The sequence below is a fragment of the Pseudomonas sp. FW300-N2F2 genome (assembly GCF_017351655.1).
Classification (GTDB): domain Bacteria; phylum Pseudomonadota; class Gammaproteobacteria; order Pseudomonadales; family Pseudomonadaceae; genus Aquipseudomonas; species Aquipseudomonas fluorescens_AA.
Map to the genome: position 1 here is coordinate 566,935 of NZ_JACNDQ010000001.1, position 57,671 is coordinate 624,605.

Annotated in this window: 48 protein-coding genes (2 of these 48 only partly in view); 25 read left to right on the forward strand and 23 right to left on the reverse strand. The window is 62.2% G+C overall.

Going from position 1 to position 57,671, the window contains the following annotated elements; translation table 11 throughout:
• The 13 genes from J4E63_RS02685 to lpxC all read left to right on the forward strand — a co-directional run.
• Nucleotides 1–682, forward strand: the final stretch of a protein-coding gene (locus J4E63_RS02685; RefSeq protein WP_170842280.1) for a penicillin-binding protein 2. Its footprint begins 1,058 nt before the window's first position; 682 of the gene's 1,740 nt are visible here — the last part of the coding sequence; the start codon falls outside the window, past its left edge; the stop codon is at nucleotides 680–682.
• A complete protein-coding gene (locus tag J4E63_RS02690; protein WP_060740753.1) occupies nucleotides 682–2,145 on the forward strand; it encodes a UDP-N-acetylmuramoyl-L-alanyl-D-glutamate--2,6-diaminopimelate ligase in 1,464 nt (487 codons plus the stop codon). The genes J4E63_RS02685 and J4E63_RS02690 overlap by 1 nt, the downstream gene beginning before the upstream one ends.
• Complete coding sequence (murF, locus tag J4E63_RS02695) at nucleotides 2,138–3,505, forward strand: UDP-N-acetylmuramoyl-tripeptide--D-alanyl-D-alanine ligase (protein WP_207281034.1); 1,368 nt, start codon at nucleotides 2,138–2,140, stop codon at nucleotides 3,503–3,505. Before J4E63_RS02690 ends, murF begins: the two co-directional genes overlap by 8 nt.
• The gene (mraY, locus tag J4E63_RS02700) at nucleotides 3,505–4,587 is read left to right on the forward strand and encodes a phospho-N-acetylmuramoyl-pentapeptide-transferase (protein WP_207281035.1); all 1,083 of its coding nucleotides are present in this window, start codon (nucleotides 3,505–3,507) and stop codon (nucleotides 4,585–4,587) included. The genes murF and mraY overlap by 1 nt, the downstream gene beginning before the upstream one ends.
• Nucleotides 4,588–4,592: 5 nt before the next feature.
• Nucleotides 4,593–5,939, forward strand: a complete 1,347-nt coding sequence (gene murD / locus J4E63_RS02705) for a UDP-N-acetylmuramoyl-L-alanine--D-glutamate ligase (RefSeq protein WP_092166202.1) — start codon at nucleotides 4,593–4,595, stop codon at nucleotides 5,937–5,939.
• On the forward strand, nucleotides 5,936–7,153 hold the full coding sequence (ftsW, locus tag J4E63_RS02710) for a putative lipid II flippase FtsW (protein ID WP_092166204.1): 1,218 nt from the start codon (nucleotides 5,936–5,938) through the stop codon (nucleotides 7,151–7,153). Before murD ends, ftsW begins: the two co-directional genes overlap by 4 nt.
• Nucleotides 7,143–8,213 (forward strand): undecaprenyldiphospho-muramoylpentapeptide beta-N-acetylglucosaminyltransferase, encoded by a 1,071-nt coding sequence (gene murG / locus J4E63_RS02715; protein WP_092166206.1) that lies wholly within the window; start codon nucleotides 7,143–7,145, stop codon nucleotides 8,211–8,213. Before ftsW ends, murG begins: the two co-directional genes overlap by 11 nt.
• A complete protein-coding gene (murC, locus tag J4E63_RS02720) occupies nucleotides 8,206–9,666 on the forward strand; it encodes a UDP-N-acetylmuramate--L-alanine ligase (protein WP_092204138.1) in 1,461 nt (486 codons plus the stop codon). Before murG ends, murC begins: the two co-directional genes overlap by 8 nt.
• Complete coding sequence (locus J4E63_RS02725; RefSeq protein WP_060740759.1) at nucleotides 9,663–10,628, forward strand: D-alanine--D-alanine ligase; 966 nt, start codon at nucleotides 9,663–9,665, stop codon at nucleotides 10,626–10,628. The genes murC and J4E63_RS02725 overlap by 4 nt, the downstream gene beginning before the upstream one ends.
• A gap of 3 nt (nucleotides 10,629–10,631) precedes the next feature.
• Nucleotides 10,632–11,498 (forward strand): cell division protein FtsQ/DivIB, encoded by an 867-nt coding sequence (locus J4E63_RS02730; protein ID WP_042729561.1) that lies wholly within the window; start codon nucleotides 10,632–10,634, stop codon nucleotides 11,496–11,498.
• Nucleotides 11,499–11,513: 15 nt separating this feature from the next.
• Nucleotides 11,514–12,773: a cell division protein FtsA gene (gene ftsA / locus J4E63_RS02735; protein ID WP_003205342.1), complete on the forward strand. Its 1,260-nt coding sequence runs from the start codon at nucleotides 11,514–11,516 to the stop codon at nucleotides 12,771–12,773.
• Between the two features lie 98 nt (nucleotides 12,774–12,871).
• Entirely contained in the window at nucleotides 12,872–14,065 is a 1,194-nt protein-coding gene (ftsZ, locus tag J4E63_RS02740) for a cell division protein FtsZ (protein ID WP_003205341.1), read from the forward strand.
• A gap of 112 nt (nucleotides 14,066–14,177) precedes the next feature.
• Entirely contained in the window at nucleotides 14,178–15,089 is a 912-nt protein-coding gene (gene lpxC / locus J4E63_RS02745; protein ID WP_003178240.1) for a UDP-3-O-acyl-N-acetylglucosamine deacetylase, read from the forward strand.
• Between the two features lie 248 nt (nucleotides 15,090–15,337).
• Here lpxC and J4E63_RS02750 read toward each other — a convergent pair whose 3' ends face one another.
• The 5 genes from J4E63_RS02750 to J4E63_RS02770 all read right to left on the reverse strand — a co-directional run bounded on the left by J4E63_RS02750 (nucleotide 15,338) and on the right by J4E63_RS02770 (nucleotide 23,409).
• Nucleotides 15,338–16,831: a sensor domain-containing diguanylate cyclase gene (locus tag J4E63_RS02750; RefSeq protein ID WP_207281036.1), complete on the reverse strand. Its 1,494-nt coding sequence runs from the start codon at nucleotides 16,829–16,831 to the stop codon at nucleotides 15,338–15,340.
• A gap of 260 nt (nucleotides 16,832–17,091) precedes the next feature.
• Nucleotides 17,092–18,459, reverse strand: a complete 1,368-nt coding sequence (locus tag J4E63_RS02755; protein WP_192262177.1) for a heavy metal sensor histidine kinase — start codon at nucleotides 18,457–18,459, stop codon at nucleotides 17,092–17,094.
• A complete protein-coding gene (locus tag J4E63_RS02760) occupies nucleotides 18,446–19,129 on the reverse strand; it encodes a heavy metal response regulator transcription factor (RefSeq protein ID WP_060740762.1) in 684 nt (227 codons plus the stop codon). Before J4E63_RS02760 ends, J4E63_RS02755 begins: the two co-directional genes overlap by 14 nt.
• A 9-nt stretch (nucleotides 19,130–19,138) precedes the next feature.
• Nucleotides 19,139–22,255: a multidrug efflux RND transporter permease subunit gene (locus J4E63_RS02765; protein ID WP_207281037.1), complete on the reverse strand. Its 3,117-nt coding sequence runs from the start codon at nucleotides 22,253–22,255 to the stop codon at nucleotides 19,139–19,141.
• The gene (locus J4E63_RS02770) at nucleotides 22,252–23,409 is read right to left on the reverse strand and encodes an efflux RND transporter periplasmic adaptor subunit (RefSeq protein ID WP_207281038.1); all 1,158 of its coding nucleotides are present in this window, start codon (nucleotides 23,407–23,409) and stop codon (nucleotides 22,252–22,254) included. The genes J4E63_RS02765 and J4E63_RS02770 overlap by 4 nt, the downstream gene beginning before the upstream one ends.
• 235 nt (nucleotides 23,410–23,644) lie before the next feature.
• Between J4E63_RS02770 and J4E63_RS02775 the strand changes: the two genes are divergently transcribed.
• A complete protein-coding gene (locus J4E63_RS02775) occupies nucleotides 23,645–23,902 on the forward strand; it encodes a hypothetical protein (RefSeq protein WP_092166214.1) in 258 nt (85 codons plus the stop codon).
• Nucleotides 23,903–23,929: 27 nt separating this feature from the next.
• Here J4E63_RS02775 and J4E63_RS02780 read toward each other — a convergent pair whose 3' ends face one another.
• The gene (locus J4E63_RS02780; protein ID WP_060740766.1) at nucleotides 23,930–24,898 is read right to left on the reverse strand and encodes a LysR family transcriptional regulator; all 969 of its coding nucleotides are present in this window, start codon (nucleotides 24,896–24,898) and stop codon (nucleotides 23,930–23,932) included.
• Nucleotides 24,899–25,220: 322 nt separating this feature from the next.
• Between J4E63_RS02780 and J4E63_RS02785 the strand changes: the two genes are divergently transcribed.
• Genes J4E63_RS02785 through J4E63_RS02800 form a run of 4 tightly spaced genes read left to right on the forward strand, consistent with a single transcriptional unit; the run spans nucleotide 25,221 to nucleotide 29,972 of the window.
• Nucleotides 25,221–26,696 carry an efflux transporter outer membrane subunit gene (locus tag J4E63_RS02785; RefSeq protein WP_207281039.1) on the forward strand — a complete coding sequence of 492 codons (1,476 nt, stop codon included), beginning with the start codon at nucleotides 25,221–25,223 and terminating at the stop codon, nucleotides 26,694–26,696.
• A 7-nt stretch (nucleotides 26,697–26,703) separates the two neighbouring features.
• Complete coding sequence (locus tag J4E63_RS02790) at nucleotides 26,704–28,908, forward strand: FUSC family protein (RefSeq protein WP_060743136.1); 2,205 nt, start codon at nucleotides 26,704–26,706, stop codon at nucleotides 28,906–28,908.
• Nucleotides 28,898–29,098: a DUF1656 domain-containing protein gene (locus J4E63_RS02795; RefSeq protein ID WP_003205331.1), complete on the forward strand. Its 201-nt coding sequence runs from the start codon at nucleotides 28,898–28,900 to the stop codon at nucleotides 29,096–29,098. The genes J4E63_RS02790 and J4E63_RS02795 overlap by 11 nt, the downstream gene beginning before the upstream one ends.
• Before the next feature lie 10 nt (nucleotides 29,099–29,108).
• Nucleotides 29,109–29,972, forward strand: coding sequence for an HlyD family secretion protein (locus J4E63_RS02800; protein WP_207281040.1), 864 nt, complete (start codon nucleotides 29,109–29,111; stop codon nucleotides 29,970–29,972).
• A gap of 447 nt (nucleotides 29,973–30,419) precedes the next feature.
• Here the strand turns inward: J4E63_RS02800 and J4E63_RS02805 are convergent, their stop codons facing one another.
• From J4E63_RS02805 to J4E63_RS02870, 14 genes are all read right to left on the reverse strand, one after another.
• Nucleotides 30,420–31,244 (reverse strand): SDR family oxidoreductase, encoded by an 825-nt coding sequence (locus tag J4E63_RS02805; protein ID WP_207281042.1) that lies wholly within the window; start codon nucleotides 31,242–31,244, stop codon nucleotides 30,420–30,422.
• 36 nt (nucleotides 31,245–31,280) lie between these two features.
• Complete coding sequence (locus tag J4E63_RS02810) at nucleotides 31,281–31,745, reverse strand: multidrug transporter (RefSeq protein WP_103311247.1); 465 nt, start codon at nucleotides 31,743–31,745, stop codon at nucleotides 31,281–31,283.
• Between the two features lie 182 nt (nucleotides 31,746–31,927).
• A complete protein-coding gene (locus J4E63_RS02815) occupies nucleotides 31,928–33,379 on the reverse strand; it encodes a mannose-1-phosphate guanylyltransferase/mannose-6-phosphate isomerase (RefSeq protein ID WP_060740771.1) in 1,452 nt (483 codons plus the stop codon).
• A gap of 216 nt (nucleotides 33,380–33,595) precedes the next feature.
• Nucleotides 33,596–34,261, reverse strand: a complete 666-nt coding sequence (locus J4E63_RS02820) for an alginate O-acetyltransferase AlgF (RefSeq protein ID WP_060740772.1) — start codon at nucleotides 34,259–34,261, stop codon at nucleotides 33,596–33,598.
• Nucleotides 34,262–34,275: 14 nt separating this feature from the next.
• Nucleotides 34,276–35,451, reverse strand: coding sequence for an alginate O-acetyltransferase (locus J4E63_RS02825; protein WP_207281044.1), 1,176 nt, complete (start codon nucleotides 35,449–35,451; stop codon nucleotides 34,276–34,278).
• 11 nt (nucleotides 35,452–35,462) lie between these two features.
• Nucleotides 35,463–37,028 (reverse strand): MBOAT family protein, encoded by a 1,566-nt coding sequence (locus J4E63_RS02830; protein ID WP_207281046.1) that lies wholly within the window; start codon nucleotides 37,026–37,028, stop codon nucleotides 35,463–35,465.
• A gap of 219 nt (nucleotides 37,029–37,247) precedes the next feature.
• A complete protein-coding gene (locus tag J4E63_RS02835) occupies nucleotides 37,248–38,384 on the reverse strand; it encodes a mannuronate-specific alginate lyase (RefSeq protein ID WP_207281048.1) in 1,137 nt (378 codons plus the stop codon).
• A gap of 11 nt (nucleotides 38,385–38,395) precedes the next feature.
• Nucleotides 38,396–39,847, reverse strand: a complete 1,452-nt coding sequence (locus J4E63_RS02840) for an alginate O-acetyltransferase (protein WP_192262188.1) — start codon at nucleotides 39,845–39,847, stop codon at nucleotides 38,396–38,398.
• Between the two features lie 11 nt (nucleotides 39,848–39,858).
• Entirely contained in the window at nucleotides 39,859–41,448 is a 1,590-nt protein-coding gene (algG, locus tag J4E63_RS02845; RefSeq protein ID WP_192262189.1) for a mannuronan 5-epimerase AlgG, read from the reverse strand.
• A 26-nt stretch (nucleotides 41,449–41,474) separates the two neighbouring features.
• The gene (locus J4E63_RS02850; RefSeq protein ID WP_207282442.1) at nucleotides 41,475–42,965 is read right to left on the reverse strand and encodes an alginate export family protein; all 1,491 of its coding nucleotides are present in this window, start codon (nucleotides 42,963–42,965) and stop codon (nucleotides 41,475–41,477) included.
• Nucleotides 42,966–42,970: 5 nt separating this feature from the next.
• A complete protein-coding gene (gene algK / locus J4E63_RS02855; RefSeq protein WP_207281050.1) occupies nucleotides 42,971–44,482 on the reverse strand; it encodes an alginate biosynthesis TPR repeat lipoprotein AlgK in 1,512 nt (503 codons plus the stop codon).
• A gap of 9 nt (nucleotides 44,483–44,491) precedes the next feature.
• A complete protein-coding gene (locus tag J4E63_RS02860) occupies nucleotides 44,492–45,661 on the reverse strand; it encodes an alginate biosynthesis protein Alg44 (protein WP_207281052.1) in 1,170 nt (389 codons plus the stop codon).
• 35 nt (nucleotides 45,662–45,696) lie between these two features.
• On the reverse strand, nucleotides 45,697–47,178 hold the full coding sequence (gene alg8 / locus J4E63_RS02865; protein ID WP_371919231.1) for a mannuronan synthase: 1,482 nt from the start codon (nucleotides 47,176–47,178) through the stop codon (nucleotides 45,697–45,699).
• Nucleotides 47,179–47,278: 100 nt separating this feature from the next.
• Entirely contained in the window at nucleotides 47,279–48,595 is a 1,317-nt protein-coding gene (locus J4E63_RS02870; RefSeq protein WP_053124910.1) for a nucleotide sugar dehydrogenase, read from the reverse strand.
• Nucleotides 48,596–49,067: 472 nt separating this feature from the next.
• Here J4E63_RS02870 and J4E63_RS02875 point away from each other — a divergent pair, with 472 nt between their 5' ends.
• A complete protein-coding gene (locus J4E63_RS02875) occupies nucleotides 49,068–49,310 on the forward strand; it encodes a hypothetical protein (protein WP_207281054.1) in 243 nt (80 codons plus the stop codon).
• A gap of 95 nt (nucleotides 49,311–49,405) precedes the next feature.
• Here J4E63_RS02875 and yaaA read toward each other — a convergent pair whose 3' ends face one another.
• Complete coding sequence (yaaA, locus tag J4E63_RS02880) at nucleotides 49,406–50,185, reverse strand: peroxide stress protein YaaA (RefSeq protein ID WP_207281055.1); 780 nt, start codon at nucleotides 50,183–50,185, stop codon at nucleotides 49,406–49,408.
• Nucleotides 50,186–50,494: 309 nt separating this feature from the next.
• Here yaaA and J4E63_RS02885 point away from each other — a divergent pair, with 309 nt between their 5' ends.
• From J4E63_RS02885 to J4E63_RS02910, 6 genes are all read left to right on the forward strand, one after another.
• Nucleotides 50,495–51,619 carry a polysaccharide deacetylase family protein gene (locus J4E63_RS02885; RefSeq protein WP_207281056.1) on the forward strand — a complete coding sequence of 375 codons (1,125 nt, stop codon included), beginning with the start codon at nucleotides 50,495–50,497 and terminating at the stop codon, nucleotides 51,617–51,619.
• Nucleotides 51,620–51,955: 336 nt separating this feature from the next.
• Nucleotides 51,956–53,350 (forward strand): PhoH family protein, encoded by a 1,395-nt coding sequence (locus tag J4E63_RS02890; RefSeq protein WP_060740782.1) that lies wholly within the window; start codon nucleotides 51,956–51,958, stop codon nucleotides 53,348–53,350.
• 259 nt (nucleotides 53,351–53,609) lie between these two features.
• Nucleotides 53,610–54,083 (forward strand): cyclic pyranopterin monophosphate synthase MoaC, encoded by a 474-nt coding sequence (moaC, locus tag J4E63_RS02895; RefSeq protein WP_058542774.1) that lies wholly within the window; start codon nucleotides 53,610–53,612, stop codon nucleotides 54,081–54,083.
• Nucleotides 54,080–54,322 carry a MoaD/ThiS family protein gene (locus J4E63_RS02900; RefSeq protein ID WP_092331917.1) on the forward strand — a complete coding sequence of 81 codons (243 nt, stop codon included), beginning with the start codon at nucleotides 54,080–54,082 and terminating at the stop codon, nucleotides 54,320–54,322. The genes moaC and J4E63_RS02900 overlap by 4 nt, the downstream gene beginning before the upstream one ends.
• 3 nt (nucleotides 54,323–54,325) lie before the next feature.
• Nucleotides 54,326–54,778, forward strand: a complete 453-nt coding sequence (moaE, locus tag J4E63_RS02905) for a molybdopterin synthase catalytic subunit MoaE (protein WP_060740785.1) — start codon at nucleotides 54,326–54,328, stop codon at nucleotides 54,776–54,778.
• 251 nt (nucleotides 54,779–55,029) lie between these two features.
• Nucleotides 55,030–55,806: an ABC transporter substrate-binding protein gene (locus J4E63_RS02910; protein ID WP_207281057.1), complete on the forward strand. Its 777-nt coding sequence runs from the start codon at nucleotides 55,030–55,032 to the stop codon at nucleotides 55,804–55,806.
• 126 nt (nucleotides 55,807–55,932) lie between these two features.
• On the opposite strand, the gene J4E63_RS02915 is transcribed toward J4E63_RS02910, so the two are convergent.
• The gene (locus tag J4E63_RS02915) at nucleotides 55,933–56,559 is read right to left on the reverse strand and encodes a transcriptional regulator (RefSeq protein ID WP_060740787.1); all 627 of its coding nucleotides are present in this window, start codon (nucleotides 56,557–56,559) and stop codon (nucleotides 55,933–55,935) included.
• An 88-nt stretch (nucleotides 56,560–56,647) separates the two neighbouring features.
• Nucleotides 56,648–57,671: the 3' portion of an FAD-binding oxidoreductase gene (locus J4E63_RS02920; protein ID WP_060740788.1), read on the reverse strand. The gene runs 104 nt beyond the window's last position; 1,024 of the gene's 1,128 nt are visible here — the last part of the coding sequence; its start codon lies off the right edge, out of view; its stop codon occupies nucleotides 56,648–56,650.

The following is a 57,671-nucleotide window of genomic DNA, read 5'->3' on the forward strand; positions in this document are numbered from 1 at the left end:
CAAGATCGCCTTCGATATCGGCGGCGAAACGATCTATCGCCTGGCCCAGAAAATCGGCCTCGGCCAGGACACCGGCCTGGGCTTCCCGGGCGAGCGTGTCGGCAATCTGCCGAACTACCGTGACTGGCGCAAGGCTGAAACCGCCACGTTGTCCTACGGCTACGGTGTTTCCGTGACCGCGATCCAGTTGGTCCATGCGTTTTCCGCCCTGGCGAACAACGGGCGCATGGCACCGCTGACCCTGATCAAGACCGACAAGGCGCCGCAGACCACCCAGGTGATCCCGGAAAATGTCGCCAAGACTATGCAGGGCATGCTGCAGCAGGTAATCGAGGCGCCGCGTGGTGTCTATCGCGCCCAGGTGCCGGCGTACCACGTGGCAGGCAAATCGGGTACGGCCCGTAAAACCTCCGTGGGCACCAAAGGCTACGCCGAGAATTCCTACCGTTCGCTGTTTGCCGGCTTCGGCCCGATGAGCGACCCGCGCTACGCCATCGTCGTGGTCATCGACGAACCGAGCAAGGCGGGTTATTTCGGTGGCCTGGTCTCGGCGCCGGTGTTCAGCAAAGTGATGTCCGGCACCCTGCGGCTGATGAACATTACCCCGGATAACCTGCCGCCGACCCAGCAGGCCAATACCGCACCGGTCGTTCCCTTGAAAGCCGAAGGAGGGCGTGGCTGATGTCCCTGAGCCTGAACAAGATTTTTGCCCACGCCGGTCACGATCTGCTGATTCGTGAATTGGCCCTGGACAGCCGCAATGTACGTGCCGGGGACTTGTTCCTGGCGGTGCCGGGCGCCCGTGTCGATGGCCGTGACCATATCGCCGACGCCTTGAAGCGTGGCGCGGCTGCCGTGGCTTATGAAGTGCAAGGCGCCACCGTGCTGCCCATCACTGACGTGCCATTGATTCCGGTCAAGGGCCTGGCGGCGCAGCTGTCGGACATCGCCGGGCGTTTTTATGGCGACCCGAGCCGTCACCTGAACCTGGTGGGCGTGACGGGTACCAACGGCAAGACCAGCGTGACCCAACTGGTGGCCCAGGCGTTGGACCTGCTCGGCCAGCATTGCGGCATTGTCGGCACCTTGGGCAACGGTTTTCATGGCGCGCTGGAAAGCGGCCTGCACACCACGCCGAACCCGATTGCCGTGCAAGCGACCCTGGCGGACCTGAAGAAGGCCGGTGCCAAGGCCGTTGCGATGGAAGTCTCGTCCCATGGCCTGGACCAGGGCCGAGTGACGGCGCTGGCATTCGATGTGGCGGTGTTGACCAACCTGTCCCGGGACCACCTGGATTACCACGGCACCATGCAGGCCTACGGCGAAGCCAAGGCCAAGCTGTTTGCCTGGAATGACTTGAAATGCCGGGTCATCAACCTCGATGACGAGTTCGGTCGGCAACTGGCCGCCGACAAGCGCGAGTCCCGGTTGATCACCTATAGCCTGGAAGATACCAGCGCCTACCTTTATATACGTCAGGCGCAGTTCAATGACGAAGGCGTGCGCGCCACGCTGGTCACGCCCCAGGGCGAGCACCATTTGCGCAGCACCTTGCTCGGCCGCTTCAACCTGAGCAACGTATTGGCGGCCATTGGCGCCTTGCTCGGCCTGGACTATGCGCTGGACGAAATTCTCAAGGTGCTGCCAAAGCTCGAAGGGCCAGCCGGGCGCATGCAGCGCCTTGGCGGTGGGGCCCAACCGTTGGTGGTGGTCGATTACGCCCATACCCCTGACGCGTTGGAAAAAGTCCTCACGGCCCTGCGTCCTCACGCCAAGGGCAAGTTGCTGTGCCTGTTCGGCTGCGGTGGCGATCGTGATCGCGGCAAGCGGCCATTGATGGCCGAAGTCGTGGAGCGGCTGGCAGACGGCGTGCTGGTCACCGACGACAACCCGCGCAGCGAAGACCCACTGCGAATTTTCGACGACATCCGCGCCGGTTTTACCGCTGTGGATAAGGTCAACTTCGTCGCCGGTCGCGGCCAGGCCATCGCCCAATTGATCGCCAGCGCTTCGGCGGACGATGTCATCGTCCTGGCAGGCAAGGGCCACGAGGACTATCAGGAAATCAACGGCGAACGCCATGCGTTCTCCGATCTGGTGGAAGCCGATCACGCCCTGACGGCGTGGGAGGTGGCCCATGCTTAAGGCCCTGAAACTCAGCGAACTGACCAATGCCCTGAATGCGCGCCTCATCGCCGCGGACGCCAGCTTCGACGGCGTCAGCATCGACAGCCGGGCGATCGCACCGGGGCAATTGTTCGTCGCCCTGGCCGGGCCGCGTTTCGACGGTCACGATTACTTGAACGAGGTCGCGGGCAAAGGTGCGGTCGCGGCCCTGGTCGAGCGGGAAGTGAGCAACAGCACGTTGCCGCAATTGCTCGTCAACGACACTCGCCAGGCCCTGGGCCAGCTCGGTGCACTGAACCGTGCGGCGTATGGCAACCCGGTCGCCGCCATCACCGGCTCCAGCGGCAAGACCACGGTCAAGGAAATGCTCGCCAGCATCCTTCGCACCCGCGGTCCGGTGCTGGCGACCCGGGGCAACCTGAACAACGACCTCGGCGTGCCGCTGACCTTGCTGGAGCTGGCGCCGGAGCACAGCGCCGCCGTCATCGAGCTGGGGGCTTCGCGGCTCGGCGAGATTGCCTACACCGTGGCCATGACCAAGCCTCATGTGGCGGTGCTCAACAACGCCGGTACCGCCCACGTCGGCGAGTTCGGCGGTCCGGAAAAAATCGTCGAGGCCAAGGGCGAGATCATCGAAGGGCTGGATGCCAATGGCGTCGCCGTGCTGAATCTCGACGACAAGGCTTTCGAAACCTGGAAGACCCGGGCGGGCGAGCGCAAGGTGCTGACCTTTGCCCTGAGCAATCTCGCCGCGAATTTCTACGCCAGCGACCTGGACCGTGATGCCCGCGGTTGCCCGGCCTTCAACCTGCACAGCCCCGACGGCGCCGAGCGGGTCCAGTTGAACCTGCTGGGCACCCATAACGTTGCCAACGCCCTGGCTGCGGCGGCTGCCGCCCATGCCCTGGGCGTGTCGCTGCCGGGCATCGTCGCCGGGCTGAACGCCGTGCAGCCGGTCAAGGGGCGCTCCGTCGCGCAACTGGCCAGCAACGGCATGCGCGTGATCGACGACACCTACAACGCCAACCCGTCGTCCATGTGCGCGGCCGTGGACATCCTCGCCGGTTTCTCCGGCCGCACCGTGCTGGTGCTGGGGGATATCGGTGAACTGGGCGAATGGGCGCAACAGGGTCATCACGACGTTGGTGCCTATGCACGCGGCAAGGTCGATGCGCTGTATGCGGTCGGTCCGATGATGGCCCATGCGGTCGCCGCGTTTGGCGAACACGCGCGGCATTTCACCACTCAAGCCGAACTGATCCAGGCCCTGGGCGCCGAGCAGGACCCGAACACCACCTTATTGATCAAGGGCTCACGCAGCGCAGCGATGGAAAACATCGTCGCGGCACTGTGCGGCGCCTCCACGGAGAAACATTAATGCTGCTGCTGCTAGCGGAGTACCTGCAACAGTTCCACAAAGGCTTCGCGGTCTTCCAGTACCTGACCCTGCGCGGGATCCTGGGTGTGCTGACCGCGTTGTCGTTGTCGCTGTTCCTGGGCCCGTGGATGATCCGCACCCTGCAGAACCTGCAGATCGGCCAGTCGGTCCGTAACGACGGTCCGCAATCGCACCTGTCCAAATCCGGCACCCCGACCATGGGTGGCGCGTTGATCCTGTCGTCCATCGGCATCAGTACCTTGCTCTGGGCCGACCTGGCGAACCGCTACGTCTGGGTCGTGCTGTTGGTGACTTTGCTTTTCGGTGCCATCGGCTGGGTCGACGATTACCGCAAGGTGATCGAGAAGAACTCCCGGGGGCTGCCGAGCCGCTGGAAATATTTCTGGCAGTCGGTGTTCGGCCTCGGCGCGGCGATCTTCCTTTACACGACCGCCGCCTCGCCGGTGGAAACCACCCTGATCCTGCCGATGCTCAAGGACTACAGCATTCCGCTGGGCGCCGGTTTCATCGTGCTGACCTACCTGGTCATCGTTGGGTCGAGTAACGCGGTCAACCTCACCGACGGCCTCGACGGCCTGGCGATCATGCCGACGGTCATGGTCGGTGGCGCGCTGGGGATCTTCTGCTACCTGTCGGGTAACGTGAAATTCGCCGAATACCTGCTGATCCCTTATGTGCCGGGGGCGGGCGAGCTGATCGTGTTCTGCGGTGCACTGATCGGTGCCGGCCTGGGCTTTTTGTGGTTCAACACCTACCCGGCGCAAGTCTTCATGGGCGATGTCGGCGCGCTGGCGCTGGGCGCGGCCCTGGGCACCATCGCGGTGATCGTTCGCCAGGAAATCGTCCTGTTCATCATGGGCGGCGTGTTCGTGATGGAGACCCTGTCAGTCGTCATTCAGGTTGCTTCCTTTAAATTGACCGGCCGCCGCGTATTCCGCATGGCGCCGATTCACCACCACTTTGAACTCAAGGGCTGGCCCGAGCCGCGTGTGATCGTCCGTTTCTGGATCATCACCGTGATTCTGGTGCTGATCGGCCTTGCCACCCTGAAGCTGAGGTAGAACGAGTGTCCCTGATCGCTTCTGACCACTTCCGCATCGTTGTCGGCCTCGGCAAGAGCGGCATGTCCCTGGTTCGCTTCCTGGCGAACCGGGGCGTGTCGTTTGCCGTGGCCGACACGCGGGAAAATCCGCCTGAGCTGGCCACGCTGCGCCGTGACTATCCCCAGGTGGACGTGCGTTGTGGCGAGCTGGACGTCGAGTTCCTGTGCCGCGCCGATGAGCTCTACGTGAGCCCCGGCCTGGCCCTCGCGACTCCGGCCCTGCAGGCGGCCGCTGCCCGTGGCGTGAAACTGTCCGGCGACATCGAGCTGTTCGCGCGTAACGCCAAGGCGCCGATCGTTGCCATCAGCGGTTCGAACGCCAAGAGCACCGTCACCACCCTGGTGGGCGAGATGGCCGCGGCGGCCGGCAAGCGCGTCGCCGTGGGCGGCAACCTCGGTACCCCGGCCCTGGACCTGCTCAGCGACGACATCGAGTTGTACGTGATGGAACTGTCGAGCTTCCAGCTGGAAACCACCGACCACCTGGGCGCCGAAGTGGCCACCGTGCTCAACGTCAGCGAAGACCACATGGACCGCTACAGCGGCCTGCCGGCCTATCACCTGGCCAAGCACCGGATCTTCAGGGGGGCCCGGCAGGTGGTGTTCAACCGCCAGGACGCCTTGACCCGTCCGTTGCTGGGCGAGGGCATGCCGTGCTGGTCCTTCGGCCTGGGCGTTCCGGATTTCAAAGGCTTCGGTTTGCGCGAAGAGAATGGCGAGAAATACCTGGCCTTCGAATTCCAGAACCTGATGCCGGTGCGCGAACTGAAGATTCGTGGCGCCCATAACCAGGCCAATGCCCTGGCCGCGTTGGCCCTGGGACATGCGGTCGGCCTGCCGTTCGACGCCATGCTATCGGCCCTGCGCACGTTTGCCGGCCTCGAACACCGCTGCCAGTGGGTGCGCGACCTCGATGGCGTGGCCTGGTACAACGACTCCAAGGCCACCAACGTCGGTGCCGCGCTGGCGGCCATCGAAGGGCTGGGGGCGGACATCGCAGGCAAGCTCGTGCTGATCGCCGGCGGCGACGGCAAGGGCGCCGACTTCAAGGACCTGCGCGACCCCGTGGCAGCCAACTGCCGTGCCGTGGTGCTGATGGGCCGCGACCGCGAATTGATCGCCCAGGCCCTCGGCGATGCCGTGCCGCTGGTTCGTGTCGGTTCGCTGGACGAGGCGGTGCAGCAATGCCGCGCTCTCGCGCACCCGGGCGACGCGGTGCTGTTGTCGCCGGCCTGCGCCAGTTTCGACATGTTCAAGAACTATGAAGAGCGCGGGCAGTTGTTTGCCCGGGCCGCGGAGGACTTGGCATGAGCCTGATGAACATCATCAAGCCGTACCCGTCGCCGTTGATCACCGGACGTGGCATCGACCTGGATTTCCCGATGCTCGCCGGTTGCCTGGCCTTGCTGGGCCTGGGCCTGGTGATGATCACCTCCGCGTCGTCGGAAGTGGCCGCCGTGCAGTCGGGCAACACCCTTTACCACATGATCCGCCACCTCGTTTACCTGGTGATCGGCCTGGGCGCGTGCATCGTTACCATGATGGTGCCAATCGCTACCTGGCAACGCCTGGGCTGGTTGATGCTGCTCGGTGCCTTCGGCCTGTTGGTGATGGTGCTGGTGCCGGGGATCGGCCGCGAGGTCAACGGCTCGATGCGCTGGATCGGCTTCAGCTTCTTCAACGTGCAGCCCTCGGAGATCGCCAAGGTCTTCGTGGTGATTTTCCTGGCCGGTTATCTGGTGCGTCGCCAGAAAGAAGTGCGCGAGAGCTGGATGGGCTTCTTCAAGCCGTTCATCGTCTTGCTGCCCATGGCGGGCCTGCTGCTGATGGAGCCGGACTTCGGCGCCACGGTGGTGATGATGGGCGCCGCAGCGGCGATGCTGTTCCTCGGTGGGGTCGGGCTGTTTCGCTTCATCCTGATGGTGGCGTTGGCGGTGGCGGCCGTGACCGTGCTGGTTCAGGCGCAACCGTACCGGATGGCGCGCCTGATCACCTTTACCGACCCGTGGGCCGACCAATTCGGTTCCGGCTATCAATTGACCCAGGCCTTGATTGCCTTCGGTCGCGGCGAATGGTTGGGCGTGGGCCTGGGCAACAGCGTGCAGAAGCAGTTCTACCTGCCGGAAGCCCACACCGACTTCGTATTCTCGGTACTGGCCGAAGAACTGGGAGTCGTCGGCTCCCTGTGCACCGTCGCCCTGTTCGTGTTCGTCTGTGTGCGCGGCATGTACATCGGCTTGTGGGCCGAAAAGGCCAAGCAGTTTTTCGCCGCTTACGTGGCGTATGGCTTGTCGTTCCTGTGGATCGGCCAGTTCCTGATCAACATCGGCGTGAACGTCGGCCTCTTGCCGACCAAAGGTCTGACGCTGCCGTTCCTCAGTTATGGCGGCAGTTCCCTGGTGATCTGCTGCGCGTGCCTTGGTTTGTTGCTGCGCATCGAGTGGGAGAGTCGAACCCACCTGGGCAGCGAAGAGATGGAATTCCAGGAGAGCGACTTCGCCGAGGAGCCGACTCATGGGCGCTAACGTGCTGATCATGGCGGGCGGTACCGGCGGGCACGTGTTCCCGGCGCTGGCCTGTGCCCGGGAGTTCCAGTCACGGGGCTACACCGTGCACTGGCTGGGTACGCCGCGGGGCATCGAGAACGAACTGGTGCCTGGCGCCGGCCTCGAACTGCACCGGATCGACGCCAGCGGCCTGCGGGGCAAGGGCAAGTTGTCGTTGCTCAAGGCGCCGCTGATGCTGCTCAAGTCGATCTGGCAGGCGCGAGCGATCATTCGTCGGTTGCGCCCGGTGTGCGTGGTCGGGTTCGGTGGTTATGTGACCGGCCCTGGCGGCGTTGCGGCAAAACTGGCCGGCGTGCCGGTGATCGTCCACGAGCAGAACGCCGTGGCCGGTACCGCCAATCGGTTACTGGTGCCGTTGGCCGCCCGGGTCTGTGAAGCTTTTCCCGACACCTTTACCCTGTCGGGCAGCCGCCGCACCACCGGTAATCCGGTGCGTACCGAGCTGTTCCTGGAGACACCGCGCCCGGCCCTGGCTGGACGCAAGGCGCGTTTGCTGATCCTGGGTGGAAGCCTGGGGGCAGAACCGTTGAACAAATTGCTGCCCGAAGCCTTGTCGCTGGTCGCTCCCGACCTGCGGCCGGAAGTGTTCCATCAGGCTGGCAAAAATCACGATGAAGTGACCGCCGAGCGCTACCGCGCCGCTGGCGTCGAGGCGCAAGTGCAGCCTTTCATCAAAGACATGGCCCAAGCCTATGGCTGGGCCGACCTGGTGGTCTGCCGCGCAGGCGCGCTGACCATCAGTGAACTGGCTGCCGCCGGTCTGCCCTCGATGCTGGTGCCTTTGCCCCACGCCATCGACGATCACCAGACCCGTAACGCCGATTATTTGGCCCGTGAAGGCGCTGCCTTCCTGATGCCGCAAAGAACGACTGGCGCCGCGGATCTCGCCGCCCGCCTGACAGAGGTTTTGATGCAGCCGCAACGACTTGAAGACATGGCCCGCGCCGCCCGCCGCCTGGCCAAACCCGATGCCACGGCCCAAGTGGTCGATACCTGCCTGGAGGTGGCCCATGGTTGAGAATCGCAAAGCCATGCCGCAACCGGAAATGCGCCGTATCCGCCGCATCCACTTCGTCGGTATCGGCGGCGTGGGCATGTGCGGGATCGCCGAGGTATTGCTGAACCTGGGTTACCAGGTCTCGGGTTCCGACCTGAAAGCTTCCCCGGTCACCGAGCGCCTGGAGTCCTTCGGTGCGCAGATCTTTATCGGTCACCGTGCCGAGAACGCCGCCAATGCTGACGTGCTGGTGGTTTCCAGCGCCGTGAACACCTCCAACCCGGAAGTCGCCACCGCCCTGGAGCGCCGCATTCCGGTGGTGCCACGGGCTGAGATGCTCGCCGAGCTGATGCGCTATCGCCATGGCATCGCCGTCGCCGGTACCCACGGCAAAACCACCACCACCAGCCTGATCGCCTCGGTGTTCGCGGCCGGTGGCCTGGACCCGACGTTCGTGATTGGTGGTCGTCTGAATGCCGCGGGCACCAATGCCCAGCTGGGCACCAGCCGCTACCTGATCGCCGAAGCCGACGAGAGCGATGCGAGCTTTCTGCACCTGCAACCGCTGGTGGCCGTGGTGACCAACATCGACGCCGACCACATGGCGACCTACGACGGTGACTTCAACAAATTGAAGAAAACCTTCGTCGAGTTCCTGCACAACCTGCCGTTCTACGGTCTGGCTGTGGTGTGCCTGGACGACCCGGTGGTGCGTGAAATCCTGCCGCTGATCAAGCGTCCGACCGTGACCTACGGCTTCGGCGAAGACGCCGACGTGCGCGCCATCAACGTGCGCCAGCAAGGCATGCAGACGTTCTTCACCGTCTTGCGCCCTGATCGCGAGCCGTTGGACGTGTCGGTGAACATGCCCGGCAACCACAACGTGCTCAATTCCTTGGCCACCATCTGCATCGCCACCGACGAAGGCGTCAGCGATGAAGCCATCGTTCAGGGGCTGTCCGGGTTCCAGGGCGTGGGCCGGCGTTTCCAGGTCTACGGCGAACTGCCGGTGGAAGGTGGCAACGTGATGCTGGTGGACGACTATGGCCACCACCCGACCGAAGTCGCGGCGGTGATCAAGGCCGTGCGCGGTGGCTGGCCGGAGCGGCGCCTGGTGATGGTTTACCAGCCGCACCGCTATAGCCGCACCCGCGACCTGTATGACGATTTCGTCCAGGTGCTGGCCGACGCCAACGTGCTGCTGTTGATGGAAGTCTACCCGGCCGGTGAAGAACCGATCCCCGGGGCCGACAGCCGCCAGCTGTGCCACAGCATCCGTCAACGCGGCCAGTTGGACCCGATCTACATCGAACGTGGCGTGGACCTCGCGCCGCTGGTCAAGCCGTTGCTGCGCGCCGGCGACATCCTGCTGTGCCAGGGTGCTGGTGACATCGGTGGCCTGGCCCCGAAACTGTTGAAAAGTCCGTTATTCGCCGGAGCAATCGTGGCCTCCAGCGAGGGGAAATTGAAATGACTGCTGCCTACGCCAACCTGGTCTCGACCCTCGATCCGCAAGCCTTCGGCCGCGTGGCCGTGCTGTTCGGTGGCAAGAGCGCCGAGCGCGAGGTGTCCCTCAAGTCCGGCAACGCCGTGCTGCAAGCCTTGCAAAGCGCCGGCGTCGACGCCTTTGGCATCGACGTGGGCGACGATTTCCTGCAGCGCCTGCTGAGCGAAAAGATCGATCGCGCGTTCATCATCCTCCATGGCCGCGGCGGCGAAGACGGCAGCATGCAAGGCCTGCTCGAATGCCTGGGGATCCCCTACACCGGCAGCGGCATCCTGGCATCCGCCCTGGCGATGGACAAACTGCGCACCAAGCAGGTCTGGCACAGCCTCGGCATTCCGACGCCGCGTCACGCCGTGCTGGCGTCCGAGGCCGATTGTATTTCGGCGGCCACGGAACTGGGCTTCCCTTTGATCGTCAAACCGGCCCATGAAGGTTCAAGTATCGGCATGGCGAAAGTGAATTCGCTGCCTGAGTTGACCGCGGCATGGAAGGACGCCAGTTCCTACGATTCGCAAGTGTTGGTCGAACAATGGATCACCGGTCCCGAGTTCACCATCGCCACCCTGCGTGACCAGGTGTTGCCCCCGATTGCGCTGGGCACGCCCCACACGTTCTACGACTACGACGCCAAGTACATCGCCAACGATACCCAGTACCGCATTCCCTGCGGGCTGGACGCTGCCAAGGAAAAAGAACTGATGGACCTCACGGCCAAGGCCTGTGAGGCGCTGGGTATCGCCGGTTGGGGCCGGGCAGACGTGATGCAGGACGCCGATGGGCAGTTCTGGTTCCTGGAGGTCAATACCGCTCCAGGCATGACCGATCACAGCCTGGTACCGATGGCGGCCCGTGCCGCCGGTCTGGATTTCCAGCAACTGGTGCTGTCGATCCTGGCGGCCAGTGTCGGCCCTCAAGAGCCAAGAGGTTAAGCCATGCAAGGCGCATCGCTTCGTCATCAGCCATCCGCACCCGGTCGCAAGCCGGTGCCGCGGGGTGCCAGCCGAATGGTGGCCAAAGAGCCGATGTCGGCGCGCTTGCCGAAAGCCAATTTTGGTTTTCTCAAGAGCCTGTTCTGGCCGGTGCTGCTGGTGGCGTTGGGGTTCGGTACCTATGAAGGCGCGCAACGGTTGCTGCCTTATGCCGACCGGCCGATCGCCCGGATCAACGTCCAGGGCGACCTGAGCTACATCAGCCAGCAGGCAGTGCAGCAGCGGATCGCCCCGTTCGTCGCGTCGAGTTTCTTCACCATCGACCTGGCGGGGATGCGCACGGAGCTGGAGCAGATGCCCTGGATCGCTCACGCCGAAGTCCGGCGGGTGTGGCCCGACCAGGTGTCGATTCGCCTGGAAGAGCAACTGCCGGTGGCCCGTTGGGGCGACGAGTCGTTGCTGAACAACCAGGGCCAGGCGTTTACGCCGCGAGAACTGGCCAACTATGAACATTTGCCACAACTGTTCGGTCCACAGCGGGCCCAGCAGCAAGTGATGCAGCAATACCAGGTGTTGAGCCAGATGTTGCGGCCGTTGGGCTTCTCCATCGCGCGCCTGGAATTGCGTGAGCGCGGCAGTTGGTTCCTGACCACTGGCGCGGGCAGCTCGGGGCCGGGCATCGAGCTGTTGCTCGGGCGCGGCAACCTGGTGGAAAAGATGCGCCGCTTCATCGCCATCTATGACAAGACGCTCAAAGAACAGATTACGAACATTGCGCGCATCGATCTGCGCTACGCCAACGGCCTGGCCGTTGGCTGGCGGGAACCTGTAGCGCCGACGACGGCCGAACCCGCCGTCGCGAAGAATTAAGAAGAGGCAGGACCCATGGCAAACGTGCAAAGCGGGAAAATGATCGTCGGTCTCGATATCGGCACTTCCAAGGTGGTGGCGCTGGTAGGCGAAGTCGCGGACGACGGCACGCTGGTCATCGTCGGGATCGGTACACACCCGTCCCGCGGCTTGAAAAAAGGCGTGGTGGTGAATATCGAGTCCACCGTGCAATCGATCCAGCGCGCCATCGAAGAGGCGCAGCTGATGGCCGGTTGCCGGATCCACTCGGCGTTCGTCGGAGTGGCGGGCAATCACATCCGCAGCCTGAACTCCCACGGCATCGTGGCGATTCGTGATCGCGAAGTCAGCTCCGCGGACCTTGAGCGCGTACTCGACGCGGCCCAGGCCGTGGCGATCCCGGCCGACCAGCGTGTGCTGCACACCCTGCCGCAGGATTACGTGATCGATAACCAGGAAGGCGTGCGTGAGCCCCTGGGCATGTCCGGCGTGCGCCTGGAAGCCAAGGTCCACGTGGTGACCTGTGCGGTGAACGCGGCGCAGAACATCGAGAAATGCGTGCGTCGCTGCGGCCTGGAAATCGACGACATCATCCTCGAGCAACTGGCCTCGGCCTACTCGGTGCTGACCGACGACGAGAAAGAGCTGGGCGTGTGCCTGGTGGACATCGGCGGCGGCACCACCGACATCGCGATCTTCACCGAAGGCGCGATCCGCCACACGGCCGTGATCCCGATTGCCGGCGACCAGGTGACCAACGACATCGCCATGGCGTTGCGCACTCCGACCCAGTACGCCGAGGAAATCAAGATCCGTTACGCCTGCGCCCTGGCGAAGCTGGCCGGTGCCGGTGAAACCATCAAGGTGCCGAGCGTCGGCGACCGTCCACCGCGCGAATTGTCGCGCCAGGCCCTGGCCGAAGTGGTCGAGCCGCGCTACGACGAGCTGTTCACGCTGATCCAGGCCGAACTGCGTCGCAGCGGCTACGAAGACCTGATCCCGGCCGGCATCGTGCTGACCGGCGGTACGTCGAAGATGGAAGGTGCGGTGGAGCTGGCCGAAGAGATTTTCCACATGCCGGTGCGCCTGGGCGTGCCCCATGGCGTCAAGGGCCTGGATGACGTGGTCCGCAACCCGATCTATTCCACCGGCGTGGGCCTGTTGATGTACGGCCTGCAGAAACAGTCCGACGGGATCTCGTTTTCAGGGATCGGCAGCCGCGACAGCTACAGCAGCGACGAGCCGAAGGCACCGCTGTTCGAGCGGCTCCAGGCTTGGGTCAAAGGCAACTTCTAAACAGTTTCAAAGCTTCACGCGGCAGGTTTCAGGCTTGGCGCTGGAAGACGCAGCAAACGCAGTAGGCGAAAAAACTAGAGAATGAAAGGAGAGGGAAAATGTTCGAACTCGTAGACAACATCCCCGCTAGCCCGGTTATCAAAGTAATCGGTGTCGGCGGTGGCGGCGGCAACGCTGTCAACCACATGGTCAAGAGCAACATTGAAGGCGTTGAATTCATCTGCGCCAACACTGATGCCCAGGCGCTGAAATCCATCGGCGCGCGGACCATCCTGCAACTGGGCACTGGCGTGACCAAAGGCCTGGGTGCCGGCGCCAACCCCGAGGTCGGTCGTCAGGCCGCTCTCGAAGACCGTGAGCGCATCGCTGAAGTCCTGCAAGGCACCAACATGGTGTTCATCACCACCGGCATGGGCGGCGGCACCGGTACGGGTGCGGCGCCAATCATCGCCGAAGTGGCCAAGGAAATGGGGATCCTCACCGTTGCGGTGGTGACCCGTCCGTTCCCTTTCGAAGGCCGCAAGCGTATGCAGATCGCCGACGAAGGTATCCGTCTGCTGTCTGAAAGCGTCGACTCGTTGATCACCATTCCCAACGAGAAGCTGCTGACCATCCTGGGTAAAGACGCAAGCCTGCTGTCGGCTTTCGCCAAGGCTGACGATGTACTGGCCGGTGCCGTTCGCGGTATCTCCGACATCATCAAGCGTCCAGGCATGATCAACGTCGACTTTGCCGACGTACGGACTGTCATGAGCGAAATGGGCATGGCAATGATGGGCACTGGCTGCGCCAGCGGTCCGAACCGTGCACGCGAGGCCACCGAAGCGGCCATCCGCAACCCGTTGCTCGAAGACGTGAACCTGCAAGGTGCACGCGGCATCCTGGTGAACATCACCGCCGGTCCTGACCTGTCCCTGGGTGAGTACTCCGACGTGGGTAGCATCATCGAAGCCTTCGCTTCCGAGCACGCGATGGTCAAGGTCGGTACCGTTATCGATCCGGACATGCGCGACGAGTTGCACGTTACCGTGGTTGCCACCGGTCTGGGCGCGAAAATCGAGAAGCCTGTGAAGGTCATCGACAACACCGTTCACACCTCCATGGCTTCGCAACCGCAACAACAAGTGGCTTCGCGCCAGGAAGCGCCTGCGGTGAACTACCGTGACCTGGACCGTCCGACCGTCATGCGCAACCAGGCTCAGGCCGGTACTGCGACTGCCGCGAAGATGAATCCGCAAGACGATCTGGATTACCTGGACATCCCGGCTTTCCTGCGTCGTCAGGCCGATTGATGAAATGTATCAGGGGGATACGGGTGATTGGTGTTCAGCAAAGGTCTGGTCTGCTATCATCGCCAGCCTTTGTTGATACCAGTTCGCAATTTGCGCTGAAGCGGCCCATGCCATGATTAAACAACGCACCCTGAAGAATATTATCCGTGCCACAGGTGTCGGCTTGCACTCCGGCGAGAAGGTCTACCTGACCCTCAAGCCCGCGCCTATCGATACCGGCATTGTGTTTTGTCGTGCCGACCTCGACCCTGTGGTGCAGATTCCTGCTCGCGCGGAAAACGTTGGTGAAACCACTATGTCGACCACACTGGTCAACGGTGACACCAAAGTGGATACGGTGGAGCATTTGCTCTCGGCCATGGCTGGCCTGGGCATCGATAACGCCTACGTCGAGCTCTCCGCGTCCGAAGTCCCGATCATGGATGGCAGTGCCGGACCCTTCGTATTCCTGATTCAATCGGCTGGCCTGGAAGAGCAGGACGCAGCCAAGAAGTTCATCCGCATCCTGCGGGAAGTGACAGTGGAAGACGGCGACAAGCGCGCCACTTTCGTCCCTTTCGAAGGTTTCAAGGTGAGCTTCGAGATCGATTTCGATCATCCGGTTTTCCGTGACCGCACCCAGAGTGCAAGCGTGGATTTTTCCAGCACTTCGTTCGTAAAAGAAGTCAGCCGCGCCCGTACCTTTGGTTTCATGAGTGATATCGAGTACCTGCGCAAGCACAACCTCGCACTCGGCGGCAGTGTTGAAAACGCGATCGTGGTCGATTCCGATGGTGTATTGAACGAAGACGGTCTTCGTTATGAAGACGAATTCGTCAAGCACAAGATCCTCGATGCAATCGGCGACCTCTACCTGCTGGGCAATAGCCTGATTGGTGAGTTCAAGGGCTTCAAGTCCGGCCACGCACTGAACAACCAGCTGCTGCGCAAGTTGATTGAGCAGAAAGATGCTTGGGAAGTCGTGACGTTCGAAGACGCCAGCACCGCACCAATCTCTTACATGCGCCCTGTCGCGGCGGTGTAAGCAAAAAACCTCTCTAGTTTTTTAAGGGCTGCCTTTGGGTGGCCTTTTTTTATGGCCGGGTTTTCGTTGGGAGCGATGGGGGAACCTGTGGCGAGGGAGCTTGCTCCCGCTGGGGCGCGCAGCGGCCCTGAAATCTGGCGCCGCGGTGTATCAAACTCATTAGCCAGGGCTGGGATGCTGCGCAGCCCTGCGGGAGCAAGCTCCCTCCCCACGGAGAGCCGTGTCCATAGCCTTTGGGTGTTGCGGTGTTACATCGCGCAGACCACACGATTGCGCCCGCTGGCCTTGGCCTGGTACAGCGCCTTGTCCGCGGCGAACAAGAGTTGTGTGAGTTCGTTGTACGGTCCCTGAGTCCAAGTGGCGATGCCGATACTGACCGTCATGGGCGATCCCCCCTCGGACACCGGTGGCAGTTGTTCGACCGCGTCGCGAATATTCTGGGCCATGGTGAAGGCGCCAGCGGTGGTGGTCTCCGGCAGCACCACCGAGAACTCCTCACCGCCATAGCGCGCCGCCAGGTCGGCGGGGCGTCGGACATGCTGGCCGATCAATTGCGCCAAGGTGCGCAGGGCCTCGTCACCCTGCTGATGACCATGGCGATCATTGAACGCCTTGAAATGATCGGCATCGATCATCAGCACAGACAACGGTTGGCCCGAACGTTGGGCGCGCAGCCATTCCTGTTGCAACGTCTCGTCCAGTGTTCGTCGGTTGGCCAGGCCCGTGAGGGCGTCGACGGACGCCAGTTGGGCCAATTCCCGTTCAGCTCTGTAACGGCGGCGCAATTCGCGGCGCAGCAGCCAGGTGAGCCAGAGCAAACCGATGCACAGCGCGCCGGTGGCGCCGCTGACTAACAACGCCGTGCGTTGCCATGAGGCGAAGACCTCTTGGTAGGAGAGCGCTACCACGACAATCAATGGCAGGTCGCCCACCTGGGAAAAGGTGTACAGGCGCTGTGTCTGATCAACGCTGGAGATGCCGGTAAAACTGCCGTTACCTTCACGCAGGATGCGTACGAAGTTCGGTCGGTTGCTGAAGTCCTTGCCAATCATGTCGTCGGCCAGGGGCGGTTCCTGGGCCAACAGAATCCCATCGCGGCTGATCAGGTTGACTGTCCCGTGGCCGATGTTCAGGCTCTTGAACAATTGGTTGAAGTAATTCAAACGCATCGCGGCTTCGGCCACGCCCATGAACTCACCCCGGTCGTCGCTCAGTCGATAGCTGAAGCTGATGCGCCAATCTTGCGCGTGACTCCTGGAACGGAACGGGCGACTGATCATCATGCCCAGGCTCGGGTCCTGGACATGGGACTGGAAATATTCCCGGTCGGCGTAATTGCCTTTGCGCGGTTCGAGCGAGGCGGAGTCGGCGATTACATCGCCACGCTTGTCGAGCAGCAGGATGTCGCCTTTGTAGGGGGCAGCGGTGGCGCGGTCGAACAGCGCCAGGTGGCGAATCGCCGGCGAAACGTCTTTCAGGTCGTCGCGTTTGGCGGCGGCGACCAGACCTTGCAGCGACAGATCGTAGAGCTCCACGTTACGCAGCACATCGGCGTCAATCAGTTGCACGATATTGGTCGCCGCACGTGTCGCAGCCTGTTGTGCGGCGGCATGTTCGCGGATCAACAGAAACGTTACGATGCTCAGGATGGCAATGACAACCAGCGAGCTGGCCAGTACGAATACCCGTTCCGAACGTCTCGAAAGCGGGGTGTTGCCGGGTGTCGCACTGCGCGCGCTCATGGTTCCGATGTCTGCATTGTCATGTGGCTGGGGTCCGTCCCAAAGGATTGCAAATCGGCAATGAACCAGATGCTGGCCTTTTGCTGATTGTGCTTGGATCAATGAGAGCGGGCAATCAGTGTTTGCGCAATTACCCGGTAATTAGTGAAAGCAGGGGGGCGCGTTCGGACGGTATTCCGATTTTGCTACAGTTGGCTTTCGCCCAGCATTCATTGGCCTGGAAAGACTTGATGACGGATACAAACCTATGGGGGAGAGTGTCAGGCTGGCAAGCGGATCCCGAACGTGTTGGCACCCTGGTCGCTGTGCACAAACACATCGCCACCATGCATCAGCGCAATGGCCTTGACGATGGCCAGCCCCAGCCCATGGTTGGCGCCACTGTTGCTGCGTGAGGCATCGACGCGATAGAAACGTTCGAACAGGCGTGGCAGATGCTCGCCGGCGATCGGTTCGCCGGGGTTGGTGACGGCGAGGGTGATCTGGTCGCCAAGGGCTTCGATGCGCACGTCTATCACTTGCCCGGGCGCGGTGTGCTGCACGGCGTTGCTCAGCAGGTTGATCAGCGCCCGCCGCAGGTGAGCGATCTCGATGTTGGCCTGGGCGTCGCCGCTGACCCGGACCTGGACCTGGGCATCTTCCAGAATGAAGTCCAGGTAATCGAGGGTGGTCGCCACTTCGCCGGCCAGGGAGGCGCTGGTCAACTTGGTGGCCTTGCTGCCCTGGTCGGCGCTGGCCAGGAACAGCATGTCGTTGATGATCGAGCGCAGCCGCTCCAGCTCCTCGAGATTCGATTGCAACACTTCGAAGTAATGTTCAGCCGAGCGGCCACGGGTCAGCGCCACCTGGGTCTGGCCGATCAGGTTGGTCAGGGGCGAGCGTAATTCATGGGCAACGTCGGCATTGAACGACTCCAGCCGCGAGTAAGCCTGTTCGACCCGGTCCAGGGTGGCGTTGAAGGAGCTGACGAACTGGCTCAGCTCCGGCGGCAATGGCGACAGTTGCAAGCGCCCAGAGAGGCGGGGTGGGGCCAGGCGCCGGGCTTCCTCGGACAGCTTGATCAGCGGTTTGAGACCGATGCGTGCGACCCAGTAGCCCAGCAACGAAGCCAGGACTACGCCGACAATCGCCAGGCTCACCAGCGCCACCAACAGGCGATGCTGGGTCTGGTAGAAGGTCTCGGTGTCGATGCCGATCATGAAGCGCAGCGGCGGGCGTTGGTCCTTGGCCGGGAATTGGCTCACCAGCACTTTCATCGGGTAGTGCCGATGGGGCAACGTCAGGTCGTGTTTACCCAGCGGGCCTTGGGCAAAGGTGCGGATCTGCGCATCGGGATCGCCGTATTCAAAGCGCGGATCGTCGCTGACGATCCAGAAATGGATGCGCTTGTCTTCTTCACCGAGCAATCGCAGCTTGTTGTTGATCTTCACCCAGTGTTCAGGCGTGCCGTAGCGGCCGACGGTGGACTCCAGGACACTGTAGCGGGCATCGAGCTCGGCTTCGGGCAACAGGCCCAGGCCCTTGCCGACCTGTTGGTACAAAGCGCCCCCTATCAACAGGAACACCAGCGCCGCCACCAGCGTGAACATGGCGCTCAAGCGCAGGGCGATGCTCTCAGGGACGCTCATCGCTGCGACTCTCCAGCACATAACCCATGCCGCGAATGGTGTGCAGCAACTTCTGTTCGAATGGCCCGTCGAGCTTGGCCCGCAAGCGTTTGATCGCCACTTCCACCACGTTGGCGTCACTGTCGAAGTTGATGTCCCAGACCATTTCGGCAATGGCGGTTTTCGAGAGGATTTCGCCCTGGCGGCGAGCCAGGACGCTGAGCAGGGAGAACTCCTTGGCGGTCAGGTCCAGGCGCTGGCCGGCGCGGGTGGCCTTGCGGCTGATCAGGTCGATCCACAGGTCGGCGATGCTCACCTGCACCGGTTCATGGCCACCGCTGCGGCGGGTCAGGGCTTGCAGGCGGGCCACCAGTTCGAGGAAGGAGAAGGGCTTGCCCAGGTAGTCATCGGCCCCGTCGCGCAAGCCCTTGATGCGGTCCTCGACCCGTTCCCGGGCGGTGAGCATGATCACCGGTGTCTGCTTGCGGGCGCGGAGGGCCCGCAGTACGCCGAAGCCGTCCAGGCCCGGCAGCATCACGTCGAGCACGATCACCGCATAGTCGGTTTCCAGGGCCAGGTGCAGCCCTTCGATGCCGTCCGGCGCCACGTCCACGGTGTAGCCCTGTTCGGTCAGGCCGCGGTGCAGGTAGTCCGCGGTTTTTTCTTCGTCTTCGATGATCAGAACGCGCATGGCCCCGCCTCAGTGGTCTGTGCTTGCCAGCGCCGCCGTCGGCGCCGACCCTGGCTGCTGGGTGGGCCGATGGAACACTCGCTCGAGCCACAAGTATATGACCGGTGTCGTGAACAGCGTCAGCGCCTGGCTCACCAACAGGCCGCCCACCACCGCGATGCCCAGGGGCTGGCGCAGTTCCGCGCCGGGGCCATAGCCGAGCATCAGCGGCAGGGCACCGAGCAGGGCCGCCAGGGTGGTCATCATGATCGGGCGGAAGCGTGTCAGGCACGCCTGGAAAATCGCCTCCTGGGGGGCCAGCCCTTTGTTGCGCTGGGCGTCGAGGGCGAAGTCGATCATCAGGATGCCGTTCTTCTTGACGATCCCGATCAGCAGCACCAGCCCGATCAGCGCCATGATCGAAAAGTCCTGGCCCAGCAGCCAGAGCATGATCAGCGCGCCGAGGCCGGCCGAGGGCAGGGTGGAGATGATCGTCAGCGGGTGCACGAAGCTCTCGTAGAGCACGCCGAGAATGATGTACACGGCCACCAGCGCGGCGAGGATCAGCCACGGCTGGCTCGCCAGCGAGCTTTGGAAGGCCTGGGCCGCGCCCTGGAAATTACCGGTGATGGCGGCCGGCATGCCGATTTCGTTCTTCGCCTGGTCGAGCAGGCGCACCGCGTCTCCCAGGGCCACGCCAGGTGCCAGGTTGAACGACAGGTTGGCGGCCGGGAACATGCCGTCGTGGGCAATCGACAACGGGCCGTTGCTCGGCGCATCGAAGCGGGCCAGGGCCGAGAGCGGCACCATTTCCCCACTCAGGGGCGAACGCAGGTAGAAATACGCCAGGCTTTCTGCCTTGCCCCGCTGCGCGGTATCGAGCTCCAGGATCACGTTGTACTGGTTGGTCTCGGTCTGGAATTCATTGATCTGCCGCTGGCCGAAGGCGTCGTACAGGGCCTGGTCGACATCGGTGGCGGTGAGGCCGAAGCGGGCCGCCGCGCTGCGGTCGATGTTGATGTGGGTGATGCTGCCGCCCAGTTGCAGGTCGTTGGAGATGTCACGGAACGCCGGGTTGCCGCGCAGCTTGTCGGTGAGTTTTTGCGTCCAGGCGTTGAGGCTCGGCCCGTCGTTGCTCTTGAGCACGTATTGATACTGGGCGCGACTGGGACCGGAGCTGAGGTTGATGTCCTGCCCGGCCCTGAGGTACAGCACCACGCCGGGGATTTTCAGCAGTTGCGGGCGGATCCGGTCGATGAAGCCGCTGGCCGACACGTCACGCTCGCCCCGGGGCTTGAGGGCGATCCAGAAACGGCCGTTGGCGATGGTCTGGTTGTTGCCCGAGACGCCGACGGAGTGGGAGAAGGTCTGCACCGCCGGGTCGGCGGCGACGATGTCGGCCAGGGCCTTGTGCTTGGCCACCATGTCCGGGAACGACACATCGGCGGCGGCTTCGCTGGTGCCCAGCACCAGGCCGGTGTCCTGTACCGGGAAGAAACCCTTGGGAATGAACACATAGCCCACCACCGCCAGTGCCAGGGTCAGGCCGAACACGCCGATCATCAGCTTCTGATGGGCCAGGGCCTTGCGCAGGCCCCGCTCATACCCGCCCAGCAGACGTTCGCCGAACCCCGCCTTGCCATGGGCGTGATGGACCGGGGCGCGCATGAACAACGCGGCCAGGGTCGGCGCCAACGTGAGGGACACCACCACCGAGATCAGGATGGTTGAGGTGGCGGTCAGGGCAAACTCCTTGAACAGGCGCCCGACCACGCCGCCCATGAACAGCAGCGGAATGAACGCGGCGATCAGCGAGAAACTGATGGAGACCACGGTAAAGCCAATTTCGCCGGCCCCCTTGATCGCCGCCTCGCGCATGCCGTCGCCGGCCTCCAGGTGCCGGTGGATGTTCTCCACCACCACAATCGCATCGTCCACCACGAACCCTACCGAGATGACGATCGCCACCAGGGTCAGGTTGTTCAGGCTGAAACCCATCACGTACATCAGGGCGAAACTGGCGGTCAGCGACACCCCCAGCACCGCCGAGACGATCAGGGTCGCCGACAGCTGGCGCAGGAACAACGCCATCACCGCCACCACCAGCAGTACCGCGATCAGCAAGGTGATTTCCACTTCGTGCAGCGAGGCGCGGATGGTCTGGGTGCGGTCGATCAACACCTTGACCTGCACCGCCGCGGGCAACATGGCTTGCAGGGTGGGCAGGGCCGCCTGGATGCGGTCGACGGTCTCGACGATATTGGCCCCCGGTTGCCGGAAAATCACCAGGTTGACCCCGGGCTCGTTGTCGGCCCAGGCCTGGACGTAGGCGTTTTCCGAGCCGTTGACGACCTTGGCGATGTCCTTGAGGTGAACCGGTGCCCCGTCCCGGTAGGACACGATCAGCTCTCCATACTCCGCAGGCTTGAACAACTGGTCGTTGGTGGACAGGGTGGAAATGCTCGACTCACCGTACAAGGCGCCCTTGGCCAGGTTGAGGCTGGCCTGTTGGAGCGCCAGGCGAATGTCCGCCAGGGTCAGGCCGATGGCGGCGAGCCGGTCGGCCGAGGCCTGGACCCGGATCGCCGGACGCTGCTGGCCGGTGATGTAGATTTGTCCTACGCCATCGATCTGGCTGATCTGACGGGAGAGCAGGGTTTCGACGTAGTCGCTCAGTTCGGTGCCAGGCATCAGCGTGGAACTGATGCTGAGGATCAGCACCGGGCTGTCGGCGGGGTTGACCTTGCGCCAGGTCGGCAGGTTCGGCATGTCGTTGGGCAGTTTGCCGGCGGCGGTGTTGATCGCCGCCTGCACTTCCTGGGCGGCGGTGTCGATGCTTTTATCGAGGCTGAATTGCAGAATCAGGTTGGTCGAGCCCAGGGCGCTGCTGGAGGTCATCTGGGTAATGCCGGGAATGGCACTGAATTGCACTTCCAGCGGCGTCGCCACCGACGACGCCATGGTTTCGGGGCTGGCCCCTGGCAACTGGGCGTTGACTTGGATGGTCGGGAATTCCGCCTCCGGCAACGGCGCGATGGGCAGGCGAGGAAACGCGATCACCCCCAGCAGCACCAGGGCAAAGGTCAGTAGTACCGTGGCGATAGGGTGGTCGATGCACCACGCCGAAACCGAACCGCGCCCCTTCATGGCTGCGGCTCCGCGGTCCTGGCCAGGGCGGGTGGATCGCTGAGCACCTGGATGTGGCTGCCCGGCTTGAGCCGCGATTGGCCGTCGCTCACCAGTTGGTCGCCGGCGTTCACCCCCTTGATGATGTGCAGGTCGCTGTCCTGGTAAACCATCACCACCGGCACGCTTTCGACCTTGTCGCCCTTTATGCGGTACACGAAGTGTTGCTCCAGGCCGCGCTGGACGACGGTAGGCGGTACCACCAGGGCGTCCTTGTCGATGGCGGTCTGGATTTTCAGTGTCACCAGTTGCCCCGGCCACAGCCGTTGCGCGGCGTTGTTGAATTCAGCCTTGGCCCGCAGGGTTCCGGTGTTGGCGTTGATCTGGTTGTCGATGAGGCTCAGGCGCCCCTCGCCGAGCAGCTCCCCGGTGGCACCATCGGCGCCGATATAGGCCTTGACCAAGGCTTGCTCGGGGGCGGCGATCAACCGTTGCAAGGTGGGCAGCATTTGCTGGGGCAGGGAGAATTCCACGGCGATGGGGTCGATCTGGGTCACCGTGAACAGGCCTGCGGCGTCGCTGGTGCGCAGGAAGTTGCCTTCGTCCACGTTGCGAATGCCGACGCGACCGCTCACCGGGGAGCGGATCTGGGTGTAGGACAGTTGCACCTGTGCCGAGTCGATGGCCGCCTGGTTGCCCTGGGCGGTCGCCTTGAGCTGGTTGACCAGCGCCTGTTGCTGGTCGTAGGTCTGCTTCGAGACGCCGTCATCGACGCTCAGCAATTTGTAGCGCTTGAGGTTGACCTGGGCCACCGCCAGTTGTGCCTGGCTTTCGCCGAGCTGGGCCCGGGCCTGGTCGAGGCTGGCGCGGATCGAGCGGTCGTCGATGGTCGCCAGCAGGTCACCCTTCTTGACCAGTTGCCCCTCCTTGACCAGCAGCTGGGTGAGGATGCCGTCGATCTGCGGGCGGATCACCACGCTGTGCAGCGACAGCACCGTGCCGATGCCGCTGGCAAAGCGCGGTACATCCTGTTGCATCACGCTGACGGCCCGTACCGGAACGGCGGCGGGAGCGCCGGGCCTGGCGGTCACGGGCTTGAGCACAAACCAGAGGGCGAGGGCCGCCAGGGCGATCAGCAGCACGACAATCAGGACAGTTTTCTTCTGGATGCGCATGGATATGAAGGGCCGGTTCGAGACGCAAGAGTTGGAGCTTTCTTATATAGCGTTGCGAGCCGGTCAGGAAGGTGACGCCTAACTGACAGGCTTGTCAGTTTTGTCCCGGCTTGCTGTCGGATGAATGCATATGCCGGATGAAACTGCCAGCGCGCAGTGATATCGGGCAGGTATACTGCCGCCTTTCGCGGCTCGCCCTTCGGGCCCGACTTGCATGCATGACCCGGAGCCTTACATGACTTCCCCGACACCTTCGCCCGCGGACGATCTCCCCGGCGGCGAACAGGCCGATTTGCCCGACAGCGATGTTTCCAGCAGCGAGGACATCAAAGCGGCGATCCCGGCTTTCAAATTCCCGTTCAAACCCGGTGAACTGGCGGCGGCCAAGGGCGCCGGGCAACAGCCGTGGTACAAGAACGGCGCGAAGAATGGCCATACCAAGACCCCGGGTGCGGCGCCTCCCGGCACGCGGCGTTCCATGGGCAAGCGCTGAATTGCTCCTTCGAGCACGGGGACGACTTCAGCTCGTGACCCGTGCGCCCGCCAGGCTGCCACTCAATTCGTAAGCCGTCAGCTCAGCCTGGTGCGCCGCGAGGATTTCCGGCAACGAGCCGCGCAGGTACTCGACCCAGGTCTTGATCTTCGCATCCAGGTATTGGCGCGACGGGTAGATGGCGTAGAGGTTCAGTTCCTGGGAGCGGTAGTTGGGCATGACCCGCACCAGCGTGCCGTTGCGCAAGCCTTCGATGGCCGCGTACACCGGCAATACCCCCACGCCCATGCCGCTGGTGATCGCGGTTTTCATCGCATCGGCGGAGTTCACCAGGAACGGTGAGCTGTTGATGGTGACCATCTCTTGGCCTTCCGGGCCGTCGAACACCCATTTTTCCAGCGGGATGACCGGGCTGACCAGGCGCAGGCAGGCGTGGTTGAGCAGGTCGCTGGGTTTTTGCGGGCAGCCGCTGGCTTTCACGTAGGCGGGCGAGGCGCAAACAATGCTGTAGGTGATCCCCAGGCGCTGGGAGACGAAGCCCGAATCCGGCAGTTCGCTGGCGAGCACGATGGAGACGTCGTAGCCCTCGTCGAGGATGTCCGGCACCCGGTTGGCCAGGGTCAGGTCGAAGGTCACGTCCGGATGCGTCTTGCGGTAGCGGGCGATGGCGTCGATCACGAAATGCTGGCCGATGCCGGTCATGGTGTGGACCTTCAACTGCCCGGCCGGTCGCGCATGGGCGTCGCTGGCCTCGGCTTCCGCTTCTTCGACGTAAGCCAGGATCTGCTCGCAACGCAGCAAGTAGCGTTTACCCGCCTCGGTGAGTGCAATGCGCCGCGTGGTGCGGTTGAGCAGGCGGGTTTGCAGATGGGCTTCCAGGTTGGAAACCGCACGCGAGACGTTGGCTGTGGTGGTATCCAGTTGCACGGCGGCGGCGGTGAAACTGCCGGCTTCGGCCACACAGCTGAACGCGCGCATGTTTTGCAAGGTGTCCATGGAGGGCTCTCTTGGGAGGTGGCAAATTGTGACATGAAGTTACAGAGATGCGGGACCCGACTAATGGATTATCGCGTTAACGGTAACAAAGATTCGCAGAAAGGTCGGCTTATCGCCGGAGAGGGCGATGCCTAGAATTGCCGCCAAAGCAGGAGCGGGCCTTGGTGGGCACCTGTGGGAGCGAGCTTGCTCGCGATGAGGTCATCACATTCAACATTTGAGGTGAATGTCCGGACGCCATCGCGAGCAAGCTCGCTCCCACAAGTTTGCGTTAACAGGCAGCCATCCTCGTCGTCATGCCCCCCTCAGGAATTTTGCGCAAGTGCCGCGTTGCATCAGCAGAGAGCTGAAGACTCTCAGTGTTTGGGTTTTGACATTAACCATCAGCGGTTGCATCGGCACAGGTGGTATTGCACCGCAAGGCCAGGTGTTGCCGGCCAATCAACTGGCGACCGATGCCGCGATCCGCGAGGCCGCCCGCGACGCCCACTGGCCCACCCGCCAGTGGTGGCAAGCCTATGGCGATCGGCAACTGGACCGCTGGATCGACCTGGCCGTGCAAGGCAGCCCGAGCCTGGCCATGGCCGCGGCGCGAGTACGTCAGGCCAAGGCCATGGCCGGTATTGCCGAGGCTGCCGAGTCGTTGCAGATCAATGGCGAGTCGACCCTCAAGCGCCATAACTGGCCCACCGATCAGTTCTACGGCCCGGGCGAGTTGGCCGACACCACGACCTGGGACAACAATGCTGCCCTGGGCTTGAGTTATGCCCTGGACCTGTGGGGCCGTGAGCGCAATGCCAGCGAACGGGCGGTTGACCTGGCCCACGTCAGCGTCGCCGAGGCACGGCAAGCGCAACTGGAATTGCAGAACAACATCGTGCGCGCCTACATCCAGTTTTCGTTGCACTACGCCCAGCGCGATATCGTCGTTGCGACCCTGCGCCAACAAGAGCAGATTCTCGACCTGGCGCAGAAGCGCCTGGACGGTGGCATCGGCACCCATTTCGAAGTCAGCCAGGCCCAGGCGCCGCTGCCCGAGACCCATCGCCAACTCGATGCCCTGGACGAAGCCATCGCCTTGAGCCGCAATCAATTGGCGGCCTTGGTGGGCAAGGGGCCGGGAGCGGGTGCGCAGTTGCAACGTCCGACCCTGGTCCTCGGCGCGCCCTTGAAGCTGCCGTCGGCCTTGCCCGCCGAACTGCTTGGCCAGCGTCCGGATGTGGTGGCCGGGCGTTGGCAAGTGGCGGCCCAGGCCCGAGGCATCGATGTGGCCCGGGCTGGCTTCTATCCCAACGTCGACCTGGTGGGGAGCCTCGGCTACATGGCCACCGGTGGCGGGGCGCTGGAGTTTTTGACCGGCAAGAAACTCACCTACAACGTCGGGCCGGCGATCACGTTGCCGATCTTCGACGGCGGGCGCCTGCGTTCGCAGTTGGGCGAAGCGGCCGCCGGGTATGACATCGCCGTGGCGCACTACAACCAGACACTGGTGAACGCGCTCAAGAGCATTTCCGATCAGTTGATCCGTCGCGAATCCATGGACAAGCAGCAGGCCTTCGCCGCCGAATCGGTGGCCGCGGCCCAGCGTACCTACGACATTGCAAAGGTGGCGTTCCAGCGCGGCCTGACGGACTACCTCAATGTGCTCAACGCCCAAAGCCTGTTGTTCAAGCAGCAACAGGTGCAACAGCGGGTGGAGGCGGCTCGCCTGACGGCCCATGCCGATCTGGTGACGGCGTTGGGCGGTGGGCTGGAGGCCGGCAGCGACAGCCCCGCCCTGAACCACAATGCTGAGTAGACCTGTCGTGATGTCCTTACTTGCCCCCGCACGCCGGTTGTATCGCCTCGAATGGCGCCGTGGTTTCTTCGACTGGGCCCGTAGCGACGGAGTGACCTGGGTCTATATCTTCAAGGTCCTGTTCGCCGCGTTCCTGACCTTGTGGCTGGCGATGCGCCTGGAATTGCCACAACCGCGCACGGCCATGATCACCGTGTTCATCGTCATGCAGCCCCAGAGCGGGCAGGTGTTCGCCAAGAGCTTCTACCGTTTCCTCGGCACCCTGGCGGGTTCTGCGGTGATGGTGGCGCTGATCGCCCTGTTCGCCCAGAACACCGAGCTGTTCCTTGGCTGCCTGGCGATTTGGGTCGGCATCTGTTCGGCAGGGGCGGCGCGGTATCGTAACTTCCGCGCCTATGGTTTCGTGCTGGCTGGCTACACTGCGGCGATGATCGGCTTGCCAGCGTTGGCTCACCCCGAAGGGGCGTTCATGGCGGCGGTCTGGCGGGTGCTGGAGATTTCCCTGGGAATTCTCTGCTCGACCCTGGTCAGTGCCGCGATCCTGCCGCAAACCGCCAGCGCCGCCATGCGCAACGCCTTGTACCAGCGCTTTGGCGTGTTCGCCCTGTTTGTCACCGACGGCTTGCGCGGACGAAGCAAGCGGGAGGCCTTCGAGGCCGGTAACGTGCGCTTCATCGCCGAAGCCGTCGGCCTGGAGAGCCTGCGCAGCGTGACGGTGTTCGAAGACCCGCACATGCGTCGGCGCAATGGCCGGCTCAGTCGCTTGAACAGCGAATTCATGGGTGTCACCACCCGTTTCAATGCCTTGCACCAATTGCTCGAACGCTTGCGCGGCGGGGCGGCGGATCATGTGGTGAACGCCATCAAGCCTGGTTTGCAAAACCTTGCCGAGCTGCTGGACGGCTTCAGCGCACGGGCCTTGACCGACGCCGACGCAGCGCGGTTGGCGGCGGCGCTGGCAGACTACAAGGCCGACCTGCCGGCCCAGGTACGGCGCTTGCGGGCAGCGTTCCAGGGCACCGCGCCAAGCGATGGCGAGCAGTTGGACTTTCATACCGCTTATGAGCTGCTTTATCGCTTTGTCGACGACTTGCACGGCTACGCCCTGACCCATGCCTCCCTGGCCGAGCATCGCCACGAGCGCGAGCGCTGGGACGAACCGTTCGTGCCCCAGACCAACTGGCTGGCCGCCGCGGCATCGGGGTTTCGCGCCGCTTTCATCCTGCTGGTCCTGGGCAGCTATTGGGTCGCCACGGCCTGGCCGAGCGGCGCGACCATGACCATGATCGCCGCGGCCACCGTGGGTCTCTCGGCCGCCACCCCGAACCCCAAGCGCATGGCTTTCCAGATGGCCTGCGGTACGTTGTTCGGGGCGCTGGTCGGCTTCGTCGAGATGTTTTTCATTTTCCCGCTGATCGATGGTTTTCCGTTGCTCTGCGTGATGCTCGCCCCCGTCATCATGTTCGGTTCGTTCCTCAGTTCCAGGCCGCAATACGCCGGGGTCGGACTGGGGCTGCTGATTTTCTTCTGTACCGGCTCAGTGCCGGACAACCTGACGGTCTACAACCCCTACGCCTTCATCAACGACTACATTGCGATGATCCTTGGCATGTTGGTGTGCGCCGCTGCCGGGGCGATCATCCTGCCGCCCAACAGCCGCTGGTTGTGGCGTCGATTGGAGCAGGACCTGCGTGAGCAAGTGGTGTTCGCCATTAGCGGTCGTCTGAAGGGCCTGGCTTCGAGTTTTGAGAGCCGCACCCGCGACCTGCTGCACCAGGCCTACGGTCTGGCGGCGGGGCAACCCCAAGTGCAACGGGACTTGCTGCGCTGGATGTTCGTGGTGCTGGAAGTCGGTCACGCGATCATTGAGTTGCGCAAGGAGCAGGCTATCTTGCCGGTGCACCCGGCGTATGCCGAAAGCCAGCCATGGCGCCAGGCGATTCGGGTGATGGGGCGGGCGCTGGTGCGACTGTTCCGCCAGCCGGGCCAGAGCAATCTGGAGCGTGCGTTGGTGGCGGTGGATCATGCCATCGGCCGCGTGCAGGCCACCGACGAACCCTTCGCCCCGCATTTCGACACCTCGGCCCTGCGCCGGGTGAAGAGCTACCTGCATTTCATCCGCACTTCGCTGCTGGACCCGCAATCGCCATTGGCCGGCTATGCCATGGCGCATGCCACATCGCTTCCCCAGGAACCTGAACATGCCCCGTGAGATCGCCTTCCATGGCGTGTACATGCCCACCATGACCCTGATGTTCTTCATCGCCGCCGGCCTGGCCTGGGCCTTGGACCGCTTCCTGTCGGGGTTGGACCTGTACCGTTTCTTCTGGCACCCGGCGTTGTTGCGCCTGAGTCTGTTTACCTGTCTGTTCGGCGCGCTGGCGCTGACGGTCTACCGTTGAGATCGATGCGATGAAAAAGTTTTTCAGCCTGCTGGCGACGCTGTTGGTACTGGCCCTGGCGTTGTGGATCGGCCGTACGCTGTGGGTCCATTACATGAACACGCCCTGGACCCGCGATGGCCGGGTGCGGGCCGACATCATCAATGTGGCCGCCGATGTCAGCGGCGAGGTGGTCGAGGTGTCGGTGCGCGACAACCAGTTGGTGAAAAAGGGCGACTTGTTGATGCGCATCGACCCCGAGCATTACCGCATCGCCGTGAAGCAGGCGCGCTCCCTGGTGGCGTCGCGCAAGGCCACCTGGGAGATGCGCAAGGTCAACGCCCATCGACGTGCCGACTTGGACAGCCTGGTGATCTCCCGGGAAAACCGCGACGACGCCAGCAACATCGCCGACTCGGCCCTGGCCGACTACCAGCAGGCCCAGGCCCAGTTGGAAGCCGCGGAGCTGAACCTGTCGCGCACCGACGTTCGCGCGGCGGTGGATGGCTACGTCACCAACCTCAACGTGCACCGCGGCGACTATGCGCGCATCGGCGAGGCGAAAATGGCCGTGGTGGACATGCATTCGTTCTGGGTCTACGGCTTCTTCGAAGAGACCAAATTGCCCAAGGTGCGGGTCGGCGATTCGGCGCAGTTGCAGTTGATGAGTGGTGAGACGCTCAAGGGCCATGTGGAAAGTATTTCCCGAGGCATCTACGACCGCGACAACCCCGAAAGCCGCGACCTGATCGCCGATGTGAACCCCACGTTCAACTGGGTTCGCCTGGCCCAGCGAGTGCCGGTGCGCATCCATCTGGATGAAGTGCCGGACGGCGTGCTGCTGGCGGCGGGGATGACCTGCACGGTGGTGGTCGAGCCCCACTCCAAGCGCTGAGGCATCGCATCATTTGTGGGGGGATGGTGAGATTTGATCTACACCACAAATCCCTGTGGGAGCGAGCTTGCTCGCGATAGCGGTGGTTCAGCCGCATCGAGGGTGGCAGACACTCCGTCATCGCGAGCAAGCTCGCTCCCACATTTTTTCCGGGGGGATGGTGAGATTTGATCTACACCACAAATCCCTGTGGGAGCGAGCTTGCTCGCGATAGCGGTGGTTCAGCCGCATCGAGGGTGGCAGACACTCCGTCATCGCGAGCAAGCTCGCTCCCACATTTTTTCCGGGGTGATGGCGAGATTTGGTGTACACCACAAGTCTCCTGTGGGAGCGAGCTTGCTCGCGATAGCGGTGGTTCAGCCGCATCGAGGGTGGCTGATACGCCGTCATCGCGAGCAAGCTCGCTCCCACAGGAATTGACCACAACAGCAAAAAAGCCTGCGTTGATTACAGCGATTTTCCCAACCCGAACCGCTTCATCAACCCCTTCTCCAGAAACCCTTTGGGCAACAAACCCGCCATCAACGGCAGCGCCCGGCTGCCGTTGCCCAGACGCAGCAAGCGGGGTGGCTTGGGTTGTTGAACCGCCTTGAGCAGCGCCGCGGCGAATTCGTGGGTGGGGGTCGGGTTGTCCTGGGACGCCTTGGCCCGGGCGCGGATGCCATCGCGCAGGGGCCACCAGGGCGATTGTTCGCTGATCAGTTGTTCGGCTTCATGGCCGGCATTCTTGGCGAAGCTGGAGGCAATCGCGCCGGGCTGGACCTCCATCACGCGGATGTCGAAGGGTGCCAGTTCCATGCGCAAGGCATCGCTCAAGGCATGCACCGCCGCCTTCGAAGCGCAATAAGCGCCAGCGAACGGCGTGACCAGCACCCCGGAAACGCTGCCGATGTTCACCACCAGCCCCCTGGCCCGGCGCAGCACCGGGAACAGCGCCCGGGTGACCCCGACGATGGCGAACACGTTGGTTTCGAACTGACGCTGCATGGCTGGCACGCCGCCGTCCAGCAGCGGGCCCATGGCGCCGTAGCCGGCATTGTTGACCAGCACATCCAGGCCGCCACATTGCTGGTTGATCCGCTCACCCAGTTGCTCCAGGGCCTGGCCATCGTTGACGTCCAGTTGCACGGCGGTGAACCCGGCGGTGGCGAGTGTCGCCACGTCTTCAGCCTTGCGCGCCGTGGCCCAGACCTGATAACCCGCGGCCTTGAAGGCATCGGCGAGGGCGCGACCAATGCCGCTGGAACATCCGGTAATCAACGCAACAGGCATGGCGCGTTCCTTGTGCAAGAAGTTGGGGGAGGGCAATCAGTTGGAAAAGCTACCGTGCAATCGCTCGGCGCGAAACTCCAGGGTCTGCGGGCGATAACCCGGGCGCAGGGGCGGCAGCGGCAGGCAGTCTTGCCAGTCGGCGCCGGCTTGCAATTCGCCTGGGCCACGGTAGCGCGGAGCGTTGTAGGGGCTGTCGGCCAGGTTGATGGTGTCCCCGGGCGCATAGGCCGCGACCCGCCAGCGCAGCTCGATCAGCGGCACGTCATTGTTGTTTTTCAGGGTCAGCGACAGCGGCCGGTCGGCAGGGCATTGTTCGGGGGCATAGCGGATGCGCAGTTCCAGGCGCTCCAGTTGCCGGGTCTCGCGGTTTTCCTGCCAGAGCACCCACGCGGCGACCAGTCCCAGCCCGATGAAGGCCGCCAGGGAGACCGGCAAGGCCTTGGCCGGGTAGCGCAACAGCAGGATGAGCCAGGTGATGACCAGCAAAACGCCGATAAGCATGGTGGAAGCCTCCGTTACCGTAGGCACATCCTACCGAAGGGCGCGGGCAATGTTGAAGCAATGATGCCAGGCGATCACCCGACTCAAAAAAAAGCCCCCACCCAACCCACTGCGGATAGGGGACGCAGTGGGCTGGACGGGGGCTTCTCGTAACGCTGATCTTTACTGATCGTTGTCGATCATTACTGGGCGATGGTTTTCACCGAGACGCCGCGTTCGATCGGGGTGGAGCGACCGTAGATGTCTTCGAAACGTTCGATGTCATCTTCGCCCAGGTAGCTGCCGGACTGCACTTCGATGATTTCCAGCGGGATCTTGCCCGGGTTGCGCAGGCGGTGGACCGACGCGATCGGGATGTAGGTCGACTGGTTTTCGCAGAGCAGGAACACGTTCTCGTCGCAGGTCACTTCGGCGGTGCCGCTGACCACGATCCAGTGTTCGGCGCGGTGGTGGTGCATCTGCAGCGACAGGCACGCGCCCGGCTTGACCGAGATGTGCTTGACCTGGAAACGACCGCCCATGTCCACCGAGTCATAGGAACCCCACGGACGATAGACCTCGCAGTGGTTCTGGGTTTCGGTGCGGCCCTGTGCGTTGAGGGTGTTGACCATCTGCTTGACGCCTTGGACCTTGTCCTTGTGGGCGATCATCATGGCGTCCTTGGTTTCGACCACCACGATGTTGTCCAGGCCGATCACCGACACCAGCTTGCCGTTGCCGTGGATCATGCAGTTGCGGCTGTCCTGGACGACCACGTCGCCCTTGGTGACGTTGCCGTTGGCGTCCTTGGCATTGACTTCCCACAGCGACGACCAGCAGCCGACATCGCTCCAACCGGCCGACAGTGGGACCACACAGGCGCGCTGGGTCTTTTCCATCACCGCGTAGTCGATGGAGTTGTCCGGGCAGCAGGCGAAGGTGGCTTCGTCGAGGGTAATGGTGTCGGCCGTCTGCTCACTGCGCTCCAGGGTCAGCAGGCAGGTGTCGTAGATGTCCGGATCGTGCTTTTTCAGCTCTTCGAGGAAGCGGCTGGCGCGGAACAGGAACATGCCGCTGTTCCAGAAGTAACCGCCGGCCTCGACGAACTCGGTGGCACGCTTGACGTCGGGTTTTTCGACGAAGTGCGAGACGCGGCTCACGCCTTCGGGCAGCAGCGCATCGTTGGTCGACTTGATGTAGCCATAGCCGGTTTCCGGTTTGGTGGCCGGTACGCCGAACAGCACCATCTCGCCACGCTCGGCGGCCACGGTGGCCAGGGCCAGGGCGCGTTGCAGGGCTTTCTGGTCTTCCAGCACGTGGTCGGCCGGCAGCACCAGCATCAACTCGTCGCGGCCTTCGTTGACCAGCATCATGGCCGTCAGCGCCACGGCCGGTGCGGTGTTGCGCCCGAACGGTTCCATCAGGATGCGCTGGGCTTCGAGCTTACGGTTGGCCAACTGTTCGTTGACGATGAAACGGTGGTCTTTGTTGCAGACCACGATCGGCGTGTCCATGCCTTCGAACACCAGGCGCTCGAGGGTCTGCTGGAACAGGGTGTGTTCACCGGTCAGGGCCAGGAACTGTTTAGGGAATTGCTTGCGCGAAAGCGGCCAAAGACGTGAGCCACTACCACCTGACAAGATCACCGGAATCATGTTTGTTACTCCTTGAAGCGAAATGGTTGTTAGAGCTACTGCGTTCTGTCGTTTCACTCTCTTGTTGTTGTTCCGTACCCGAATGACAGCTGTGTCCAGTGTGGGAGCGAGCTTGCTCGCGATGGCGGTGTATCAATCGACATCCATGTTGAATGTCAGATAGCTATCGCGAGCAAGCTCGCTCCCACAGGGCACAGCGTCAGTCAGGAAAACTCATCAGCGGGTCGACACCGGGCGTTTCACCCACACTGGCGACAGGCTGCTGCCCGAACCGGTGACGTACAGCACGGCGGCTTCGCCGCGCTCCAGGGCCACGGGCTTGAGGTCGCCGACTTTCTTGTCGCCTTCGAACAGGGCCAGGGACACTTTCACCGGGTTGATCTCACGTTCGCCACGGCCCTTGGCAGCCACGTTCGGCACCACTTCGGTCTTGCCGTCGGCGGTCTTGAGGGTCAGTGCCTTGTCGCTGAGGTTCTGTACGCGGACCAGGGACTTCTGCTTGTTCTTGAATGGCGGTTCTTCGATCAGTTGCGGCTGGCCAGTGGCGTTGTTGACCAGGGTGTAATAGTGATCGGAGGCCAGTTTCACCGGCACGGTCTGGCTGCCGACCTTGGCGCTGTAGTCGCCACCGGGCATGAAGCTGAAGTCGCTGCTGGCCAGGGGGGCTACATCGCTGATGTTGGTGCTGCCGACGGTGGCGCTGACTTCGGCGTTGGCGGCGTTATAGACCCGCACGAAGCTCGAGCCTTTTGGCGCGACCGGGCCGTACAGGGCCGAGTCACCGGCAAAGGCGGACAACGAGAGGGCGCTCATGCTGGCGACGAGGGCAACGGCCTTGAAGGAGCGAGCAGCGAGACGGCGAGGAGTAGTGTTGAAAGTCATGGTGGACCTCTCTTTCAGTTTTGCGCCCGGTCGGGCGTCTCGGATGGGGTGTTGGCGGCTACGTTCTGTTGGCGAGCGCCGGCTTGCTTGAGCTCTGCGACCCACTGTGGGTCGGCGTCGCCGATTTCGTTGTTTACAGGCAGGTAACGTTCAGGGAACTCCCAGATCAGCACCTGTGGCGGGCTGTTCTTGAAGGCATCGCTCTTGAGATAACTGAGCATTGGCAGAATCGGGCCGTGGCCGTCTTCGGCGTAGTTCACGACATCGCTGTGCAGGGCTTGCTTGAGTGCACCGACGAAGTTCCAGTTAGGGTTGGCGCTGTAGCTGGTGCCGATCAGGGCCACGGGCACCTGGGCATCGGCGAACAGCGCGTCGTCGCCGGCCGGCTGGTCGTCGGCTTCGCGGGTGTTGCGTTTGACCAGAGGCTCCTGGGCTGGCATCAGGTTTTCGAACAGCGGGTCCAGCGGCAGGAACTGGCGCAGGTCGCCCTTGTGGGTGATTTTTTCTGCAGGCTCGGTGACGAAGCGCTGCGGCTCGCCGTTGAGCGGCGTGCGCTCGGCAATGGCCTTGGCCAGGTTCTCGGCAGCGACCTGGGCGCCTTCCGGGGTCCAGTGGGTGTCCGTGCGCAGGAACACTTGCTGGCCGCTTTGCTTGGCCTGTTGCAGCGGGCCGAGCAGGTCAGGCGCGAGGATATTGTCCGCCGCGACGCGAGCATGGAAATCCTGGTAGAGGTTGGCGTGGATGCTCGATGGCTTCACTTCGCCCAGGTGCTCGGGGTACAGCCGCGCCTTGGCCGGCACGATCGCCATGACCAGGGTGATGCCTTGTTCCTTGAGCTTCTGGCGCACGCCTTCGACCAGCGCGTAGTTGCCTTGCAGGTTCAGCTCTTCGTTGACGATCGGGTTGAACTCTTCGTCGCTGTACAGCCACTGGTCGCGGCCCAGGACCACGCCTTTGCGGCCTTCGTTGAACAGCTTGTAGTCCAGCGCGGCCCAGATGTTGGTGCCCAGGCGCTTGATCGGGAACTCGTCGTCGTAGTGCGTTTCCACGGCCTTGGCCCAGCGCCCGTTGAGCACAGTCGCGTCGGGGTTGGTGCTGAAGCCGAAGAAGCTGCGCATCGACCAAATACCCAGGGCTGTCAGGATCAGCATGAACAGCACGACGTAGAAGATGCGTAATGAGCGGGTCATATTCAGATCCCTCAGAACTGGAAGTAAAGGAACGGCGAGAAGCTTTGCGCCGAGAGTTTGAGAATCGAAGCGATGAACAGCAGCAGCACGAGGGCGCGCATCACGTAGCGCGACCAGTCCACGGTCCAGTAGGCCGGTTGCACCTGGGCTTCGACACCCACGGTGTAGCCCGGTTCATGGATCGCCGCCGGGTTGTCACCCGGTACCGCCTTGATCAGCCCCGGCTGCGCGGTGGCCGGGCCGTTGGCCTCGGTGTTGACGTCAGGCTTGGTCTTGACCGGCGGACGATTGGTGTAGAAGTCCCGCAGGCCGAAGAAGGCGAGGGTCACGTAGGCCACCACCAGCGTGGCGATCTGCAGGCCGGTGAGGTTGGCGCGAGTCAGTTCCGACAGCGACCAGTCGCCGAAGCTGAACATGGCGCCGTACATGCGACCGGCCACGTGCAGGTTTTCGGCCCGGAAGATCACCCAGCCCATCACCACCAGCAGGAAAGTCAGCGCCCAGCGGATCGGGTTGATGCTGCGTGGCGTGGTGTTGATGCCCACCGCTTTTTCGATGGCCAGCCACATGCCGTGCCAGGCACCCCAGATCACGTAGGTGATGTTCGCGCCGTGCCACAGACCACCGAGGAGCATGGTCAGGAACAGGTTGCGATAGGTCATCAGCGTGCCTTTGCGGTTACCGCCCAGGGTGATGTAGAGGTAGTCACGCAGCCAGGTCGACAGGCTGATGTGCCAGCGGCGCCAGAACTCGGTGATCGACTGGCTGATGTAGGGCTGCTTGAAGTTTTCCATGAAACGGAAACCCATCATCAGGCCCAGGCCGATGGCCATGTCGCTGTAGCCGGAGAAGTCGAAGTACAGCTGCGCGGTGTAGGCCAGGGCGCCGAGCCAGGCATCGCCCGTGGTCGGGTTCTGCAAGGCGAAGCAATGGTCGGCCACCACCGCCAGGGTGTCGGCGATGAACACTTTCTTGATGAAGCCCTGCATGAAGCGGGTGCAGCCTTCGGAGAACTTGTCCAGCGTGTGAGTGCGGTTGTTGAACTGGTCGGCCAGGTCGCGGAAACGCAACACGGGGCCGGCGATCAGGTGCGGGAAAATCGCCACGAACGCTGCGAAGTCGATCAGGTTGCGGGTCGCCGGCGTGTCACCGCGATAGACGTCGATGATGTAGCTGATGGACTCGAAGATGTAGAACGAGATCCCGATCGGCAACAACACGTGGGTCAGGATGAACGGGTTGAGACCGAAGCCGGTGATGATGGCGTTGAGGCTGTCCACGCCGAAGTTGGCGTATTTGAAATAGCCCAGGATGGCCAAGTCCACGCCCACGCCGAGCAACAGCCAGCGCTGGGCCGGTTTGGTGCGCACACCGGCGGCGCCGACCTTCAGGCCGATCCAGTAGTTCCACAGGGTCACGCCGGCGAACAGGGCGAGGAAGTCCACCCGCCACCAGGCATAGAACACGTAGCTGGCGATCAGCAGCAGCAGGTTGCGATAGCGTTGCCCGCTCAAGTAGTACAAGCCGAGAAAGATCGGCAAGAACAGGAACAGGAACACGTTGGATGAAAATACCATCCCGATCTCTCCATGTTGAATCAACAGTCAAGGGCCAGAGCCCCCCCAAACCCCCCCATGAAACCGGGAGGTTGATTACATTCGAAACAAACCACATTCCCTGTGGGAGCGAGCTTGCTCGCGATCGCGATCTGACATTCACTTTGGTGGCGACTGACATACCGTCATCGCGAGCAAGCTCGCTCCCACAGGATTCCCCGCCAGGCAGGGAGGGTGGGCTCAGCTTCCTTTTTCGCCTTTCTCCCGCGACGGGTCATACACCCGGGTCAAGTCCCCGCCGAGGCGGAAGGTCTTGAACGGTTGCATTTCATGCTTGCGCTCCAGCACATCCTCGGAGCAGGTGTAGAGGCTGCAGAACGGTTCGAGCCAGGCGAATTTCGAATCGACCTTCAGGTCTTTCATGTCCTGCTCGTCGCCGTTCTTCTCTTCGAAGATGTCCGGGTCTTTCACCCCGGCCAGCACCCGGTCACCCAGTCGCTTGAGGGCGCCGTTGTTTTCCTGGCGCAGGTCCACACCGTTGACCTGGGCGAAGCTGGCGATCATTGCCAACGGCGGCAGGGCATAGTTGTGGTAGGACAGGGCCCGTTGCTTGCGCTTGAGTTCGTTGGGCAGGAAACCGTCGGCATCGACCTGGTTGACGCCGACCTTGTATTCCTTGACAGCCCAGTCGAACAGGTCGCGACGGTTGGTTGCCACGGAGGTGGCCATCACCGACCAGGCGGCCCAGTAGGAATGGTTGTTGGTCTTGTCCAACGGCAGGTTGTCCCAGTCGCTGACCACCTGATCGGCCATCCGGCTGAACCAGCCTTCGATCAGTTGCGCCTGCTCCTGGTGGTTGGCCAGTGGGCGCGACTCGGAGAACTTCAGGCGAACGTAGGCCGAAGCCATGCTGCCCAGCGCCCATTTGCGCATGGACTTGCCGGTGTGGTTGAAGTCCTTGGACATCAACGCATCGGCCTGGGCCCAGGCGGTCAGCCAGTTCAGCGTGCATTCCAACTGCTCGGGGCGGCCGTCACGCATGAACTGCATGACTTGCTTGCTGACGCCACGCTCGATCTTGGTGATGTCGGCGGTGCTGTCGCGGAAGGCTTTTTCCGATTGCACGTTCAACGTCGCGCGGGCCTTGTCGGAGCCCTCGTACTTGCTGCGAAATTGCAGGGAACCGGTATAGGGCGTCGGCGTGGCGTCGCAACCTTTGGCCGCTTCGCCGGCCTTGACCTTTTCGATCGGTGCGAAGTAACCCTGTGGCGGGCGCAGCGGGGCCGCGGCCTGCGTGGCCCCGGCGAACAGCGCCAGGGTCAGCAGGGAGGGCGCCAGCAGCGTTTTCAACGTTCGGGTGCGCGTGGTACTGGTCATGAGACGAGACCTCATTGTCCGATTTGAGCCGTTTGTTGCCCGGCTTGCGGAGATGCGTTGCGTTTGCAGATTTTCGCTTCGATTTGCAGTGGCTCTTTACCGGCTTCAGGGCCCTGGACTTCAACGGCTAGCAGGTTCTGCGAAGCCCAGTCCTCGTCGGTGCGCAATTGGAAGGCGAAACGTCCGTCGGTGTCGGAGGTATCCGGTTTTTCGATCTTGATATCCTCGTGGCGCCCATTCATGTACCAGAGGGTGGCTTGCAAGGTTTTCACCGAGGTGTCGGCGAAGCGGATGTCGACCTGGTGGCTGCTGTTACGCAGATCCATGTTCTTGGTATTGACCATCAATTCGTTCTTGCCTGGCTTGAGCGCGGTCTTGCTGCTCATGAGGGCCGGCTTGCCTTCGCAACCGTTGTTGTCCAGCAGCGCCATCATCTGGCGGTAGATGGTTTCCTGGTCCAGGCGATACAGCGGCGAGAATTCCCAGATGAGGATTTTCGGCGGGCTCTTCTGGAACTCTTCGCTGCCCAGGTACTGGATCATCGCGCCCTCCAGACCGCCGCCAGGGAAGGCGACGTTGAGGATGTCGGCGCCGATGGCTTCTTCCAGGAAACCGGCAAAGTTGTAGTTCTTGCCGCTGTGACTGGTGCCCACGAGGGTGATCTGCGGGTTGCCGGAATCGCTGAACAGGTCGCCGTCGCCAGCCTCGCCCTTGGGTTCGGTGGTGAACTGGTCCATGTACTGGATCGCATAGCTGGTGCCGCACAGCTGTCCGGCCATGTTGTGCAGGGTGCCGGTCTTGCCCATGCGGCCGGACTTCTTGGTCTCGAACTCACGCTTGGGAATGTCGGCGAAGGCCGGGATCTGCTTGACCTTCTCGGCGACGATCTTGGCCGTGCGCTGGGCGCCATACGGCGTCCAGTGCTGGTCGCCACGGAAATAGAAATCGTGGGCCGGCAGCGTCTCGGGCAGGTTTTCGTTGGTCAGCGGCGACAGGTCCGGCACCACATAACCCATCTGGGCGAAGCGGCCGAGCATGGATTTGTAGTTGGTCAGGGCTTTCTCGTAGTCGAAGGCGGCCTTTTCCTGTGGGTTGAGCTTGTTGCGGTTCACCAGGCCCCGGGTCGGCTGGTAGACGATCACCAGCTCGACGCCTTTTGCCTTGAACGCATCGTGCAACTGTTGCATGCGCTTGTAGCCGGCGGGGGTGGTGTTGAACTCGGTGCGCAGGTCTTCCTGGGTCCGGAACAGCCAGTCGCCCTGGGCCTGCACCAGCGTGGTGAAGTTCTGCTGGTAGCGCGTGGTGTAGTTCTTCGCATCATGGGCCGCCGGGCACAGGTTGCAGCACGGTTCGGCGGTGAAGCTCGGAGCCTTGATTTCATCGGCGCGCGCGCCGCTTGCAGCGGCGAGAATGCCGGCAGCCAGGGCAGACAGGCCCAAAAGTTTGATCATCTGTGGGTTCATAAAGGTCATCCTCAGTCCCGCAATTCGGTCTGGCGTTCGACAGGGTCGATCAGCACGGCTTTCTGCTGGCGCACCAACAGGTCGAGAATTTCATCCTGGCGTTCGCCAAGGATTCCCGTGAAGCTGATGCCGCTGGATTTGGTCGGCGCGAGCATGGACACGCGGTACAGCTCGACGCTCAACGGCGAGTCGATGGACAGCGGGCCACTGCCGTTGGCAGCCAGTTCGCCGCCGACCACGATCAGCGAGACTTCGGCGTCGAACGGGTCGAGCTTGATGTCACGGTCGGTGTCGGACAGGTCCTTGATGTGACCGTAGATACCGGTCAGGCCGTTGGCCATGGACACGTTTTCGTAGAGGCGGATGTTCACGCTGTTACGAATCCGGATGCCGTGGCGGCGATTGCTGATCACCTTGTTGCCCCACAACAGGTTGTCAGCACTCTCATAGAGCGTGATGCCGTCGGTGTGGTTCTTGTAGATCTCGTTGTAGGCGATCAGGTTGTTCACGCTGTTACGGTCGATCACCAGGCCCGAGAGTTTGTTGTCGTAGCTGCGGTTGTTGAAAATGAAGCTGTCGTTGACCTCACGGGAAACAATGATCCCGTGCTTTTTCTTGGTCCCATAGACGGTGTTGTCGGCGATGATCAGCCGATGGGAACGGTCATGGGGGTCGATGCCGTAGACGATGTTGTCTTTGTAAGTGTTGCCCTTGACCACGAAGTCGCGGGTTTCGTAGCAGTAGAAGCCGTACCACATGTCCGAGAACTCGGAACCGATAATCCAGCCGGTCGGTTCCGGACGCTTGAGGACCTTGGCCATGTTCGGCGTGTACTGGGAAATACTCACCCCGTACGACTTACTGTTGGCGTAGCCGAAACTCGCCATCTTGGTGTTGACGATGTAGGTCTCGGTGCCACCCCAGGCCAGCAGGAACGGACGGAATTCCTTGGGCGAGCGGAACGTGGCGGGGCCGTTGTCCTTTTCACGCCAGCCGGTGACCTTGGTGTCGCGGATGAACATATGGCCATCGTTGACCAGGAACGAGCCGCCCTCTTGGGACAGGCGCAGTTCCTGGGTCTGTTTGTCGATTTCCAGGATGCCTTTCTGGCCGACCACGATCGGAATCTTCGCCAGGTAGATACCTGGCGAAGTTTCGATGATGTACTTGGGCGCCTTCTTGGCCAGGTCCTTGAGGTTCATGTAGCCGTCGTCGAGGAAGATGGCCTGTGGGATACCGTGCTGACGCACGACCCACTCGGCCATCTTGTTGTCGCCGCCGATGAAGTCCTTCAAGGCGTTTTCCTGCATCATCCGGCGCACGCTGACCTTGCCGGGCTTGGTGCGGACGATTTTTGCCGCGACCGCTTCGGCGGTGTAGCCGGAGAGGTCGGGCAGGGTTGGCTTGGCCAGTTCCAGTGGTGCGGTCGGTGCACTGTTGACGGTGTAGGTCTTGGCCCGTTGCAGTTCCTTGACCACGTTGCCCGGTTTGACCACCGGTTCAACGTTGGCGAACGCCGGCGAGCCGGCCAGCAGCATCGCTGCGACCAACAGGCTGATCGAACCTTTCATCGCCTGGCTGTTCCTGAGGTAGCGGTTCATATCGGGCACTCCCATGGCCATTCGCATCAGAAGCGCCAGATCACGTCGACAAAGGCGCGATGCATGTACGAATCGACCTCTTTGCCGTAGGCGTCGCCTGGCTTGAACACACCGCCACGAAAGCGCACCAGCGCCGACGGCTCATCAATGGACTGACTCAGCGCGGCCGGCAGCAGGCCTTGCTTGAAGTACTTGGTAACGACCAGGTCGACTTCCTGGCCCAGATCCTTGTCGCCATCACGCAGCGGCAGGGTCGAGGTGGACAGGATCGCGCCGGTCACGTCATCGGTGTTGTTTTCCACGGCGTTGATGCCGTTGCTGCCCACCGGCTTGTTACCGTCCACGCGCCAGAACTTGTGGTACACCAGGCTGGCGTCGTATTCGTCACGCAACTGCCAGGAACCGAACAGGCTGGCGCTCTGGGTGTTGGCCATTTCGCCCCGGAACGCTTCGCCGAAACGGTGGACCCGCGAGCGGGTGCCGGTGAAGTTCGAGCGGTTGCTTTGCAGGCCGTTCTGTTCGTAGTCCTCGCTGGCGCGGGCATAGGCCGCACCGACTTGCCATTGCGGGTCGAGGCGCAGGCGGATACCCAAGTCGGTCGCCCAGCCATCCACATCGTCGCTGCGCTTGGCTTCTGTCGGGCGCGTGCCGTCGGCATTGAGCGGGTTGACGGTGTCGCGCTCGCCGGTCATGCCGGTGATGCTGGCCCAGTAGTTGATGGTGTTGGTGTTGCGCCAGTTGTAGGCGTCGCTGTTGGCTTCCAGGCCGAGCCAGGTCAAGTCGCCGTTCTGGGTCTTGTCCAGGGTGTCGGTGGCTTCGCCCGGGGTCGGGTAGTCGAGGCTGCCATTGTCATGGGAGTGATGGGCGCGGATACCGGCCCACTGGCCTGGCATCCACTGGTAGCCCACGTCGCCATAGACGTGCAGGCGGTCCTTGTCCTTGGGGGACAGTTCCTTGAGGTCGGTGCGGTATTCGCTGAAGCGTTCGGCCACGCCGAGGTTGGCCCGCAGCAAGGTGGTGTCGAAGGTCCAGTTCAGGGCTTCGATGTTGGTGTCGCGCCATTGGCCGTCGTCGTTGCGCAGGCGTTGGCGACCGAACTTCAGCTGCTCGCCCGGGTACGGGGTCAGGCCGCGGTAGCCGATCCAGAACTCGCGCATGGCCAGGTAGCTTTTCTTGGCTTCGCGATCGCCGCTGTCGGTTTGCTGGGTGCTGCCATCGGACTGTTGCAGGGTGTCGGTCTCGATGATGTCGGAGGACGTCACGGCCTGGGCCATGGCGTAGGCGCTCCAGGCACCGCTTTCGCTTTCACCGTAGACCCAGGGACGCAGGTCCAGGCCGACACCGTTGACGTCGCCACCGCTCTGGGTGCCGAGGTCACGGTCGTCTTCGGACTGGCCGGTGATCTTCACTTCCAGGCCGAAATTCTTGCTCTCGGTCAGGGCCGCCAGGGTCGGGCAGGACCACAGCAGAGCAAACGACAGGCCAATACCAGCCTGCACAAAAGGATTGAGCTTCAAAAGCTTCATAGAGGTTCCTCGCCGTCATCTTCTTTTAGGGCTTGCAGTTCCAGCGTATCGGGGCTCATGGCGCCGCGAATGGCCTGCTCTTGTTTTAGCAGGCGCTGGGCTTGTGCAAGTTGTTCCGGCGGTAATTGTGCTTCGAGGGTTTGGGCAAGCTCGATGGCTTGCGGGGTGTTCTGCGCCTTGGCCAACTGGCTGAACACATAAGCGTTGAGCGGGTTGGGCTTGGTGCCCTTGCCCTGGGAGAACAGCTGGGCAATGGCGAAGTCGGCACTGTTCTGGCCGTTGCGGGCGGCCTTGAGCAGGTGGTCCAGGGCTTTTTGCGAGTACACCTGGCCCAGGTAGCCGCGGCGATAGATCTGGCCGAGGTAGTAATCGGCGGCCACTTCGCGGCCCACGGCTTTCTGGAAATGCGCCTCGGCGGCCTTGGCATCGGCCGGGACCCACTTGCCTTCGTAGTACAGCTTGCCCAGCAACAGCTCAGCGCGAGGCTGGTCGGCAGCGCGGCCGTTTTCCAGGTATTGCATCATCTTGTCGACGTCACCCAGTTCCGGGAAGTCGTAGAGCAGTTGCGCCAGGCTGACCCAGGCTGCGGGGTAGCCAGGGGCGATGCCTTCGAGCAACGACTGGGCGGTCTTTTCGTCGGTCTTGCCCAGGCTGGCATCGGCCAGGACACGGGCAACGCTGTCCACGCGCTGGGCGGATACGACGCCACGGGCGTGACCGTCCTGCATCTGCTTGAGCAATGCGGCCTGCTGTTCCGGCTGGCCGCGTTTCTGATAGACCGTGGCCAGTTCGACGTAGCAGATGTCCGTGGTCGCCAGCGCGGCCTTGCAGACCTTCTCGATTTCATCCAGGTGCTGGTCGTAGGTGCCCTGGGTGCGGTAGAGCAGAATCTGCGCCAGGCCCGCTTCCGGGTAGCCGGCGCTGCGCCATTGGCTGATCTGTTGCTGGGCGTTGACGTTCGGGAAGCTGTGGGGATATTGCAGGTACAGCATCGCCAGCGGGATCAGGGTGTTACCTTCGCCGTTGGCGAAGGCTTTCTTCAACAGGCCTTCGGCTTCGTGTTTTTCCGCTTCGGTGGAACCGGGCTTGGCCACCAGCAGGCGACCCAGGCGAGCCTGGGCCCGTGGCGAGATATCGGCCGCGGCGCGGTAAGTCGCCTCGGCTTTTTTCATCTGCTCGGGGTCGCGGCTGTCCACCTGGATGTCGGCCAGGCCCACCTGGGCCTCGCTGTAGCCCAGGTCGGCCAGTTGCTGGTAGTTCTGCTGTGCCAGCGCCGTGTCGCCGCGCTTGAGCGCTTCGTTGGCCAGGCGCTGGTCGGGCAGGCCGGCGCAGCCGCTAAGACTGACTGCCAGCGCCAGAGCACACAATGCATATCCTGTGTGGGAGCGAGCTTGCTCGCGATACAGGCCGCTCGGTGTTCCAGACAGACCGCGTCGATCCCATCGCGAGCAAGCTCGCTCCCACAGGGAATGCAGTGCATTGTTGTTTTGTGGAGTGGTCACGGGCATATCCTCGACTTAAATACCGACGGCCATGGCTTTGTCGATCAGCCAGTTCAGGTTCGGGCCACGGTCGCTGGTGACTTCGACCGGACGGCCGGCCAGCGCGCTGTCCAGGGGTTCGTCAGGTTGGATCAGCACACGGATATCGGAGGACAGGTCGGCACTTTTCAGGCTGGTGCTGCTGACGATCTTGCCGGTACGGGTGGTGTCTTCGCCGGCGACCTGGAAGCTGACCGGGGTGCCTGGGCGAACGTCGCTGAACTGGCGATAGGAGAAGCGCGCTTCGACGTTGGCTTCGGTGCCCCGTGGGACCAGTTGGAAGATCACGTCGCCCTTGCTGGCGTACTGACCGTTGGCGACCAGTTGCTGGGCCACGATGCAGTCGCACGGGGAGGTCAGGGTGCCGGTCATTTGCTTGCCAAACAGCTCCTCGACCTTGGCCGGCTGCAACTGGTTGTCGTCCAGGTGACCCTTGAGCACGTCGAGCATGCTGGTGCTGAAGGTCGCCAGCGGGGCGCCCTTGGCGGCCACACCGTCAGACTTGACCAGGCTCTGCACGGTGCCGTCGCGCGGCATGGTGATGGCCATGCCCGGTACGTTCACCAGGCCTGCCTGGGCGTGGCTGACGAAGTACATGCCGTACACCGACTTGAAGATGAAACCGAACGCCGCCAGGCCAACGACGAAGACCCCCAGGCTGAAGGTCACGGCGCGCAGGCGACCCATGGCACTCATGCCACCGTTTTCGTCTTTCTGCTTGCGGGCCTTGGTGAAGTTGTCGCGCTGCAGGGTCGCCAGCACGTCACCGACACCGACGATGTCGCCGGCCAGGTGCGAGGTGATGATATGACGCAGTGTCGAGATGTCCCGCGGCTCCAGGTTCTGGAACTGGCAACCGGTGCGGCCGGTCTGGCGGTCGTAGGAACGGATCTGCAACTCCACGTCCATGGCCAGGCCAAGGTTGTCGATCACGAACTGCAGGCGAGCCTTGTAGGTCTCGCCAACCTTGAGCGGCAGTTGGCCGGCGTTGAAGCACAGCCCACCGGCGGACAGGTCCAGGACCTTGACTTCCATGGGGGTGCGGTCGGGGCCGAAGAAACGCAGCTTGGCCGGGATTTTGACCCGGGCATGTTGGCGCTGGGCTTCGGATTCATGCACTACGTTGACATTCACGGCGGTGTTCATAGGGGCGATTTCCTAGTTAATTCATTCAAGTCCGGTCAGACCATCGTCAGCAGCACGGCGACAAAAATGCTGCCGGCGGAGAAGGTCATGGTCCGAGACGACCAAGTGTTGAACCAACGTTGAAAGCTGGCGAGATCACGGGTCAGTGAGGTTGGCTGGCGGGTCCAGGACTGCTGGTCGAGGCGGAAGAACACGTAGATCTTCACCAGGGCCCCGACGATCTGGTTGTAGTAGAGAATCGCCGGGTAGGCAGGGCCGATCTTGTGTCCGGAGCACGACAGCAACAGGGTCAGCAGCAACCGGGTGATGCCGATCCACAGCAGGTACACCAGGATGAACGCGGTGCCGTACTTGAAGCTGGCGATCAGTGCCACGGTCAGGCCCAGCAGCGAGGTCCACATCGACACGCGCTGGTCGAACAGCACCACCGAGGTGAACAGGCCCAGACGGCGCATGCCCAGGCCCAGTGCCCGGGAGTTCTGCCGCAGGTTGTTGCCATACCAGCGGAACATCAGCTTGCGACTGGCCTTGATGAAGCTCTTCTCCGGCGGATGCTCGACGGTGTTGATCGCCGCATCGGGCACGTAGAACGTGTCGTAGCCCAGGCGCATCAGGCTGAACCAGCTCGACTTGTCGTCGCCGGTCAGGAACTTGAAGCGGCCCAGGCGCCAGTGTTGCAGCGAGTCGCTTTCCACGTCGGCGATGAAGTCCGGGTTGGTGACCACGGTGGCGCGGAACACCGACATGCGCCCGGTCATGGTCAGCACGCGCTTGGACAAGGCCATGGAGCACATGTTGATGTGGCGTTGGGCGAAGCGCAGTTTGTGCCACTCACTCATGATGTAGCCGCCGCGCACTTCGCAGAACTCGTTGGTGGTCAGGCCGCCGACGTTGCCGAACAACTGGAACCACGGCACGGTCTTGCGCACGACGCCTTCGGCGAGCACGGTGTCGCCATCGATCACGGCGACCACGGCGCGGTCGTCCGGCAGGTGGCGGGAGATGGCGCGGAAGCCGTAGGCCAGGCCGTCACGCTTGCCGGTGCCAGGGATACGCACGAAGTCCAGCTTGACCCGCGCAGGCGGGTTCATGCGGGCCCAGAGGCTCTTGACCAGCAATTCGTCGGACATTTCCACGATGGAACAGACCACGGTGGTGGGCAGCCCGCAGTCGATGGCCTCGCGGATCACCGAGCCATACACCTGGGCAGTGGTCAGCGCATCGATCCGGAAGCTGGTGACCATCAGGTACACGTGGGACGGATCCGCCGCCTTGCCCAGCTTGCGGACCTTGCGGCGCAGGTGTGGGTAGACGATGTACAGGAAGATCATGCCGCGCACGAAATGCGTTGCTCCCATGGAGTAACGCCAGATGCCCACGGCGCCGATCAGGAAGATGAAGTCCTTGGATTCGGAGTCGAACGTGGACGTGGGCAGCGCCATGGCGATGCCCATCAATAAACTCAAGTAAAACAGCCAACCGGCGGCCTGAAGCAGGCCGTGCTTTAGCCTGTGCATAATCTGCATCCGTCTCTATCTCGGGCGGGCCTTGTGGGCGGCCCGATGGGTTAAGGCAGGCGAAAGGCCGGCCGAGGCATGCCCCGGCCGGCAAACAGACTTACCAGCAGATGCCTTCGGTCCGGCCACTCGGGTTGGTGGCCTTGGACATGAAGCCGACCAGGTCGATGACCTGCTTGCCTTCCGGTACGTTTTCGGTCAGCGCGCGGAACTTCTCGTCGCGGTTACCCAGGATGATGATGTCGGAGCTGTCGATCACCGAGTCGAAGTCGGCGTTGAGCAAGGACGAGACGTGAGGAATCTTCGACTCGATGTAATCCTTGTTCGCACCGTGGACGCGGGCGTATTCGACGTTGCTGTCGTAGATCTTCAGGTCGAAACCCTTGCCGATCAGCATTTCCGCCAATTCCACCAGCGGGCTTTCACGCAGGTCGTCGGTGCCGGCCTTGAAGCTCAGGCCCAACAGGGCGACTTTGCGCTTGTCGTGGCTGGAGACGATGTCGAAGGCGTTCTGCACCTGGGACTCGTTGCTGCGCATCAGCGAGTTGAGCAGCGGCGCTTCCACGTCCAGGGCGCCGGCGCGGTAGGTCAGGGCGCGAACGTCCTTGGGCAGGCACGAGCCGCCGAAGGCGAAGCCTGGGCGCATGTAGTACTGGGACAGGTTCAGGGTCTTGTCCTGGCAGACCACGTCCATCACTTCACGACCATCGACGCCGACGGCCTTGGCGATGTTGCCGATCTCGTTGGCGAAGGTCACCTTGGTGGCGTGCCACACGTTGCAGGTGTACTTGATCATCTCGGCGACGGCGATGTCCTTGCGGATGATCGGCGCATCGAGCTCTTCGTACAGCGACTGCAGGACGTCGCCGGAGGCGGTGTCGAACTCACCGATAACGGTCATCGGCGGCTGGTCGTAGTCCTTGATCGCGGTGCTTTCACGCAGGAACTCAGGGTTGACCGCGACACCGAAATCGACACCGGCTTTCTTGCCGGAGCAGTCTTCCAGGATCGGGATGACAACGTTTGCCACGGTGCCCGGCAATACGGTGCTGCGAACTACGATAGTGTGGCGGGTGGTCTTGTCACGCAGGACAAAACCAATCTCGCGGCACACCGCTTCGATGTAGTTCAGTTCCAGGTCGCCGTTCTTTTTGCTCGGTGTACCGACGCAGATCATCGACAGGTCAGTATCGCGAATCGCCTCGGCGAAGTTGGTCGTGCCGCGCAGTCGGCCAGTTTGAATGCCTTGCGCCAACAGCTCACCAAGACCCGGTTCAACGATCGGCGATTTACCGGCGTTGATCATGTCGATTTTGTCTTTGGCGACATCCACGCCAACTACATCATGGCCCCGTGCAGACAGGCAACCGGCACATACTGCACCGACGTAACCCAAACCAAATATGCTAATGCGCATCGCATTTACCTCTGTTTTCACGCCATTAAATGGCCGGAGTTAATAGTGTTCAGCGGTCATCGAGCACTCGGAAGTGTGGAATGCAGGCGCCACAGTGCCGTGTGCAGGCATACTAAGTTCCGAGTGTCTAAATAAGTGCACTCAAGTTGTGCGCAAAGCGGCCTAGTTGTTATGACCTGCCCTGTTATGCAGCCAGTCCCTGTAAATCAAGAACGCTCGTGCAAAAAGTCTCTCACCTCTGATTCCTGGCAAAAGCCCACAAAATCAGAAGCTTGTGTGCTCGGGTGAGCACGTTATAGGGGCGCAGCCTTGGCCTTGTAGGGGATAGTAATGGTGCGTTATCTCCTGTCCTTTATAAGATGGATCCAAATAGGCGACCGTTTCGCTAAATTGCCATGACAACTTGGTTACTTGGATCGACGGCCTATGTAAGTCATCTCTTACACGCTCCGTGAGAATCGTTACCGGTGGTATGAGCCGTGCAATTTCACATAGTTCCGATCCGCTCATCGCGATTTTCGAAATTTTTCGAAATATTATCCAAGATGGCACTGCCCTCAATATGATGGCACTTGCCGTTTCATCCTTTATTAATGGGGAGTTAGGTGGGGTAGATGGTTTTGTGCCACTACTGATAAAAAATTTTGGTGCCACTACGCAAAAAACTGACGAGTGTCGAGTGAAAGAAAAGTTAGAGGGGGAGTGGGGCGATTAATTGACGTCACGAAACTGGCGAAACAGGCGGGGAACTAAGATGACGGATCGGGGCTTGATCGAAGCCCCCGATCAGGGGCGATATAAGGTTATGCCTTATTCGGGAGCGTGATCGCGCAAGAACACTAGTTTGTCCTGGCTCGACTGTAGTGCGTTGAAGCGATAACCCTGAACATCGAATTGGCTGAGTGCCGCAGGGTCGTTGATGCGTTCTTCAATGACGAAACGACTCATCAGGCCCCGGGCCTTTTTGGCATAGAAGCTGATGATCTTGTACTGGCCATTTTTCAAGTCGCGGAACTCGGTATCGATGACGCGCGCTTTCAGTGCGCTGCGCTTGACCGCCGAGAAGTATTCATTGGACGCCAGGTTCAACAGGACGTCATCGCCTTGTTCGGCGAGGGCTTCGTTCAGCCATTCGCTGATGCGCGTGCCCCAGAAGGCATACAGGTCCTTGCCGCGGGCATTGGCCAGCTTCGTGCCCATCTCCAGGCGATAGGGTTGCATCAGGTCCAGTGGGCGCAGCAGGCCATAGAGCCCCGAGAGCATGCGCAAGTGCTGCTGGGCATAGTCGAAGTCGGCTTCGCCAAAGCTTTGCGCATCGAGGCCGGTGTACACGTCACCCTTGAAGGCCAGCAGCGCCTGCTTGGCGTTGGCAGGGGTGAACGCTGGCGTCCAACTGCCGAATCGCGCGGCATTGAGGCCGCCGATCTTGTCGGAGACGTGCATCAGTTCGCTGATCTGTGCCGGCGAGAGTGCGCGCAGTTGTTCAATCAGTTCCTGGGAGTGATCCAGGTACTGCGGCTGGGTAAAGCGCGCGGTGGCCGGCGGTGTTTCGTAATCGAGGGTCTTGGCGGGGGAAATCACCATCAGCATGCAATTGTCTCCTTGAAGGTTCGGCGATTCTAGGGGGTTGTCCGGGTGGACTCCAGCTATCGAGGCAATAGGTGATGGATGGGTGAGCATTGATGGGCTTTTGTGGCGAGGGAGCTTGCTCCCGCTCGAGCGCGAAGCGGTCGCCATCTTTCTTGGGGTCGCTTCGCAACCCAGCGGGAGCAAGCTCCCTCGCCACAAAAGCATGTCTCTTCACAACAGCTTGTCTTTCCACAACGCGCTCCCTTCCCATAATCAGCTCATCAGGATCGGCTATGATGCCGCGCGGGTTTCGTTATGGAGACATCCCTTTTGCGCATCGCCCTTGTGTTATCGGCCTGGCTGTTGAGCTTCGGCGCCCTCGCGGCGCCCAACGACGTCGCCACCCTGGACCGCACTACCTGGCCGGAACAACTCACCAGCCCGACGCTGTTCGACGTGGCTTCGCGGGCCGAGATCCTGATGTTCGCCCGGGGCTTGCTGGACGTCGATGCCATGGACGAAATCGCGCTCAAGCAGTATCTGGGGCTGCGCACGGTCAATATGGCCGCGATCGACGCCCTTCGCGCCCGGCTGTGGCAACGGTTGCTGAGCAACTACAACTTTGCCCAGCGCAGTTGCGACCAGGATGCGTCCTTCTGTTACCTGGTCGAGGACATGGCGACCCTGCGTGAAGAGGCCCGCAGGTTCCATCTCGATGACGACTCCTACTACATCAAATGGGCGGCACCGAGCCAGATCTTTCATACGCAATATCGTGATGAACTGCTACGCAAAGCCGCGCTTTTTCCGCAAACCAGCAGTGAAATCGCCCGTTTTGGCGAATACGAGCGCAACGGCGAGGAGATGAACGACCGGCTGTTCCTGTTGACCTTCGACAGTGCCGCCAACGTCGTGCCGGACAACACCCCGTGGCTGACCGAATACCTGCGCAAGGCGAACATGAACGGCACCTTCTTCGTGCTGGGCAAGGACATCCAGGCGCGGTTGGAAGAGCGCTCGGTCAACAGTCTCCAGATGTTGTATGCGGGACAGTGCGTGGGTGTGCAGGGCTGGGAGTTCCGTTCCCACAGCCATTGGCAGGACTGGCAAGACTCGGTCCGGCGCAGTGTCGAACTGGTCAAGGGCAAACTGCCCGAGAATTACGTGCCGCTGTTCCGCCCGCCCCAAGGCCAGCGTCGTGGCGATGCCGAAGGATTTTTCCGACAGCAGGGCCTGCAGGTGGCGCTGTGGGACATCGATCCCCAGGACAGCGGCAATCGGCTCAAGCCTGAGCAAAGCGCCCAGCGTGTGCTGACCCTGATGCTGCTGTGGCGCCACGGGGTGATCAATTTCAACGCCAAGCAGGATGGGGTGAAAACGGCGATGCCCTGGCTCATGGCGCAGACGGCGCAGAGCGGGATCGGGTGGGCGGACTGTCAGGAGGCGTTTCGCTGAAACCGGGAAAGCCCCGGAAACATTGGGGAAGGAGGAAAATCCGGGACACATTCATGACAACCGGACTTCCGACTTTAACGGCGCGACGGCGGTACGCCAAGGGTTATTCGTCACTCTGAAAAATAAACTTCAAAAAAGCGTCAAAGTGCTTTTTCCTGTCATGGTTTTTGGAGTATCAAGAAGTCAGACCGCCGAAACCTGCAACACAGGTGGCGTCTTCCAAGACCCAGATTGTGTGCAGTTCACCTGAATCCTCGCGGGTGAATTCGGTGGCTACCTCGAGGCGCAGCACTGTCACGGTATTGCGTCGAATGGCCCCCACATAGGTGACCGAGTATGGATGACCACGGACGTAGCCCTTCCTCCAACCAGCCAATCCTCTATGTACTCGATACCAACGTATTGATCCACGATCCAAACGCGCTCCTGAACTTCGAAGAACACCACGTCGCCATCCCGATGACCGTGCTTGAGGAGCTGGACAAGCTCAAGAGCGGGCACCACAGCGTTGCGGCCGAATGCCGGCAGGCGATCCGCCTGATCGACAAGACCTTGGGGGATGCCTCCCCGGAAGACGTTGAGCTCGGCGTGCCGATCCAGCGCGGCAAAAGTGGTCCCAAGGGCTTGCTTTCGATCCTGATGAGCAAGCGCACCGAACCCAACCTGGTGCTGCCTGAACACCTGAACGACAACATCATCATCAACCAGTTGATCGACCTGCACGCGCGCAACAAGGACCAGTCCGTGGTGCTGGTGACCAAAGACATCAACATGCGCCTCAAGGCCCGCGCCTGCGGGATCGCGGCGGAGGACTACAGCACCGACCAACTGGTTGACGACGTTTCGCTGTTGCCCAACGGCTACCACACCATGACCGGCTCCTTCTGGGACCGTGTGAGCAAGGTCGAGACTCGCCAGGACCATGGCCGCACCTGGCACCAGGTACAACTGATCGACAACCTGCCGGCCGTGCACATCAACGAGTTCATCATCGACGAACAAGGCTTCGTCGGCTGGATCAAGGAAATCCAGGTCGACAAACTGCTGATCCTCGACCTGCACCAGGAACCGCTGCTGCACCAGGAAGCCTGGGGCCTCAAGCCTCGTGACATCTACCAGAGCCTGGCCCTGTTCGCCTTGCTCGACCCGGATATCCACCTGGTCAACCTGTCCGGCGCCGCCGGTTCCGGCAAGACCATCCTGGCCCTGGCCGCCGCGATCGAGCAGACCATGGTCAGCAAGCGCTACCGGCGCATCATCGCCACCCGCAGCGTGCAGGGCCTGGACCAGGAGATCGGTTTCCTGCCTGGCACCGAGGCGGAAAAAATGGAGCCGTGGCTGGGGGCGATCACCGACAACCTCGAAGCCTTGCACATGGATGACGAAAGCACCCATGGCAGCGTCGACTACATCCTCAGCAAAGTGCCGTTGCAGTTCAAATCCCTCAACTACATTCGCGGGCGCAGCTTCCAGCAGAGCCTGATCCTGATCGACGAATGCCAGAACCTGACCCCGCACCAGATGAAAACCATCATCACCCGTGCCGGCGCCGGTTCCAAAGTGGTGTGCCTGGGTAACCTGGCGCAGATCGATACCCCTTACCTGTCCGCGACCAGCTCCGGGCTGACCTACCTGACCGAACGCTTCAAGGACTTCCCCAACGGGGTCCACATCACCCTGCAGGGCGTACCGCGCTCGATCCTGGCCGAATACGCCGAATCCCACCTGTAACCCCAACCCAGCCGGGCGGCCTTCAAGCCGCCCGGTTTTTTATGGCTGTACAAAAAAACCTGTGGAAGCGAGCCTGCTCGCGATGACGGTGTATCAGATAAAAAATAAGTGTCTGACCCACCGCCATCGCGAGCAAGCTCGCTCCCACAAGGTTTTGCGCTGACTTTCGAGTCCGATACGCAAGTGGGGTGCGACAATCAACCCTGCCGGAATCTGACCCACAGGTTTACAATCGACATTCCCGATCAGGAGTAACCCTGTGCTGACTCATCTCGATTCCCAAGGTCGCGCCAATATGGTCGACGTGACCGACAAGGCCGTGACGTTCCGTGAAGCCACGGCCGAGGCCTTTGTGCGCATGCTGCCCGACACGCTGCAGATGATTGTCAGCGGCGGTCACCCCAAGGGCGATGTGTTCGCCGTCGCGCGCATTGCCGGCATCCAGGCTGCCAAGAAAACCAGTGACCTGATTCCGCTCTGCCACCCGTTGCTGCTCACCGGCGTCAAGGTCGAGCTCAACGCCGAGGGCGAGGACCGGGTGCGCATTGTCGCCCGCTGCAAACTGTCGGGGCAGACCGGCGTGGAAATGGAGGCCCTCACGGCCGCCAGCGTCGCCGCGCTGACCATCTACGACATGTGCAAGGCTGTCGACCGTGGCATGACCATCGAAGGCGTACGAGTGCTGGAGAAACTCGGCGGCAAGAGCGGCCATTTCCAGGCGGATGCGTCATGAAGATTACCGTGAAGTTCTTTGCCCGTTACCGTGAAGCGCTTGGTGTGGATGCGGTAAAGGTGGAAGGCGATTTCGCCACGGTCGACGACGTGCGCGTGCTGCTTGCCCAGCGTGACGGTGCCGACGTGCTGAAGGAGCAGAACCTGATGTGCGCACGCAACGAAGACCTGTGCCAGCTCGACGAGCCCCTGGCGGACGGTGACGAAGTGGCGTTCTTTCCTACCGTGACCGGAGGCTGAGCCGTGGCGATTCGTGTGCAGGTCGAACCGTTCGACCCGGGCGTCGAAGTCAACGCGATGCACGCGGCCAATGTCGGCGTGGGGGCGGTGGTGAGCTTCGTCGGTTACGTGCGCGACTTCAATGACGGCCTTGACGTGTCCGGGATGTTCCTGGAGCACTATCCGGGCATGACTGAAAAGGCCTTGGGCAAGATCGCCAGCGAGGCCGAGCAGCGCTGGCCGTTGCTCAAGCTGGAAGTGCTGCACCGCATCGGTGCCCTGGAGCCGGGCGAGCCGATAGTCTTCGTCGCGGCCGCCAGTGCTCATCGCCAGGCGGCGTTCGACGCCTGCGCCTTTGTCATGGACTACCTCAAGACCCGTGCGCCGTTCTGGAAAAAGGAAAACACCGTCGATGGCCCGCGCTGGGTTGAAGGGCGGGACAGTGATCATGCGGCGGCGGATCGCTGGAAGCAGTAAGCCCCCTGTAGTTTTTTCGCAAGCCATGAGTCCGTCATCGCGAGCAAGCTCGCTCCCACACTGGATCTTTGTGCATCAAGGATCCCCTGTGGGAGCGAGCTTGCTCGCGATGAGGCCATCAGCCACCCATCACATCCCCCTGCCTACCGATTGACGGTGTGTACATTAAAGTCCAGTATGGATTTATAAGTACAAAACAACTGCGTCCACCTTTCTCTGCCAAACCAACAACAACCTGCGAGAGATTGATCATGAGCAAACTCCCCCTCATCACCGGCCTGGCCTTGAGCCTGTTGGCCTCCAGTAGCCTGTTCGCCGCTGAGAAAACCTTGCGCATCGGTATCGAGGCAGCTTATCCGCCGTTTGCTTCCAAGACCTCGGAAGGGAAAATCGAGGGGTTCGACTACGACATCGGCAATGCCCTGTGCGCGCAGATGAAGGTCGAGTGCGAATGGATCGAGGGTGAGTTCGACGGGCTGATTCCATCGCTCAAGGTGAAGAAGATCGACCTGGCGTTGTCGTCCATGACCATCACCGAAGAGCGCAAGAAGTCGGTGGATTTCACCCACAAGTACTACTTCACCTCATCGCGCCTGGTCATGAAGGAAGGGGCAGTGGTCGATGATCAGTACGCCAGCCTCAAGGGCAAGACCGTGGGCGTGCAACGGGCCACCACCACTGACCGCTACGCCACTGAAGTGCTCGAACCCAAGGGTGTGACGGTCAAGCGCTACAGCAACAACGAAGAAATCTACATGGACCTGGCGTCCGGTCGCCTGGACGCGATTTTCGCCGACACCATCCCGCTGGAAGACTTCCTGTCGATGCCCCGTGGCAAGGGCTACGCGTTTGTCGGTCCCGAACTCAAGGATCCGAAATACGTCGGCGAGGGCGCCGGTATCGCGGTGCGCAAAGGCAATACCCAACTGGTGGCGGACTTGAACAAGGCCATCGATGGGATTCGGGCCAATGGGAAGTACCAGGAGATCCAGGCCAAGTATTTCAAGTCGGATATCTATGGTGACTGATTAATCGCTATCGCGAGCAAGCTCGCTCCCACAGGGGATTGGTGTCGTACACGATATCTGTGTGCAATGAGATCGAATGTGGGAGCGAGCTTGCTCGCGAAGGCGTCAGGCCAGGCTATGCAAATCCTACCCCTTCAACTCCTTCAAATGCTTGTACACCGTCGCCCGCCCCATGTTCAGAACATTGGCCACATAGTTGGACGCGCTCTTGCCCTTGAAGGCGCCTTCGGCATGCAGCGCCAGCACCAGCTCGCGTTTGTGATCGCGGGTCAACAGGTTCAGGCTCAGCTGACGCTCGCGCATCCAGGCGTGGAGGAAGGTGTTGATCCGCTCCTGCCAGTCATCGCGAAACAGTGAGTCCGGCTGGGGAATCAACTTGCCCGGCGAGAGGAACAAATCCAACGCGGCCTTGGCATTCTCGAACAGCGAAATATTCAGGTTGATGCACAGCACCGCCAGCGGATGACCGTGGGCGTCGCGCAGGACGCTGCTGAGGCTGCGAATCTTCTGTCCGTCCCAGTTCAGTTTCTCGTACGGCCCGATGTTACGTTCGCTGACGTCCTCACTGAGCATGTCTTCCAGGGACGAGTCATCGCCAATCTCGCGCTTGGACAGGTTATTGGCGATGTAATCGACTTTCTGGCTGCGCAGGTCGTGCAGCACCACTTCGGCGTGGGGGTAGAACAGCGTGGCGATGGCGTCGGCGATGGTGCGGAAGTTTTCCAGCGCCGGATCGGATGGCGAAGCGGTCATGACAGGGCTCCAGGTAGCGTCAGCGCCCCGTGGAACAGGGGCGCGGGGGAGTGTGCCGCAATCGTGGCGATGCGTCACCCCGGTTGGCTCACCCCAAACGCTTGGGGGAGAGCATGGCGCTGCTCAGGCCGAAACGGGCCAGGGCTTCGGGCAGCGGTTCGCCACGCACCAGCGCGGCGCTGGCCTGGCCCATGGCCGGTGACGTCTGGATGCCGTAGCCGCCTTGGGCCGCGACCCAGAACAGTCCGGGCACCTGTGGATCGAAACCGGACAGCAGATCACCGTCGTGGACGAAACTGCGCAATCCGGCCCAGGTGCGGGTCGGGCGGCGGATGGTCAGGGTGGTGGCTTCCTCGATCTGGTAGATGCCCATGGCGATGTCCAGCTCTTCCGGCTGAACGTCGTGAGGCTCCACCGGGTCGGCGTTGGCCGGCGAGCCGAGGAACATGCCGGCGTCGGGCTTCATGTAGAAGGATTCGTCCAGGCTCACCAGCATCGGCCAGTCATGGATATCCACGCCTTCGGGGCCGGCGAAGATGAATGCCGCACGCCGCTTGGGTTGCAACCCCAGCTTCCGGGCGCCAGCCAGGACGGCCACCTGATCGGCCCAGGCGCCGGCGGCGTTGATCACGATGGGGGCGGTGAAGCGTTGGCTGGCGGTCTTCACCTGCCAAAGTCCCTGGTCGTCGCGGCTCAGGCCCAGCACTTCACTGTCCGTGTGCACTTCACCGCCATTGCGGCGAATACCGCGCAAGTAGCCCTGGTGCAGGGCGTCGGTGTCGATGTCGCAGGCCGTCGGGTCATAGATCGCCCCGTGGACCTTGTCCCGTCGCAGGATCGGCAGCCGCACGCAGGCTTCTTCGGCGCTGAGCAGTTGCATCTGCGGCACCGTGGCCTTGGCGCTCAGGTACTGGTTGTTCAGCTCGGCCGGATCGCCGGTGAAATCCACGGTCATTTCGCCCCGTGGACTCAGCAACGGGTGCTCGCAGAAACCGGCCGGCGGGGCGTCGAAAAAATCCCGGCTGGCCTGGGTCAGCGCCCGCACCTGCGGGGTGCCGTAGGCGGCGGTGTACAGCGCCGCCGAACGTCCGGTGGAGTGATAGGCCGGATGG

Coding starts and splice junctions, on each gene's coding strand:
- J4E63_RS02690 (WP_060740753.1), top strand. CDS start 682: ATGTCCCTGAGCCTGAACAAGATTTTTGCCCACGCCGGTCACGATCTG.
- murF (WP_207281034.1), top strand. CDS start 2,138: ATGCTTAAGGCCCTGAAACTCAGCGAACTGACCAATGCCCTGAATGCG.
- mraY (WP_207281035.1), top strand. CDS start 3,505: ATGCTGCTGCTGCTAGCGGAGTACCTGCAACAGTTCCACAAAGGCTTC.
- ftsW (WP_092166204.1), top strand. CDS start 5,936: ATGAGCCTGATGAACATCATCAAGCCGTACCCGTCGCCGTTGATCACC.
- murG (WP_092166206.1), top strand. CDS start 7,143: ATGGGCGCTAACGTGCTGATCATGGCGGGCGGTACCGGCGGGCACGTG.
- murC (WP_092204138.1), top strand. CDS start 8,206: ATGGTTGAGAATCGCAAAGCCATGCCGCAACCGGAAATGCGCCGTATC.
- J4E63_RS02725 (WP_060740759.1), top strand. CDS start 9,663: ATGACTGCTGCCTACGCCAACCTGGTCTCGACCCTCGATCCGCAAGCC.
- J4E63_RS02730 (WP_042729561.1), top strand. CDS start 10,632: ATGCAAGGCGCATCGCTTCGTCATCAGCCATCCGCACCCGGTCGCAAG.
- ftsA (WP_003205342.1), top strand. CDS start 11,514: ATGGCAAACGTGCAAAGCGGGAAAATGATCGTCGGTCTCGATATCGGC.
- ftsZ (WP_003205341.1), top strand. CDS start 12,872: ATGTTCGAACTCGTAGACAACATCCCCGCTAGCCCGGTTATCAAAGTA.
- lpxC (WP_003178240.1), top strand. CDS start 14,178: ATGATTAAACAACGCACCCTGAAGAATATTATCCGTGCCACAGGTGTC.
- J4E63_RS02750 (WP_207281036.1), bottom strand. CDS start 16,831: ATGAGCGCGCGCAGTGCGACACCCGGCAACACCCCGCTTTCGAGACGT.
- J4E63_RS02755 (WP_192262177.1), bottom strand. CDS start 18,459: ATGAGCGTCCCTGAGAGCATCGCCCTGCGCTTGAGCGCCATGTTCACG.
- J4E63_RS02760 (WP_060740762.1), bottom strand. CDS start 19,129: ATGCGCGTTCTGATCATCGAAGACGAAGAAAAAACCGCGGACTACCTG.
- J4E63_RS02765 (WP_207281037.1), bottom strand. CDS start 22,255: ATGAAGGGGCGCGGTTCGGTTTCGGCGTGGTGCATCGACCACCCTATC.
- J4E63_RS02770 (WP_207281038.1), bottom strand. CDS start 23,409: ATGCGCATCCAGAAGAAAACTGTCCTGATTGTCGTGCTGCTGATCGCC.
- J4E63_RS02775 (WP_092166214.1), top strand. CDS start 23,645: ATGACTTCCCCGACACCTTCGCCCGCGGACGATCTCCCCGGCGGCGAA.
- J4E63_RS02780 (WP_060740766.1), bottom strand. CDS start 24,898: ATGGACACCTTGCAAAACATGCGCGCGTTCAGCTGTGTGGCCGAAGCC.
- J4E63_RS02795 (WP_003205331.1), top strand. CDS start 28,898: ATGCCCCGTGAGATCGCCTTCCATGGCGTGTACATGCCCACCATGACC.
- J4E63_RS02800 (WP_207281040.1), top strand. CDS start 29,109: ATGAAAAAGTTTTTCAGCCTGCTGGCGACGCTGTTGGTACTGGCCCTG.
- J4E63_RS02805 (WP_207281042.1), bottom strand. CDS start 31,244: ATGCCTGTTGCGTTGATTACCGGATGTTCCAGCGGCATTGGTCGCGCC.
- J4E63_RS02810 (WP_103311247.1), bottom strand. CDS start 31,745: ATGCTTATCGGCGTTTTGCTGGTCATCACCTGGCTCATCCTGCTGTTG.
- J4E63_RS02815 (WP_060740771.1), bottom strand. CDS start 33,379: ATGATTCCGGTGATCTTGTCAGGTGGTAGTGGCTCACGTCTTTGGCCG.
- J4E63_RS02820 (WP_060740772.1), bottom strand. CDS start 34,261: ATGACTTTCAACACTACTCCTCGCCGTCTCGCTGCTCGCTCCTTCAAG.
- J4E63_RS02825 (WP_207281044.1), bottom strand. CDS start 35,451: ATGACCCGCTCATTACGCATCTTCTACGTCGTGCTGTTCATGCTGATC.
- J4E63_RS02830 (WP_207281046.1), bottom strand. CDS start 37,028: ATGGTATTTTCATCCAACGTGTTCCTGTTCCTGTTCTTGCCGATCTTT.
- J4E63_RS02835 (WP_207281048.1), bottom strand. CDS start 38,384: ATGACCAGTACCACGCGCACCCGAACGTTGAAAACGCTGCTGGCGCCC.
- J4E63_RS02840 (WP_192262188.1), bottom strand. CDS start 39,847: ATGAACCCACAGATGATCAAACTTTTGGGCCTGTCTGCCCTGGCTGCC.
- algG (WP_192262189.1), bottom strand. CDS start 41,448: ATGAACCGCTACCTCAGGAACAGCCAGGCGATGAAAGGTTCGATCAGC.
- algK (WP_207281050.1), bottom strand. CDS start 44,482: ATGCCCGTGACCACTCCACAAAACAACAATGCACTGCATTCCCTGTGG.
- J4E63_RS02860 (WP_207281052.1), bottom strand. CDS start 45,661: ATGAACACCGCCGTGAATGTCAACGTAGTGCATGAATCCGAAGCCCAG.
- alg8 (WP_371919231.1), bottom strand. CDS start 47,178: ATGCACAGGCTAAAGCACGGCCTGCTTCAGGCCGCCGGTTGGCTGTTT.
- J4E63_RS02870 (WP_053124910.1), bottom strand. CDS start 48,595: ATGCGCATTAGCATATTTGGTTTGGGTTACGTCGGTGCAGTATGTGCC.
- J4E63_RS02875 (WP_207281054.1), top strand. CDS start 49,068: ATGAGCCGTGCAATTTCACATAGTTCCGATCCGCTCATCGCGATTTTC.
- yaaA (WP_207281055.1), bottom strand. CDS start 50,185: ATGCTGATGGTGATTTCCCCCGCCAAGACCCTCGATTACGAAACACCG.
- J4E63_RS02890 (WP_060740782.1), top strand. CDS start 51,956: ATGGATGACCACGGACGTAGCCCTTCCTCCAACCAGCCAATCCTCTAT.
- J4E63_RS02900 (WP_092331917.1), top strand. CDS start 54,080: ATGAAGATTACCGTGAAGTTCTTTGCCCGTTACCGTGAAGCGCTTGGT.
- J4E63_RS02910 (WP_207281057.1), top strand. CDS start 55,030: ATGAGCAAACTCCCCCTCATCACCGGCCTGGCCTTGAGCCTGTTGGCC.
- J4E63_RS02915 (WP_060740787.1), bottom strand. CDS start 56,559: ATGACCGCTTCGCCATCCGATCCGGCGCTGGAAAACTTCCGCACCATC.